Source organism: Thermobifida alba (assembly GCF_023208015.1).
In the GTDB taxonomy this organism is placed as follows: Bacteria; Actinomycetota; Actinomycetes; order Streptosporangiales; family Streptosporangiaceae; genus Thermobifida; species Thermobifida alba.
This window is the reverse complement of sequence record NZ_CP051627.1, coordinates 2737501-2793769: the sequence shown is the minus strand read 5'-3', so window position 1 is coordinate 2793769 and position 56269 is coordinate 2737501. Positions and strand designations below refer to the sequence as shown.

Below are 56269 nucleotides of genomic sequence, written 5' to 3'. Positions count from 1 at the left end.
CGCGGTCCCGTAGCCGCTCCGGAGGTACCGGGCTGGCCGCGCTGAGGCTCACGGAGCTGCAGCGTCTGGCGTCCGACCTCGGAATCACGGGCACCGGCCGGATGCGCAAGAGTGAGATCATCGCAGCGATCGAAGCCAAGCAGGGAGGGCCGGTCAGCGCCCCCAAGACCACCACGGCGAAAACCGCCGAGGCCGCGAGCAGCGCGGCCACGAAGGAGAAGGAATCCGCCTCGGCCGAGGCTCCGGCGGCCGAGCCCGCAGCGGCCGAGTCCGCGGCGGCCGAGCCCGCAGCGGACAAGGACAAGACGGAGCAGGCCGAACGCCCCGAACGCACCCGCAGGACCCGCTCCCGCAGGCGCGGCGGCGAGGAGACCGCGGAGTCGCAGACGACGGAGGGCACCGACACCGCCGAGGACAGCGCCGCGGCATCGGCCCCCACCGAGTCCGATCAGGGCGCCGGCACCCAGAACGGCAACGGCCAGAACGGGGGCCGGGAGCGCCGCCGCAGCCGCAACCGCAACCGTGACGGCGGCGGCGAGCAGCAGCAGTCGTCCCAGCAGCAGAACGGCCACCGGGGCGACGGTGACGACGACGACTACAACGGCGGCAGCGGACGCCGCCGGGGACGCCGTCGCGACCGCCGCGACCGCCGCAACCGCGAGCGCGTGGACCAGGAGCCGGTGATCAGCGAGGACGACGTCCTGCTGCCGGTCGCGGGCATCCTGGACATCCTCGACAACTACGCGTTCGTGCGGACCACCGGCTACCTGCCGGGCTCCAACGACGTGTACGTCTCGCTGGCCCAGGTCCGCAAGTACGGCCTGCGCAAGGGGGACGCCATCACCGGCGCCGTGCGCCAGCCGCGCGAGGGCGAGCGCCGGGAGAAGTTCAACGCGCTGGTCCGCCTGGACAGCGTCAACGGGATGCCGCCCGAGCGGGCGCGCAACCGGCCCGAGTTCGCCAAGCTGGTGCCCCTGTACCCGCAGGAGCGGCTGCGCCTGGAGACCGAGCCGAACATCCTGACCACGCGCATCATCGACCTCGTCTCGCCCATCGGCAAGGGGCAGCGCGGCCTCATCGTCTCCCCGCCCAAGGCCGGCAAGACGATGGTGCTGCAGGCGATCGCCAACGCGATCACCCAGAACAACCCCGAGTGCCACCTCATGGTCGTCCTCGTCGACGAGCGGCCCGAAGAGGTCACCGACATGCAGCGCACGGTCAAGGGAGAGGTCATCCACTCCACCTTCGACCGTCCCGCCGAGGACCACACGACCGTCGCCGAACTCGCCATCGAGCGGGCCAAGCGGCTGGTCGAGATGGGCCTGGACGTCGTGGTGCTGCTCGACTCCATCACCCGCCTGGGACGCGCCTACAACCTCTCCGCACCGGCGAGCGGGCGCATCCTGTCCGGTGGTGTCGACTCCACCGCGCTGTACCCGCCGAAGCGGTTCTTCGGCGCGGCCCGCAACATCGAGAACGGCGGCTCCCTGACGATCCTGGCCACCGCGCTGGTCGAGACCGGCTCCCGGATGGACGAGGTCATCTTCGAGGAGTTCAAGGGCACCGGAAACATGGAGCTCAAGCTCAACCGGAGCCTGGCCGACAAGCGGATCTTCCCCGCGGTGGACGTCGAGGCGTCCAGCACCCGCAAGGAGGAGATCCTGCTCTCCGCCGAGGAGCTCAACATCATCTGGAAGCTTCGCCGGGTGCTGCACGCCCTGGACACCCAGCAGGCGCTGGAGCTGGTCCTGGAGCAGCTGAAGAAGACCAAGAGCAACGCGGAGTTCCTGCTGCAGGTCCAGAAGACCACGGTCGGATCGAACGACTAGCGTTCCGCCGGTGCGGCCACGCACCGGCGGAACGGGCGATCCGGCGTCCCGCCGAGCGACGTCGTGCGCCCACCGCTCCACCGCCCGCCCGTCCGGGAATACGCGCTGGACGATTGCGGTTCCACGGTCTGGCAGACTGGTATGGCGACCGCCGCGGTACCGGTTCACGCACGCCCGCCTCATCCGGAGACGGACACTGCCGCGTGCGCCCGGCGACCGCCACTAGCGAGGAGAACCACATGAAACCCGGTATTCACCCCGACTACCACGTCACGCAGGTGACCTGCACGTGCGGCAACACCTTCGTCACCCGGAGCACCGCGCCCAGTGGCACGATCCGGGCCGAGATCTGCTCCTCCTGCCACCCGTTCTACACGGGCAAGCAGAAGATCCTGGACACCGGCGGTCGGGTCGCCCGCTTCGAGAAGCGTTTCGGCAAGCGCAAGTAGCGTTCGCAACGGTGCGTCCCGCGGTGCGGGGCGCACCGCCGGTACGACCGCTCCGTCCGTTCCGACGCTCTTGGGGATGTAAGAAGAAGTGAAGCTGGACGACCTTCTCGGCGAGTACTACGAGCTGGAGCAGCAGCTCGCCGACCCAGCCGTGCACGCCGACCAGGCCCAGGCGCGCAACCTGGCCAAACGCTATTCCCAGCTCACCCCCGTCATCGCCGCCTACCGCGAGCTGAACCAGGTCGAGAGCGACATCGAGGCCGCCCAGGAGCTGGCGGCCGAGGACCCGAGCTTCGCCGACGAGGCCAAGCAGCTCAGCGCCCAGCGCGAGGAGCTGGTCGAGCGGCTGCGCATGCTGCTCATCCCGCGCGACCCCAACGACGACAAGGACGTCATCCTGGAGGTCAAGGCGGGAGAGGGCGGCGAGGAGTCCGCGCTGTTCGCGGGCGACCTGGTGCGCATGTACCTGCGCTACGCCGAACGCCAGGGCTGGAAGACCGAGATCATCAGCGCCACCCACTCCGATCTGGGCGGCTACAAGGACGTCACCATCGCGGTCAAGAACCGCGGCGGCACCGACCCCGGCCAGGGCGTGTGGCGGCAACTGAAGTTCGAGGGCGGGGTGCACCGCGTGCAGCGCGTCCCCGTCACCGAGTCCCAGGGCCGCATCCACACCTCGGCCGTCGGCGTGCTGGTGGTGCCCGAGGCCGAGGAGATCGAGGTGGAGATCAACGACAGCGATCTGCGCATCGACGTCTACCGCTCCTCCGGGCCCGGCGGGCAGAGTGTCAACACCACCGACTCCGCGGTGCGCATCACCCACCTGCCCACCGGAATCGTGGTGTCCTGCCAGAACGAGAAGAGCCAGCTGCAGAACAGGGAGCAGGCCCTGCGGGTACTGCGGGCCCGCCTGCTGGCCGAGGCGCAGGCCGCCGCGGAGGCCGAGGCCCAGGCCGAACGCAGGAGCCAGGTCCGCACCGTGGACCGCTCCGAACGGGTGCGCACCTACAACTTCCCGGAGAACCGCATCTCCGACCACCGGGTCGGCTACAAGGCCTACAACCTCGACCAGGTGCTCGACGGGGAGCTGGGCGGGGTCATCCAGGCCCTCGTGGACGCCGACACCAAGGAGCGGTTGGAGGCCGCCCAGCAGTGAACCTCCTGCTCGACGAGGTCGCGCGGGCCACTCTGCGGCTCGCCGAGGCCGGAGTCGCCTCGCCCCGTACGGACGCCGAGGAGCTCGCGGCGTTCGTGCACGGCGTCCGTCGAGGAGAGCTGCACACCGTCGCCGACAGCGACTTCGACGCCCGCTACTGGGAGTGCGTGGCCCGGCGGGCCGCCCGCGAGCCCTTGCAGCACATCACCGGCCGCGCCTACTTCCGCTACCTGGAGCTGGCGGTCGGCCCCGGCGTCTTCGTCCCACGCCCGGAGACCGAGATGATGGTCTCCTGGGCGATCGACGTGCTGCGCGCCATGGACGTGGCCGACCCCTTGGTCGTGGACCTGGGGACCGGATCGGGCGCCATCGCGATCTCCATCGCCCAGGAGGTGCCCCGCTCCCGCGTCCACGCCGTCGAACTGGACCCGGCCGCGCTGTCGTGGGCGCGGCGCAACATCGCGCGCAGCGGCCTGGGCGAGCGGATCACCGCCCACCACGCCGACATGCGGACCTGCCTGCCCGAGTACAACGGCCAGGTGGACATGGTCGTCACCAACCCCCCGTACGTGCCCCTGGACGGCGCCGACGACATCCCGCCGGAGGTCCGCGACTACGACCCCGCGCCCGCACTGTGGGCGGGCGCCGACGGGCTCGACATGATCCGCCAACTGGAGGCGGTCGGCCGCCGACTGCTGCGCCCGGGCGGATACCTGGCCATCGAACACGGCGACGGGCAGGGCATCGACATCCCGCCGCTGCTGCCCGAATCGCTCGGCTGGCGCGACGTGCGCAACCGCAAGGACCTCGCACACCGGGACCGGTTCGTGGTGGCCCGACGCGCCGTGGACTGACCCGGTCGCATCCCGACGACCCCTGAGCAGACCGAGGTGAGGTTGTGAGCCGCAGCTACGACTGTGCGGACGAGGAGCAGCGCAAGACCGGGATCGCGGACGCGGCCTCCACCGTGCGCCGCGGGGAACTGGTGGTCCTGCCCACCGACACCGTCTACGGGGTGGGCGCGGACGCGTTCAGCCCGACCGCGGTGGCCGCGCTGCGCGGGGCCAAGCGGCGCGGCCGGGACAAGCCGCCGTCGGTCCTGGTCGGCACGGTCCGCGCCGCCCAGGCACTCATCGACGACCTCGGCAGGTACGGCCAGGACCTGATCGAGGAGTTCTGGCCCGGCCCGCTCACCCTCGTGTGCGCCGCCACCCCCAGCCTCTCCTGGGACCTGGGGGACACCAAGGGCACCGTCGCGGTGCGCATGCCCATGCACCCGGTGGCGCTGGACCTGCTCAAGGAGGTCGGGCCGATGGCGGTGAGCGCGGCCAACGTCGCCGGCAGCCCGGCCGCCACCACGGTCGAGGAGGCCGCGGCGCAGTTCGGCGACGACGTCAGCGTCTACCTCGACGCCGGCCCCTGCGGGGACACGCCGCCGTCGACCATCGTCGACCTGACCTACGCGGTGCCGCGCGTCCTGCGTTCGGGAGCGATCGGCATCGAGCAGCTGCGCGCCGTGTGCGGCACCGTCATCGCCGAACTCAAGCGCCCCGAGCGCCGGGCCGCCGAGGCCGGGGACGACGGGACCGCCCGGACGGACGGGGACGACGGCGAGGGGGACGACGGGACCGCGCCCACCGGGCGGGACGGTGCGGACCGGCCCTGACGAAGAGCCGAGTGCTTCGGCGGTCCGCGCCGCGGTCCGTCAGTGCTAGCGTCGATGTCACCTCAGCCCAGAACACGCGCCGTGCCGTAGCCGAGGGCACGGCCGGTCCACGGAAGGTCCCGCAACGCCGTGCGTGAGTACGCGCTCACCTTCGTCATCGCCGTGGCGGTCACCCACCTGCTGACCCCGCTGGTCCGCAACGCCGCGATCGCCTTCGGCGCGGTTCCCCCGGTACGCGACCGGGACGTGCACACCGAACCCATCCCCCGGATGGGGGGAGTCGCCATGTACGGCGGTTTCGCCGCCGCGCTGCTGATCTCGGCGCAGCTGCCGCACCTGCGCGAGGTGTTCTTCGACCAGACCTGGTGGCGCGGACTGCTGGTGGCGGGCGCGCTGATCGTGGTGATCGGGATCATCGACGACCGGTGGGGCATGGCGCCGGTGCCCAAGCTGGCCGGGCAGATCGTGGCGGCGGGCATCCTGGTCTCCCAGGGGGTGCAGCTGCTGTGGCTGCCGCTGCCGGGGACCACGCTCGTCCTCGGCCCCGAACTCGGCACGCTGCTGTCGGTGCTGCTGATCGTGGTCACCATCAACGCGGTCAACTTCGCCGACGGGCTGGACGGCCTGGCGTCGGGGATCGTCGCGATCGCGGCCGCGGCGTTCTTCACCTACTACTACGTGGTCGCCGTCGACCAGGGGTTCGACCGCCAGTCCTACCCGGCCATGATCGCGATCATCCTGGTCGGGGTCTGCGCGGGCTTCCTCATCCACAACTTCAACCCGGCCCGGGTGTTCATGGGCGACACCGGGTCGATGCTGATCGGGCTGCTGCTGGCCTCCATCACCATCACCGTGACCGGGGAGTTCCAGGCCAACGCGGTCGTCCACTTCGACTCCAGCGGCCTGGTGGCCTTCCTGCCGATCCTGCTGCCGCTGCTGGCGCTGGCCCTGCCGCTGGCCGACCTGGTGCTCGCGGTGGTGCGGCGGACCCTGGCCGGCAAGTCGCCGTTCGCCCCGGACAAGAAGCACCTGCACCACCGGCTGCTGGAGCTCGGCCACTCCCACCCCCGGGCGGTGCTGCTGATGTACCTGTGGGCGGCGATCATCTCGTTCGCCGCGGTGTCGCTGTCGATCTTCGACGCGCCGGCGATCGTCCTGAGCGTTACCACATTGGTAGCGATCTGTGCGGTGGGGCTCATCACGCTGCCGCGGCTGCGGCGCCGTGCCCGGCTGCGGGCCGGGACCGGTGCCGCAGCGGTGACGGAACGCGACGGGGCCTCCGAGAAAAAGTGATTCAGCGCACTTGACCAGCCGTGGAAGCCGGTGAAGAGCCGTGAACCGGGGTTGAACTCCGGAAGAAGCCGCAGGGTGACGGAGCAGACATCGGAGAGGGAGACGCGGTGGCGGGGGCGATCCGGCGGGCGATAAGCGGAACCTAAAGGTGCCCGTGGGAAATGGTGTCGAAACCTTGTGATAGCTTTCACGAGCAAGCACCCCACAGCACAACACCGGAGTTCACGCATGCAGGAACACGACGCCAAGGTCCTCCGCGGCGCCGCGATTCCCACACTGGTGGTCGGAGGCGGCAGCACCGCCGTCTTCCTCGTGCTCTCGGGCATGGTCGGCCTGTCCGGCGCGCTCTGCGCGCTGCTGCTGGTCCTTGCCTTCTTCGGGGTCTCCGGATGGGCGGTGGCCCGCCTCAGCAGACGCAACCCGGACCTGTTCATGCCGGCCACCCTGGGAGCCTTCCTCGTCAAGGCGCTGATCCTGGCGGTCGCGCTGCTCGCGCTGCGCAGCGTCGACCCCGGCTGGATCGACACCACCGCCTTCGCCGTGACCTCGCTGCTGTGCGTGATCTCCTGGCTGGGCGGTCACGTCCGGGTGCTGGCCACCTCCAAGACCCTGCACGTCGACCCGGAGCCGAGCGCCGCCTCCGGTCTGGAGACCCGGCATGAGAGCACCTGATGCGCGCCGTGCGGCACGAACTCCGGTACTCGCCCCCTGTTGTGCGGATGGCCCTGACAACCTGCTATGTTCCGGAGCGACGGGATGAGCGAGCCGCGGAAACCGGACGAGACCTCCCAGGAGCCTTCCGAGACCTCGGTCGACGGAGTCAGCATCGTCTCCCTGCTCGTGTCCGGGATGATCGTGTGGGGCGGTGCGGGTTGGCTGCTCGACCGATTAACGGACCACGAGGCGCTGTTCCTGCCCATCGGCATCCTGCTCGGACTGGGACTGGCTCTGTACATGGTCTTCGCCAGGCTCAACGTCCGGTCCAGGTAGCCACCCCCTCCGGGGCCACCCTCCGTCCACGGCGCCGACCGGGGCGGGCGGGGAGGCCCAGGCCGGCCACCGTTGCCGGTCCGCTCAAGACTGACCAGAACTTCTTGATTCACGACGGAAGGGTTCGCCGTGAGTGCTGACACGCTCAACCTCGCTGCCGAGGGCGGTGGTGGTCTGTTCACGCCGGGAGGACCCGGCTTCGAGGCCCCCTCCGTCGGGATCTTCTTCCCATCCCCCTGGTCCTGGGGCGACTACAGCGAGGCGCTCCCCTACACCAGCGGCATCACCAAGTACGCGGTGCTGCTCCTGGTGGCCACCGGACTGGTGGCGCTGTTCCTGTGGTGGACCACGCGCAAGCTGTCCATCGTCCCCAACCGCCGGCAGAGCATCTTCGAGATCGTCGTCCTCTTCATCCGCGAGCAGATCTCGCGGCCGATGATCGGGGTGAAGGGCGACAGGTACCTGCCGCTGCTGGTCTCCCTCTTCCTGTTCATCTTCGCGATGAACATCATGGGGCTCATCCCCTTCCTGCAGCTGCCGGTCACCAGCAACCTGTCCTACCCGGTCGGCCTCGCGGCGGTCGTCTACATCACCTTCATCGTGGTGGGCATCCGCTCGCAGGGCTTCGGGGCCTACTTCAAGGGCGCCGTCGTCCCCGCCGGGGCGCCGGGCTGGATCCTGCCGCTGCTGGTCCCCATCGAGATCCTCTCGAACTTCATCATCCGCCCCGCGACGCACGCCATCCGGCTGTTCGCGACCATGTTCGCCGGCCACCTGCTGCTCGCCACGTTCGCCGCGGGCGGCTGGTACATGTTCAACCCCGCCGCGGGACCGCTCTACGGCACCATCTCGGTGCTGTTCTCCGGCTCGGCCCTGCTGGCGTTCATCGTCTTCACCGCCTTCGAGCTGGTGATCATGTTCCTGCAAGCCTTCGTGTTCACCCTGCTGGCCGCCCTCTACATCGGCCAGGCCCAGGAAGCGCACTAGGCCGGCAGGCACAGACCCGAGAACTCTCGACACTCCCCGTGCCTCCGCCCGGAGGGCACGACAACCCATCTGGCCCTGTGGTCACGATCCTCAAGGAGAAGCAATGGAAGGCAGCCTGAACGTCATCGGTTACGGCATCAGCGTCATCGGTGCCGGCATCGGTGTGGGTATCGTCTTCGGTCTGGGCATGCAGGCCATCGCCCGCCAGCCCGAGGCCCGCGGCCCGCTGCAGACCAACATCTACATCGGCTTCGCCCTCATCGAGGCGCTCGCCCTGCTGGGCTTCGTCCTCGCGTTCGCCATCTAGGGCGGACCGGCGAAGGAAGTAGGCAACCAACCGTGAAGGGGCGCTGACCATGTTGGGCCTGGCCGCCGAAGAGAACGTTCTACGGATTCACATCGACGAACTCGTCTTCGGCCTCATCGCCTTCGCCGTGATCTTCGCACTGGTGTACCGCTACGCCGTGCCGCGGGTCACGAAGATGCTCGACGAGCGCGCCGACTCCATCGAAGGTGGTATCGAGCGGGCGAAGAAGGCAGAGGCGGAAGCCGAGGAACTGCGCCAGCAGTTCAAGGAGAAGCTGGAGGAAGCGCACCGGTCCTACGCGGCCGAGCTGCAGAAGGCCAGCGAGCAGAGCGCCGCCATCATCGCTGAGGCGCGCGAGGAGGCCCAGGCCGAGGCGCGTCGCATCATCGAGGCGGCGCACGCCCAGATCGAGGCCGACCGCCAGCAGGCCATGGAGCAGCTGCGGACCGAGATCGGGGCGCTCTCCGCCGACCTGGCGGCCCGGATCGTCGGGGAGGCCCTCGCCGACAACGCGGCGCAGAGCCGGGTCATCGACCGGTTCCTCGCCGAGCTGGAAAGCGGGAACACCCAGCAGGCAGAGGTGCGTTGATGCAGGGTGTCAGCCGTACCTCACTGGACGAGGTGATCCGACGCCTCGACGACATCCTGCCGTCCGCCAACACAGCCACGTTGGGCCACGAGCTCTTCGAGGTCGTGGCCCTGCTGGAGCAGGAGCACTCCCTGCGCCGGTGGTTGGCGGACCCGGCCGGTTCCCCGGACAGCAAGTCCGCACTCGTCGGCACCATCCTGGAAGCGAAGGTGTCGCCGGCCACCCTCCTCGTGGTCAGCGACGTCGTGCGGGCCAAGTGGTCCAGGTCGCGTGACCTGGTCGACGCGGTCGAGCAGGCCGCCGTGCTCGCGACGATCGCCGAGCACGGCAGCGCCCGGGAGCTCGAAGGAGTCGAGGACGAGCTGTTCCGGTTCGGCCGGATCGTCGCGGGTCAGCCCGAGCTCCGCGCGGCGCTGACCACGGACGGCGTCTCCATCGAACACAAGCGGACCCTGGTGGAGAACCTGCTCTCGGGCAAGGTCAGCGCGGCGACGCTGGCCCTGGTCACCGAGGCCGTCACCCGGCCGCGGGGACGTACCCTGGAACAGGGTCTCGACCACTTCAGTCAGCTGGTGGCCGAGCGGGCCAAGCACTACATCGCCGTGGTACGGACCGCCGTTCCGCTGAGCGAGACGCAGCAGTCCAGGCTGCAGACCGCGCTCACCCGGATGTACGGGCGGGACATCCACCTGAACATCGAGATCGCGCCGGAGATCGTGGGTGGACTCTCCATCCGCGTGGGCGACGAGGTCATCGACGGCACCATCGCGGGGCGCATCGCCGAGATCCGGCGGCGCCTGGCCGGCTGACGCGACGACGCACCGAACGCAAGACGCACGGCGCCGCACCGCGGCGCCAATGAGAGCAAGGACATACGTGAGATGGCGGAGCTGACGATCCGACCGGAGGAGATCCGGGACGCGCTGCAGCGCTTCGTCCAGTCGTACGAGCCTGACGCCGCCGCACGCGAGGAGATCGGAACCGTCACCTACTCCGGTGACGGCATCGCCCGCGTCAGTGGCCTTCCCTCTGCGATGGCGAACGAGCTGCTGGAATTCGAGGACGGCACCCAGGGAATCGCGCAGAACCTGGAGATCGGCGAGGTCGGTGTCGTCGTCCTCGGTGACTTCACCAACATCGCGGAAGGCCAGACGGTGCGGCGGACCGGCCAGGTCCTCTCCGTCCCGGTGGGCGACGCCTACCTGGGCCGGGTGGTCGACCCCCTCGGCCGGCCGATCGACGGCAAGGGCGAGATCGAGACGACCCAGCGCCGCGAACTCGAACTCCAGGCGGCCACGGTCATGCAGCGCAAGCCGGTGCACGAGCCGCTGCAGACCGGTATCAAGGCGATCGACTCGATGACCCCGATCGGCCGCGGTCAGCGCCAGCTGATCATCGGCGACCGGCAGACCGGCAAGACCGCGGTCTGCATCGACACGATCATCAACCAGAAGGCCAACTGGGAGTCCGGCGACCCGAGCAAGCAGGTGCGCTGCATCTACGTCGCGGTGGGCCAGAAGGGCTCCACCATCGCCGGTGTGCGCGGCGCCCTGGAGGAGGCCGGCGCGATGGAGTACACCACCATCGTGGCCGCTCCCGCCTCCGACCCCGCGGGCTTCAAGTACATCGCCCCCTACACCGGTTCGGCCATCGGCCAGCACTGGATGTACCAGGGCAAGCACGTCCTCATCGTCTTCGACGACCTGACCAAGCAGGCCGAGGCCTACCGCGCGGTCTCGCTGCTGCTGCGCCGCCCGCCGGGCCGTGAGGCCTACCCCGGTGACGTCTTCTACCTGCACTCCCGTCTTCTGGAGCGCTGCGCGAAGCTCTCCGACGAACTGGGTGCGGGGTCGATGACCGGTCTGCCGATCATCGAGACCAAGGCCAACGACGTGTCGGCCTACATCCCGACCAACGTCATCTCCATCACCGACGGCCAGGTCTTCCTGGAGTCCGACCTGTTCAACCAGGGCCAGCGCCCGGCGATCAACGTCGGTATCTCCGTCTCCCGTGTCGGTGGCGCCGCGCAGACCAAGGCCATGAAGAAGGTGGTCGGCTCCCTGCGCGTGGGGCTGGCCCAGTACCGCGACCTGGAGGCGTTCGCCGCCTTCGGCTCGGACCTGGACGCGGCCTCCAAGGCGCAGCTGGAGCGGGGCGCCCGCCTCATGGAGCTGCTCAAGCAGGGCCAGTACACCCCCTTCCCGATGGAGGAGGAGGTCGTCTCCATCTGGGCCGGCACCACCGGCAAGCTGGACGACGTCCCGGTCGAGGACATCCGCCGCTTCGAGTCGGAGTTCCTCGGCCACCTGCGCCGCGAGCACAGCAAGATCCTCGACACCATCCGGGAGACCGAGAAGTTCGAGGACGAGACCGCCGAGGCGCTCACCGACGCGATCAACGAGTTCAAGAAGACCTTCCAGACCAGTGCCGGCACCGTGCTCGGCACCGAGGCCCCGGCCGAGGCGCTGGAGGAGTCCGAGGTCGGCCAGGAGACCATCAAGGTCGCCAAGACCAGCGGGAAGTAGCCCATGGGTGCACAGCTTCGCGTCTATCGCCGGAGGATCCGCTCGACCAAGTCGATGGCGAAGATCACCCGCGCGATGGAACTCATCGCCGCCACGCGCATCACCAAGGCGCAGCGGGCGGCCGAAGCGGCTGGCCCCTACGCTCGGGAGATCACCAGGGCGGTGTCCGCGGTGGCCGCTCGCGTCAGCGAGCATCCGCTGTTGACCGAGGCGGAGAACCCCACCCGGGCCGCCGTCCTGGTCATCACCAGCGACAAGGGCCTCGCCGGCGCCTACACCGCCAACGCGATCAAGGAAGCCGAGAGCCTCACCCAGCTCCTCACCGAGCAGGGCAAGGAAGTGCTCACCTACATGGTGGGCCGCAAGGGCATCGGGTTCTACAACTTCCGCGAGCGTCCCCTGGCGGACTCCTGGGAGGGCTTCACCGAGCGCCCCTCCTACATGCACGCCAAGGAGATCTCCTCGGTCCTGATGGACAAGTTCATCCAGGACACCGCGGAGGGCGGCGTCGACGAGATCCACATCGTCTCCACCGAGTTCGTCTCCATGATCACCCAGGTGGCCAGGGCCGCGCGGATCCTGCCGCTGGAGGTCGAGGCGGTCGAGCCCAAGGTCCTTGAGGCCGAGCAGGGCCCCCTGCCGCTGTACGAGTTCGAACCCGGCGCCGAGGAAGTGCTGGACCAGCTGCTTCCCCAGTACGTGACGAACCGGATCTACTTCGCCCTCCTTGAGTCGGCCGCGTCCCAGCACGCGTCGCGCCGCGCCGCGATGAAGGCGGCCACCGACAACGCCGAGGAGCTTGTCAAGACCCTGACCCGCCAGGCCAACCAGGCCCGCCAGGCGGAGATCACCAACGAGATCAGCGAGATCGTCGGCGGCGCCGACGCCCTCACTGCTGCCAGCGCGGGGAGTGAGTAAGAGAAGTGACTGCGACTGCTGAAGGGACGGCCGCGCCCGCGACGGCGACCGGCCGCATCGCCCGGGTCACCGGCCCGGTCGTCGACGTGGAGTTCCCCGTCGGCTCCCTGCCTCCGATCTACAACGCCCTGAAGACCGACGTCACCCTCAGCGGCGAGACCAAGACCATCACCCTTGAGGTCGCCCAGCACCTCGGTGACAACCTGGTCCGCACCATCAGCCTCGCCCCGCAGGACGGTCTGGTCCGCGGCGCCGAGGTGCGCGACACCGGTGCGCCGATCAGCGTTCCGGTCGGCGACGGCATCAAGGGCCACGTGTTCAACACCCTGGGTGAGCCCCAGGACATCCCCAAGTCCGAGCTCCAGGTCACCGAGTACTGGCCGATCCACCGGCCGGCCCCGGCCTTCGACCAGCTGGAGTCGAAGACCGAGATGATGGTGACCGGTATCAAGGTCATCGACCTGCTCACCCCGTACGTGCGCGGTGGCAAGATCGGTCTGTTCGGTGGTGCGGGTGTCGGCAAGACGGTGCTCATCCAGGAGATGATCACCCGTATCGCCCGCAACTTCGGTGGTGTGTCCGTGTTCGCGGGCGTGGGCGAGCGCACCCGTGAGGGCACCGACCTCTTCCTGGAGATGGAGGAGATGGGCGTCCTCCAGGACACCGCCCTCGTCTTCGGGCAGATGGACGAGCCCCCGGGCACCCGTCTGCGGGTCGCGCTGTCGGCGCTGACCATGGCGGAGTACTTCCGCGATGTGCAGAAGCAGGACGTGCTGCTGTTCATCGACAACATCTTCCGCTTCACCCAGGCCGGCTCCGAGGTCTCCACCCTGCTGGGCCGCATGCCCTCCGCGGTGGGCTACCAGCCGAACCTCGCCGACGAGATGGGTCTGCTCCAGGAGCGGATCACCTCGACCCGCGGCCACTCGATCACCTCGATGCAGGCGATCTACGTGCCCGCGGACGACTACACCGACCCGGCCCCGGCGACGACCTTCGCCCACCTGGACGCGACGACCGAGCTCTCCCGCCCGATCTCGCAGAAGGGCATCTACCCGGCGGTGGACCCGCTGACCTCCACCTCCCGCATCCTCGACCCGCAGTACGTGGGCCAGGAGCACTACGAGGTGGCCCAGCGGGTCAAGGAGATCCTGCAGCGCAACAACGACCTGCAGGACCAGATCGCCATCCTCGGTATCGACGAGCTGTCCGAAGAGGACAAGATCATCGTGCACCGGGCGCGGCGTCTGGAGCGCTTCCTGTCGCAGAACATGTTCGTGGCCGAGAAGTTCACCGGAACCCCGGGCGTGTTCGTGCCGCTGGAGGAGACCATCGCCTCCTTCAAGGCGGTCTGCGACGGCGAGTACGACCACCTGCCCGAGCAGGCGTTCCTGGACGTCGGCAACATCGAGATGGCCGTCGAGAAGGCGAAGACGCTGCAGGGCTAGCAGCCGGGGGGAGGGGGCGGCGGTGCACGCGCCGCCGCCCCCGAACCCGGTGGAGCGGCCCTCGATCTGAGGAGTTGTGGCAGTGTCGAAGAAGCTCTTTGTTGAACTCGTCACGCCCGAGCGGGAACTCTGGGCGGGCGAGGGCGACATGGTCATCGCCAAGACGGTCGAAGGCGAGATCGGCATCCAGCCGGGGCACGTCCCCGTGCTGGCGCTGCTCGCGCCCGGCTCGGTGGTGCGCATCCTGGGCGCCCGGGAGACCGGCGAGGTCCGTGCCGCGGTGCACGGCGGCTTCATCGCCGCGACCCTGGGTGACCGGATCTCGATCCTCGCGGAGATCGCCGAGCTGGCCGAGGAGATCGACGTGGAGCGGGCCCGCACCGCGCTGAAGCGCGCCGAGGGCTCCGCGCTCGGCGACGAGGAGGCGCAGGCGCGCGTCGCCCGTGCGCGCAGCCGTCTGCGGGCCGCCGGAGAAGCCGCCTGACCGTCGTCACGGCGGGTGGGTGACGGCGCGTACACGGGAGCACGTCCCGGGTACGCGGGGGACTCTTGGGGGAGCAGCTGAACATCGGAACGTGGTTCGAGATCGCCGAATGGTCGTTCTTCTCGCTGCTCGCCCTCGCCCTGCTGGCGCTCGTCGCGGTGATCGCGCGACGGTACGCCCTGGAACGCGGTGGCGGAGCGGTCGAGTGCTACCTGCGTCCCGTGCACGGCCGACGCCGCCCCTGGCGGATCGGATGCGGTCGGTACGGGACCGACGAGCTGCGCTGGTACCGCATCTTCTCCCTGTGGCCGCGGCCGGCAGTCGAACTGCCGCGCCGCGGTCTCGTCGTTGTGGGGCGCCGCGCCCCCGAGGGGGAGGAACTGCGGGAGCTGACCGACGACCTGGTGGTCGTCGAGGTGGGCTGGACCGCCTCCGACGGCTCCGACCCCAAGGAGCCGGTCTACGAGCTGGCGATGAGCGACGCGGCCCTGACCGGTTTCCTGTCCTGGTTGGAGTCGATGCCGCCGGGTGTGCTCTGGCAGGACGATGACGACGAGTAGACGCCGACGGTGGTGACAGTGGCGGGCGGCCTCTGGGGGGGGCCGTCCGCCACTGTCGTGTGCCGTTCAGTCCCGGTCGCCGCCGGGCTTCCACAGGACGTCGTCGCCCTGGTTCACCACCCGGCACAGGATGAACAGCAGGTCCGACAGCCGGTTCAGGTAGGTCGCGGTCAGCGGGTTGACCGAGTCGCCGTACGCCTCGATCGCCGCCCACGCGGAGCGTTCCGCGCGGCGGGTGACCACGCGGGCGGTGTGCAGCAGCGCGGCGGCGGGGGAGCCGCCGGGCAGGATGAAGCTGCGCAGCGTGGGCAGGTCCGCGTTGTACCGGTCGCAGTCGGCCTCCAGCCGTTCCACGTAGGCGGGCTCGACCCGCAGCGGGGGGTGCTCGGGGTCGGGCACCACCGGGTTGGCCAGGTCCGCGCCCAGGTCGAACAGTTCGTTCTGCACCCGGCCCAGTACCGCGCGCACGTCCTCGCCTATCTCGCCGAGGGCCAGCGCCACCCCGATCGCCGCGTTGGCCTCCTCCACGTCGGCGTAGGCGGCCAGCCGCTCGTCGGTCTTGCGGGTGCGGCTCATGTCCACCAGCGCCGTGGTGCCGTCGTCACCGGTGCGGGTGTAGATCTTCGACAGCACGACGGGCTTGTCGATGTCGCGTTCCTTCATGGGCTCACCCTAGCCAGTGGCGGTGCGCCTCCCCGGGGGCGGGGACGGCGGGCCGCGGCACCTCGGTGCGGGCGGGGAGGCCGGGGAGGGGGACCGTATGACCAGCAGACCTTTCGACCCCGACCCCGGACTCGACCGGCTCGGTGCGGGGGAGATCGCCGCCGCCGACCCCGGTCCGGGAGCACCGCCCCAGGCGCCCGGCTGCGGCGTCGAGAGCGAGGAACCCGATCGGGCGGAGCGGGGCGAGCGGCCGGCCGGGGAGGACGCCGGAGGCTGACCCCGGGCGGGTCAGGCCGGCCCGGGCAGTCCCAGGCGGCGGTAGCGGGCGTGGCGGGCGGCCAGTCGCTCGGCCGGGTCGCGGTGGAACAGGACGGCCAGTTCGCGGGCCAGGACCGCGCCCATGCGGCGGCAGAAGGCCTCGGGTTCGTCCGCGGCGTCGTCGTGCTCGGCGACGACGCGGTCCACGATGCCGTTGGCGGACAGCTGCGTGGAGCACACGCCCTGGGCGGCGGCGAGCTGCGGGGCGTGGGCGGTGGTGCGGTGCACGATGGCACTCGCACCCTCCGGTGGCAGCGGGGACAGCCACGCGTGCCGGGCGCAGACCACCCGGTCGGCCGGGGCCAGGGCCAGCGCACCGCCGCCGCTGCCCTGGCCGAGCAGCACCGACAGGGTGGGTGCCTCCAGGGTCACCAGTTCGGCCAGGCAGCGGGCGATCTGTCCGGCCATGCCCTGCTCCTCGGCTTCCCTGGACAGCGCCGCCCCGGGGGTGTCGATCACGGTGACCAGCGGCAACCGCAGTTCCCGCGCCAGGTGCATGCCGCGGCGGGCCTCCCGCAGCGCGGCCGGCCCCAGCGGGTGCTCGGGACTCTGCCGGTCACGGTCCTGGCCCAGCAGCACGCAGGGGGCGTCGCCGAACCGGGCCAGCGCCAGCAGCAGACCCGGGTCGGCCTCGCCCTCCCCGGTGCCGTTGAGCGGCACCACGTCGCGGGCGGCGTACCGCAGCAGCTGCCGCACCCCGGGACGGTCCGGCCGGCGCGACCGCAGGATCGAGTCCCAGGCCGTGACCTGCGGGGGCTCCTCCCGGACCGCCCCCGTGTCCTGGGCCGGAGGGCGGGGCCGGGCCAGCAGCACGGTGAGCGTCCGGTCGGTGATCGCCGCCAGGTGCTCGGGGGCCAGCACCGCGTCGACCAGTCCGTGGCGGTACAGGTTCTCGGCGGTCTGCACCCCCTCGGGGAACTCCCGGCCGTACAGCGCCCGGTACACCCGCGGCCCCAGGAAGCCGATGAGCGCCCCGGGCTCGGCGACCGTCACGTGCCCCTGCGACCCCCACGAGGCCAGCACCCCGCCGGTGGTGGGATGGCGCAGGTACACGAGGTAGGGCAGCCCCGCCGCCTTGTGCACGGCGACCGCCGCGGAGATCTTCGCCATCGCCAGGAAGGCGAGCGTGCCCTCCTGCATGCGGGTGCCGCCCGAGGCGGGGGAGGCCAGCAGCGGCAGCCGCTCGGCGGTGGCGCGTTCCACCGCCCGCACCAGCCGCTCGGCGGCGGCCACCCCGACCGAACCGGCCAGGAACGCGAACTCGCTGGCCACGATCGCCACCCGGCGGCCGCGCAGTCTGCCCTCGCCGGTGATGACGGACTCGTCGCAGCCGCTGCGTTCGGCGGCGCGGGCGAGTTCGGCCGCGTACCCGGGGTCGGGACGCACGTCCACGGGGGCCTCGTCCCAGGAGACGAAGGTCCCGGCGTCCAGGGTCCGTTCGACCAGTGCCCGTGCGCTGCTCCTGCCCGTCATGCGGCCCTCCCGGCTCGGTCGCCCCTCTCGCCGCCATTGTCCCGGGGCACCCGCCGCGTGCCGGTCGCGGGTGCCCCGGGCGGCCGTCGCGGCGGACCCGCGGGGCGCTACGGGAGGGTCAGCGCGTCCACAGGTCTCCGGCGCGGTCGAAGGAGTCGGGGGACAGCGCCCTGGCGGAGAACGGCGCCACCCCGTTCACCGGGAGGGTGCTGGCGGCGAAGACCTCCACCGCGTAGGCGGCTCCGTCGGAGAGTTCGTCGATGCTGTCCCAGTTGACGTGGGCGAGGCTGTCGTCGGCGGTGTGGTAGAAGGGGTCGTACTGCGCCCCGGCGGTACCGCCGTAGTGGGCGGCCTGCTCTTCGGTCTTGGTGCCGTCGGCGCCGCTGAACAGGCCGCCCGACGGGATGCCGGCCAGCATGAACGCCCGGTAGTCGGAGCGTCCGCTGAACTCCGTGGGCTCCGACACCAGGCCCCGGGCGGTGAAGTAGTCCTCGAAGACCTTCTGGATCGCCGCCGACCCGGCCGGGGCGGCGACGGAGCCGGGCAGTTCGTTGCGGCCGTCGTAGACGAGGCGGGCGTAGTTGTGCGAGCCGAGCATGTCGAAGTTCAGGTAGAGCGCGATCCGCTCCCGCTCCCGGTCGGTGAGGCGCTCGACGTAGGAGGTGGAGCCGACGAGGCCCACCTCCTCGCTGCCCCAGAAGGCGAAGCGCACCTTGTTCTCGGGGGCGTCGAGCCGGTTCAGCTGCTTGGCGATCTCCAGGAGCGTGGCGACGCCGCTGCCGTTGTCGTTGATCCCCGGCCCGTCGGGGACGCCGTCGAGGTGGGCGCCGACCACCACCACGTTGTCCCGGTTGCCGCCCCTGGTCTCGGCGATGACGTTGTAGGAGTGGGAGGTCCTGATCGCCGAGTCGACCTTGAGGCGCAGTTCCAGGCCGTCGCCCGCGGCGAGCAGCGCCTCGCCGACCGCGGTGGAGGCGCCCACGGCCGGGATCGCCGCCGGGGTGCTCAGGGTGCCGCTGATCGGTCCGGTGTCGTTGGGGGTGGCCCCGTGGTTGAAGATCACCGCGCCCGCGGCCCCGGCCTCGGCCGCGTTGGCCACCTTCTCCTCGAAGGTGCAGGTCCCGCGCTGGAGGATCGCGATCGCTCCGGCGGGGAAGCCGGCGAAGTCCGCCGCCTCGCAGCCGCTGTCGGCGCTGTCGGCGTCCACCGGCACCGCGGGCGCGGTGACGTCCCCGGCGCCCGAGTAGGCCATGCTCAGGAAGTCCTCGTCGAGGGTGAAGTCCCGGCTCTCCGGCGCGGTCTGGGCCAGGACCGCGTCGCTGTGCTCCACCCACTCGTCGAACGAGTAGTGGTCCTTGGCGACCTGGTAGCCGGCGCGTCTGAGCTGGTCGGTGACGTACTTGGCGGCCACGTCGTAGCCGGGTGTGCCGGTGGCCCGGTTGCCGCCGTTGTACGCGGCGATGGTGTCCAGGTTCTGCAGGTGGGTGCGGATGGCCCCGGTGGTGACCAGGTGGGGCAGGACGGCCTCGTCCGCGGGGAGCGGGGACGCGGACGAGGCGGGGGAGAGGCCGAAGGTCAACAGTGCGGCGGTGACGGCGACGACGGAGAGCCGCGATCCCAGGCGCGCGGTCAGCAGGGGGTGTCCGGTCGGTGTGCGCACGCTCATCCTCCTGACGGGCGACCGGCCCCGAGGGTGGCGGGACGGTCGCGGAAAGTAGGCAGAGATGGGTGCAGCTTGTCACTGAATGGTCGCTGTGGGCAAGGGTTCGGTCGTGTCCCGGGGAAGAAACCGGCCCCGGGGCGGCGCTCAGTCGCCCTGGTCGAGTTCCCTGTTCCGCCGGTCCTTCTGGTGCTTGCGGCGTTTGCGGATGACCTCGACCCCGCCCATCAGCGCCACGCCCACCACGCGCACCACCGGGGCGCCGGGCTCCACGACGCTGTTGGGGGCGCCGCCCTTGACCTCGTAGGCGCCCATGACCCCGATGCCGTTGACGCGCACTTCGATGTCGTCGGGGACGATGATCTCGATCCCGCCCATGAGGGCGTTGGCGACGATGGTGGTCTCCCGGGAGGTGAACCGGGCCTCCCGCAGGTCCAGTTTGATCCCGCCCATGACCGCCAGCGCCTGGTAGGTCCTGGCGACCGTCCAGTGCCCGCTGCGTTCGGCCGCGCCCATGAGCGCCAGCGAGAAGTGGCCGTCGGGAGCGGCGTCGACGACGCGTTCCCTGCCGTAGACCGGACGGGGCGAGTCGAGGGGCAGGTCGGCGGAGTCCGGGGTCTCGGGCAGGTCGCGCAGGAGCGGGGCGAGTTCGCCCAGCGTCTTGGAGTTGTAGACCGCGTCCAGACGTTCGGAGTGCTCGTCGGGGGTGAGCCGTCCCTCGGCCAACGCCTCGCGCAGTCGTGCGGCCACCCGGTCGCGGTCGGCGTCGGAGGCGCGCATCTCGCTCCGGTCGGGGAGGGAAGAGTCGCTCATGGCAGAAACCATAGTTCTCGGCCCGTCCGAGCGCATCTCCGTACGCCTCGGGGATGGCCCTGATCTTTCCCGGAGGGCGGGGCGGGAACCCTGACGGCGAACGGGGTCAGAACAGCCGCAGCACGTCGGGTTCGATCCCGCGCAGCGCGTCGTAGTCGAGGGTGACGCAGGCGATGCCCCGGTCGGTCGCCAGCACGCGGGCCTGCGGCCGGATCTCCTGGGCGGCGAAGATGCCGCGCACCGGCCGGAGCGTGGGGTCGCGGTTGAGGAGTTCCAGGTAGCGGGTCAGCTGCTCGACGCCGTCGATCTCGCCGCGCCGTTTGATCTCCACCGCCACGGTGGTGCCGTTCCCGTCGCGGCACAGGATGTCCACCGGGCCGATCGCGGTGGGGTACTCGCGGCGGATCAGGGTGTAGCCCTCGCCAAGGGTGGTGATGTGCTCGGCGAGCAGCTCCTGGAGGTGGGCTTCGACGCCGTCCTTGCGCAGTCCGGGGTCCACGCCGAGCTCGTGGCTGCTGTCGTGCAGGATCTCCTCGATCGTCAGCACGAGTTTCTCGCCGGACTTGCCGTGGGTGACGGTCCACACGGTGGGCTCGCCGTCCCCGCCGGGCTGCTCCCGCACCGTGCACGGGGGGTTCATCCAGTTCAGGGGCTTGTAGGCACGGTCGTCGGCGTGGACCGACACCGACCCGTCCGCCTTCATCAGGATCAGGCGGGGCGCCATGGGCAGGTGGGCGGTCAGCCGGCCGACGTAGTCAACACTGCAACGGGCGATAACGAGACGCACGGGAAGAACGCTACCGGTTCCGCGGCGGCGGCGGGCGCGGTTCGGGGGCCGGCCGGCGGCGCGGGGGAGCGGGGCGGACGGGAACGGAGAAAAGTTTGAAACTGAAAATCGTTTTCATGTACGGTGGGTAAGCCAGGTCTCACTCTCCCGTCGCATGACGGCCGGAGCGAGGAGACCTAACGTCGCACTGGGAAGTACGGAGCGTGAACGGGGCGAAGCGCTCCGACACGCCGGACCACCGCCCACCAACACGAAGGGACACCATGTCGCTGACGGTCTCACCCGAACTCCTCGACAAGGCCCGCCGCGGCCCGGTCACCGACGAGGACTTCGTCTCCTGCATCCGCGAGTCGCTCCCCTACGCCTGGGAGGTCATCACCCGCCTGGCCGAGCAGGTCGCCACGGGCGGCGCCGACCACGCGGCCAACGAGACGCCGCCGCCGGGGGAGAAGGAACGCGGACAACTGCTGCGGCTGCTCGCCAGCGACGCCATGCGCGGCGCGGTGCAGCGGCACTTCGGACTGCGCCTGGCCTTCCAGAACTGCCACAAGGTGGCCCTGTTCCGCCCCGACGCCGACGCCGCCTACAAGGAGTTCGTCACCCCCCGGGCCCAACTGCTGAACCAGTCGCCGGAACTGGTCGACTGCTGAGCCGTCCCCGGTGTTCGAGGGTGGCCCGGCTGACAGCGGCGAACGGGCCACCCTCTAGTGTTGGGGCCATGGTGGAGGAATTCAGCAAGGTCGGAGTGGTCGGGCTCGGAACCATGGGCGCGGGCATCGTCGAGGTGTTCGCCCGCGCGGGTTTCGCCGTCACCGGAGTCGAGATCAACGACGCCGCACTCGAACGCGGACGCGGACACCTGGAGAAGTCCCTGTCCAGAGCCGTGGCCAAGGGCAAACTCACCGAGGACGAGCAGCGGGACATCCTCGGACGCGTCACGTTCACCACGTCCCGCGAGGACCTGGCCGACGCGGACTTCGCGGTCGAGGCGGTCCCCGAGCGCCTGGACATCAAGCGCTCCGTGTTCGAGGACCTGGACCGCATCCTGCCGCCCGGCGCGATCCTGGCGACCAACACCTCCTCGCTGTCGGTCACCGAGATCGCCGCACTCACCCACCGCCCCGGCAAGGTCATCGGCCTGCACTTCTTCAACCCCGCCCCGGTGATGAAGCTCGTCGAGATCGTCACCACGGTCGTCACCGACCCGGGGGTGCTCGACGTGGCGACCGAGGTCGTCAAGCGGCTGGGCAAGACCCCGGTCGCCGTCGGCGACCGCGCCGGGTTCGTCGCCAACGCGCTCCTGGTGCCGTACCTCAACCACGCCGTCGCCGTCTACGAGCACGGCCTGGCCACCCGGGAGCAGATCGACGCCGCCATCACCGGCGCGGCCGGATTCCCGATGGGGCCGCTCACCCTGATGGACCTCGTCGGCCTCGACGTGCTCCTCGACGTCATGGACGTGCTGTGGGAGGAGTTCCGCCGCCCCCGCTACGCCGCCGCCCCGCTGCTGCGCCGCATGGTCGCCGCGGGCCTGCACGGCCGCAAGAGCGGACGCGGGTTCTACGACTACTCCGGAAGCGACAACCCCGCCGAGCCGCAGTCGACCGCTCCGCTGGCCGCCCTGGTCGGCGACGGCGAGGGCCAGGCCGACCTGGCCGACCTGCTGCTGGCCCCGCACCTCAACGACGCGGCCCGCATGGTCGGCGACGGCTACGCCACCGCCGACGACGTGGACACCGCGATGCGGCTGGGCTGCGGGTACCCCCGGGGGCTCGTCGAGATGCTGGACGAACGCGGCGTGAAGAACGTCACCGACACCCTGGCGGACCTGTCCCGGCTGGGGCTGTTCACCGACGACGTCGCTCCGCTGCTGACCATGCTGGCCGCGCGGGGACGCGACACGCTCCGCTCCTGACCGGCCCCCGTCCCGGACGGCCCGCGGCGGCCGTCCCGTGTCCGCAGCCCGGACCGGGACGCCCCCGCGGGCCGCCCCGTATCCCGTCCGCACCGGAATTCTCCTAGGCTGAAAGAGTGAGTCCGCGCCGTAACACCCCCCGCCGCAGGAAGAGGGCCGACCGGCCCCGTGACGACGAGTCCGCGCTGATCAACCGCATCACCGGCGGGGAGCGGTACGAGAGCGGCCCCGACGGGGAGTGGGCGATCCGCCGGATCAGCGGCTCGGCCGCGGTCAAGACCTACCGCTGCCCGGGCTGCTACCAGCTGATCCCGCCGGGGATGCCGCACGTGGTGGCCTGGGCCGCCTACGGCGACGGCGACGACCGCCGCCACTGGCACAGCTCCTGCTGGGAGCGGCGCACGCACCGCTCGGTCCGCCACCCCCGGCGCTGACCACGCACCCGTTCGAGTCACCCACACCCCTGAGGAGTCATGGAGATCCGCGCGAGCACCGTGCTGCCGGCCCGGCGGCGTCCCGTCACCCTGCACACCGCGGACGGCCTGGCACTGGTCGGAGAACTCGCGTTGCCGCAGGACAACGATCCGGTGGCCACGATCATCTGCCTGCACCCGCTGCCCACCGCCGAGGGGATGATGGACAGCCACGTGCTGCGCAAGGCGTCCTTCCGGCTGCCCGCGCTGGCCGACATCGCGGTGCTGCGGTTCAACACGCGCGGCACCACCTCCCGGCACGGCACCAGCGAGGGGGAGTTCGGCGGCGGGGAGACCGAACGCCACGACGTCGCCGCGGCCATCGAGTTCACCGAGTTCGAGGACCTGCCCGAACCGTGGCTGGTGGGCTGGTCCTTCGGCACCGAGCTGGCACTCAAGTGGGGGCACGACCCCGCGGTCCGGGGCGCGATCCTGCTGTCGCCGCCGCTGCACCGCGCCACCGACGCCGACCTGGACGCCTGGGCGGAGTTCGGCCGGCCCCTGGTCGCGCTCGTCCCGGAGCACGACGACTACCTGCGTCCCGAACAGGCCCGCGAACGCTTCTCCCGGGTTCCGCAGGCCGAGGTGATCGGCGTGGACAACGCCCGGCACCTGTGGGTCGGCGAACCCTACGTGCGCATCGTGCTCAACGAGATCGTCAAACGGGTCGCCCCCCAGGCGCATCCCCTGCCCACCGAGTGGGACGGCCCCTACGAGAAGGACACGCTGCACTGAGCCCCCGCCCCGTGCCCGATCCGGGGCGGACACGGGGACGAACGGGCCGAGGCCCGGTCCGTACGGACCGGGCCTCGGTGTGTCGGGGGCATGTCCACGGGACGGGGACTACTCCTGCCACCAGTCCTCGTCGTCGGCGCCGCCCTTGCTGCTCGACGGAGCGGCCACCGGCTGCTTCTGGCTGTTGCCGTTCTGGCCGTTGGGCGCCGCGGCCGGCGGGGTCGACTCGATCGCCGCGGGCTCCGGAGCCGCGGGAGCGGCGGGGAAGCCACCGCCGCCGCCACCACCCAGCAGCTGGCGCAGCTGCTGCAGGTGGGACTGGATGCTGTCGCGCTGGCGGGTGAGCTCGTCGACCTCCTGCTGGGCCTTGGTCAGGATCCGGTCGGCCTCGGTCTTGGCGTCGCTGACCAGGTGCTGGGCCTTGGCCTTGGCCTCGGAGGTGATCTGCTCGGCCTGCTTCTTGGCGTTGGCCACGACCTGCTTGGCGTGCTGCTCGGCGTCGCGGCGGGTCTGCTCGGCCTGCGCGCTGGCCTTGGTGGCCCGCTGCTCGGCGCTGGCGGCCCGCTCCTCGGCCTCCGCGACCAGCTTCTGCGTCGCGGCCTGCGCGGCGGCCAGCCGCTCGGCGTCCTGGCGCTCGGCCTCCTCGCGGCGGCTGGCGAGCTGGATCTCGAAGTCGGCCTCCTCCTGGGCCCGCCGCGCCTCGCTCTCCTCCATGGCGCGCTGGGCCTGCGACCGCATCTCGTCGGCCTGGCGCTTGGCGGCCTGGATCATCTCGTCCCGCTCGCGCTTGGCGGAGGCACGGGCCTGGGCGCACTCGCGCTCGGTGGTGGTGCGCAGCTTGGCGATCTCGCCCTCGAAGGTGGCGCGCTTCTCGGCGATCTCGTGGTCCACCGCGGCGCGCTTCTTCTGCACCTCGCGCTCGGTGGTGGAGGTCAGCTCGTCGGCCTCGCGCCGCGCGGAGGTGCGGATCTCCTCCGCCTCCAGCTCGGCGGACTGGCGCATCTCGTCGGCCTCGCGCTGGGCGGTCGAACGCAGTTCGGTGGCCTCGTTCTCGGCGGCGGCACGCATCTCCGCGGCCTCGACCTTGGCGGCGACCTTGATGTCGTTGGCCTTGGCGCGGGCGTCGTGCACGAGCTCGGTGGCCTGCTCCTCGGCCAGACGCAGCAGCTGCTCGATGCGGGCACCCAGACCGGAGTAGGTGGGCCGCTCCTGCTCCTGGATCTGGCGCTTGGCGTCGGCCAGTTCCTTGCGGAGCTTGTCGGCCTCCTCGCGGGCCTGGCGGCCCTCCTGGCGGAGTTGGGCGAGGTAGTCGTTGACCTGGGTGCGGTCGTAGCCGCGCAGGACAACATCGAACTCCGTCGCCTGGTTGTTTTCGTCGAAGAAATTACTGAGCTGGGCGTCAATATCGGACGACATGTGGCGGAATCCTGAACAGGTGACGAGACGGCTACATTACGGACGGATGTCTTCGTTTCGGTACGGCGGACGTCGCAGCGTTCGGCCGGAGCCGTGTCTGCGCTGCCTCAGCACGAAGACCGCTCTGGAGCGGGAGCCTACTCCGCGGCAGTGGACTGCGCGGAGGGTTCACCGCATTGCTATGGGATTGTGCTGATTACCTGACGAACTGGTGTTTTGTGTCCGCCAGGAAACGAGGACGCGAACCGCCGGGGTTGGAGGACACCCGTCAACGATGGAACGGCGGCTAGGAGACTTTATCAAGCCGTGCCGCCGTCGGAAGGTGGTTTGGGAGAGAACCTGGGTTTTCGGCCGCTCCGTGCACGCTTGGGCGTCCTCCGGTTCCGGAGGGCGATACCGCCCGGACCGGGACCGGCGGCCGCCCGCTCCGCCGTCGGCCGCGGCACTCAGTGCCGTGCGTCGTCCGTACGCGCCTGCACCAGTTCGGTGAGCACCCCGCCGCAGTCCTTGGGGTGCAGGAAGGTGATCAGCGACCCCATCGAGCCGTTGCGCGGCTGTGCGTCGAGCACCCGGACCCCGCGCCCGCCGACCGTCGCGGCGGCCCCGGCCACGTCCGCGGTCCCGAACGCGATGTGGTGCACCCCCTCGCCGTTGCGGGCGAGGAACTTGGCCACCGGCGAGTCCTCGCGGATCGGCTCCAGCAGTTGCAGGTAGCTCGCCCCGCCGTCGTCCGTCCCGTTGATCCGCAGCATCGCCTCACGGACGCCCTGCTCCTCGTTGACCTCCTCGTGGGTCACCTCGAAGCCGTAGGTCTCCCGGTAGAAGCGCACGCTCTCGTCCAGGTTCCGGCAGGCGATGCCGATGTGGTCGATGCGGGTGAACACAACTTCCTCCCTCCCTTAAAGCCGCTGATCCGGCTGTCTGTATGGTGACAGACCAGGTGAGGGACGACAGGAGGAGGGCTCGGCAAATGCCTGGATCGGTCATCGTCAGCGGCGCGCGCACCCCCATCGGGAAGCTGCTCGGAACACTCTCCGGCTTCTCCGCCGTGGACCTGGGAGCCATGGCCATCAGGGCCGCCCTGGAACGGGCCGGGATCTCCGGCGACCAGGTCGACTACGTCGTCATGGGCCAGGTCCTCCAGGCCGGCCAGGGGCAGATCCCCTCCCGCCAGGCCTCGGTCAAGGCGGGCATCCCCATGAACGTCCCCTCGCTCACCATCAACAAGGTCTGCCTGTCCGGCCTCGACGCGATCGCGCTGGCCGACCAGCTCATCGCCGCCGGGGAGTTCGACGTGGTGGTCGCGGGCGGCATGGAGTCCATGACCAACGCCCCGCACGTGCTGCCCAAGGCCCGCCACGGCTACAAGTACGGCTCCGTCGAGGTGCTCGACGCCACCGCCCACGACGCCCTCACCGACGCCTTCGACCACGTGTCCATGGGGCTGTCCACCGACCGCCACAACGCCCGGCACGGCCTCACCAGGGAGGAGCAGGACGCCTTCGCCGCGCGCTCCCACCAGCGCGCCGCCGCCGCCATCGAGGCGGGACGGTTCAAGGACGAGATCGTCCCGGTGGAGATCCCGCAGCGCAGGGGCGAGCCGAAGATCTTCGACACCGACGAGGGCGTCCGCCCCGACACCACCGCCGAGGGCCTCGCCCGGCTGCGCCCCGCCTTCGACCCGGAGGGCACCATCACCGCCGGCTCCTCCTCCCAGATCTCCGACGGCGCCTGCGCGGTCGTGGTCATGAGCCGGGCCAAGGCCGAGGAGCTGGGCTGCGAGATCCTCGCCGAGATCGGCGCGCACGGCAACGTCGCGGGACCGGACAACTCCCTGCACTCCCAGCCGTCCAACGCGATCAGGCACGCGCTCGCCAAGGCGGGCCGGGAGGTCTCCGACCTCGACCTGGTCGAGATCAACGAGGCGTTCGCCAGCGTGGCCCTGCAGTCCATGCGGGACCTGGGCGTCTCCGCAGACATCGTCAACGTCAACGGCGGCGCGATCGCGCTGGGCCACCCCGTCGGCATGTCGGGCGCCCGCATCGTGCTGCACCTGGCCCACGAGCTGCGCCGCCGCGGCGGCGGACTGGGCGCCGCCGGCCTGTGCGGCGGCGGCGGACAGGGCGACGCGCTGCTGCTGTCGGTGCCCTCGGCCTGACGGAGCGCGGTGTGCGGGCCCCGGCCCGCACACCGCGCCGGCGGCGCCCGCCGTTTCACCCCCAGACGGCCCGCGCGGCGGGGTCGCTAGAGTGTCCGGTGTGGGAAACCCGCTGAACCTCCCGTTCGACCCGATCGAGCGCGCGCACGACAACTGGGCCGCCCGCTGGGGCAAGTCCTCCGCGATGGCGGCCGTGACCTCGGTCATGCGGGCGCAGCAGCTCCTCCTCGGCCAGCTGGACGCCGCGCTCAAGCCGTACGCGCTGACCTTCGCCCGCTACGAGGCGCTCGTCCTGCTCACCTTCAGCTCCAGCGGCGCGCTGCCCCTGGGCAAGATCGGCGAACGGCTGATGGTACATCCCACCAGCGTCACCAACACCATCGACCGGCTGGAGCGCCAGGGCTTCGTCCGGCGCAGGCCCAACCCCAGCGACGGGCGCGGCACCCTCGCCGAGATCACTGACTCCGGGCGCGAGGTGGTGGAGCAGGCCACCCGCGACCTGCTGGACATGGAGTTCGGCCTGGGCTGCTACGACGACGAGGAACGGTGGCAGATCTACACCCTGTTCCGGAAACTGCGGGTGGACTACGGGGACTTTCCCGCCGAGAGCTGAGCGCGGCGCGCGGGCCGCCGAGGGGAGCAGGGTTCACCGCGGCCGCCGCGGATGCGGCAGGATGGAGACATGCAGCCTTCGGAATTCTCCATGCACGGCGCGGTCGATCTCGGCGCGCGCAAAGCGGCCCTGGAACGCGAGGCCAAACGGCAGGCCGAGGCGGCGTCGGGAACCGCCAACCCCTACGCCGTGGACGTCACCGAGGAGAACTTCCAGCGCGACGTCCTGGAGCGGTCCCTGCAGGCTCCGGTCGTCCTGGTGCTCCTGGCGGGCTGGTCCGGGGAGTCCAAACAGACCGAGCAGGCCCTGGACAAACTGGCCACCGAGGCCCAGGGGCAGTGGCTGCTGGCCAAGGTCGACGCCGAGGCCAGCCCGCAGCTGGCCCAGGCCCTGCGCGCCCAGGGGGTTCCCGCGCTCTACCTGACCCTGGGCGGACAGATCCAGCCGCTCGCGGCGGGGCCGATGAACGAGGACCAGCTGCGCGACCTGCTCTCCCAGGTCTTCGCCGCGCTGCGGCAGCAGGGGGTGCTGCCGCAGGACTACACCGGGGTCGGCCCGGCCCAGCCCGCCGAACAAGAGCAGGAGCCCCAGCGCGACCCCGTCCAGGCCGAGGCCGCCGAGGCGGTGCAGCGCGGCGACTTCGCCGCGGCCGAGGCCGCCTACACCGCGGCGCTGGAGAAGGACCCGGGCAACGGGGACTACACGATGGGCCTGGCCCAGGTGCGCCTCCTGGCCCGGGTGCGCGACCTCGACGTCAACGCGATCCGCAAGGCCGCCGCCGACGACCCCGCCGACGTCGACGCCCAGTGCGCGGTCGCCGACCTCGACATGTACGGGGGCAAGGTCGAGGACGCGTTCGCCCGGCTGGTGGCGACCGTACGCCGGACCGGCGACGAGGACCGGGACCGCGCGCGCAAGCACCTGCTCGGCCTGTTCGAGGTGCTGCCCGCGGGAGACCCGCGGGTCGCCAAGGCCCGCCGCAACCTGACCTCCGCGCTCTTCTGAGCCGCCGGACGCCCGCATTCCGGGGACCGGCCGCCGCGGTCCCCGGCTAAGCAGCCTTCCCGCTGGGTAAAAACCCAGCAGATCCAACGGAAGGCGGTCTCCGATGGCTCTCGTGGTGACGATCTCCGCGACCTACGGCGCTGCGGGCAGCGTGATCGGACCCGCGGTGGCCGAACGGCTGGGGGTTCCCTTCCTGGACCGGGCGATCCCCGAGGAGGTGGCCGAGCGCCTCGGCTGCTCCCTGGAGGACGCGCTGGAGCACGACGACCGCGCCCCCGTGGGCCTGGAGCGGCTGCTGTCCAGCGCGGCACGGCTGCCCAGCATCACCCTCGGCAGCGTCGACACCGTCTTCCTCGGCGCCACCAACGCCGAGGGGCGCCTGCTGTACGACCAGGAGTTCGTCGAGCACACCGAGCGCGTCGTCGCGGCCGTGGGGGAGCGGGGAGGAGTGGTCCTGGGCCGGGCCGGGGCGGTCGTCCTGGCGGAGCACCCCACCGCCGTCCACGTGCGGCTCGACGGGCCGCGGGAGCGGCGGCTGCGCCAGGCCGTCGCGCTGCGCGAGGCGCTGCCCCGCGACGCCGCACAGCCCGGCGGATGGCGTCCGCCCACGCTGCGCGACCTCGACGCCAACGACCGCGCGCGCAGCGCCTACGTGCGGCGCTTCTACCGGGCCGACCCCGCCCACCCCAGGCACTACCACGTGGTCCTCGACACGACGGTGACCGCGCACGCCACGTGTGTCGATATCATCGAACGTCTGGCACGGGAGCGCGCGGGGGAGCGCTGACCCGGGCGGAGGCCGCGCGGACGCGGCCGCTCCCGCCGCGGTCCGGGCCCCGCACGGAACCGGTCCCGAGGCCAGCACCCGCACCGCGTGTCCGCCCCCTCGGCCGGTCGGGGCCCGCTTCGGTCCGAGGCGGGTGGCGGCACGCCGAGACACCAGCGACCCGTCCGCACGCGGTCGATTCTTGGAAACAACGAGGAGTTTCCCGTGGCCAGCCTTCCCAGCGTCTCCTACTCGATCACGGTCCGCCTGGAGATCGACGGACGTGCCAGCGCCGTGAGCAGTCTCACCAACGCCGTCGAGCACGTGGGGGGCGTCGTCACCGCACTCGACGTGAACTCCTCCGGGCACGGGCGGCTGCGCATCGACGTCACCTGCGCGGCCCGCGACACCACCCACGCCCAGGCGATCGTCGACTCCCTGGACGCGGTCGAGGGCGTCACCGTCCACAAGGTCAGCGACCGCACCTTCCTCATGCACCTGGGCGGCAAGATCGAGATGCGGTCCAAGGTGCCGCTGCGCAACCGCGACGAACTCTCCATGGCCTACACCCCGGGGGTGGCCCGCGTCTCCTCCGCGATCGCGGCCAACCCCGACGACGCCCGCCGCCTGACCGTCAAACGCAACAGTGTGGCCGTGGTCACCGACGGATCGGCCGTGCTGGGTCTGGGCAACATCGGCCCCGAGGCGTCCCTGCCGGTCATGGAGGGCAAGGCGGCCCTGTTCAAGCGGTTCGCCGACATCGACGCCTGGCCGATCGCCCTGGACACCCAGGACACCGACGAGATCGTGCGCACCGTGCAGATCATCGCCCCCGGGTTCGGCGGCATCAACCTGGAGGACATCTCCGCCCCCCGCTGCTTCGAGGTGGAGGCCCGACTGCGGGAGCTGCTGGACATCCCGGTCTTCCACGACGACCAGCACGGCACCGCGATCGTGGTGCTGGCCGCGCTCAAGAACGCGCTGCGCGTGGTCGGCAAGGAGCTCGGCGACGTCCGCGTCACCATGTCGGGCGCCGGCGCGGCCGGCACCGCCATCCTCAAACTGCTGCTGCACGCCGGAGCCAAGGACGTGGTGGTCTGCGACGTCCGCGGCGCCGTGCACCAGGGCCGCGAGGACCTCGACGACAACCTGCGGTGGATCGCCACCCACACCAACCCGGACGGCTACGCCGGGGACCTGGCGGGCGCGGTGCGCGGCGCCGACGTGTTCATCGGGGTCTCCGCGCCCAACGTGCTCTCCGGCGAGGAGGTCGCCGAGATGAACGAGGACGCGATCATCTTCGCCCTGGCCAACCCCGAACCGGAGGTCGACCCCGAGATCGCCGCGCTGCACGCCGCGGTCGTGGCCACCGGACGCAGCGACTACCCCAACCAGATCAACAACGTGCTGGTCTTCCCCGGCTTCTTCCGCGGCCTGCTGGACGCCCAGAGCCACCGGGTGACCCCCGACATGATGCTGGCCGCGGCCGACGCGCTCGCCGCGGTGGTCACCGCGGAGGAGCTGAGCCCGCACTACATCATCCCCAGCGTCTTCCACCAGGGGCTGTCGCAGCGGGTGGCCGAGGCGGTGCGCAAGGTGGCGCTCCGCGACGGGGCCGCGGGGGGACGGGAGGACTGAACGCGCGGTCGCACCGCCCCCGGCGCGAGTGGACAAACCGTGATCAACGGCGCGTGAGGCGGCGGCGGGGCCGGGTATGGAGGCAACTATGGATCGGCTGAGTCTGACCGGGGCGCTGCTCGTGGCCAGTCCGCTGCTGGAGGATCCGAACTTCTACCGCTCCGTGGTCTTCGTGATCGACGACACCCCGGAGGAGGGTGCGCTCGGCGTCATCCTCAACCGCCCCTCGGAACTGGAGGTCGGCGAGGTCCTGGCGGACTGGGGGGAGCACGTCAGCCACCCGGCGGTGATGTTCGCGGGGGGCCCGGTCGGCACGGACGCCGGCCTGGCGCTGGCGGTGCCCGACAACGGGCACAAACCGCTGGGCTGGCGGTCGCTGGAGGAGATGGACGCCGAGGTGTGGCCGAGCGGCCTGGGCACGGTGGACCTGGACACGCCGCCGCAACTCGTCGCCGACGCGCTCCGGCGGCTGCGGGTCTTCGCCGGGTACGCGGGGTGGAGCGCAGGTCAGCTGCGGGACGAGATCGACCAGGGCGCCTGGTATGTTCTCCCCGCGACCGTCGATGACGTGTTCTGCGCCGACCCCCGGGGACTGTGGTCGCGGGTGCTGCGGCGCCAGGGCGGGGAGGTCGCCTTCGTGGCCACCTTCCCCGACGATCCGACACTGAACTGATTGGCCGCGCACCCGCTACCGTGGACAGAGACCGAGGAGGTGTGAGGGCACGATGACGATGGACGTTGTCAACAAGGTGATTCCGGAGAGCGAGACCCGTCCGGACATCTCGCACGACGGCGGCGACCGCGAGCGGTTCGCCCACTACGTTCAGAAGGACAAGATCACCGAGAGCGCCGTCACCGGGACGCCGGTGATCGCGCTGTGCGGCAAGGTGTGGGTGCCCAACCGGGACCCGAAGAAGTTTCCGGTCTGCCCCGAGTGCCAGAAGATCTACGACGAACTGATGGCCTGACCGGTGGCGACGAAGCGGCGGGGAGGCGGTCTCTCCGCTCGGTGGAACGGCGAGTGAGGCCCGCGGCAGCGGGCCTTCTTGCGTTCCGCCGAAGAAGGGCCGCGCGGTCCGCGTCCGCGGGCCTGCCGGGTCACCTGCCCTCGTCGAGGCGCAGGCGCCGGGCCCGCAGCAGCGCGGCCGCGCCCGCTCCGGTCACCGCCAGGGCGCCCAGGACGAACGGCGCGATGTCGATCCCGGTGGTCGGCAGGGAGCCGTCCTTGCCGCCGCTGCCGGTGCCTCCGGTACCTCCGGTGCCGCTGGCGGCACCGGGGTTCGAGGTGCCGGTGGTCTGCCCGTCGTCCGAACCGGTGCCGGGGGTGCCGTCCGCGCCGTCCTGGCCCGCGAACGTCACCGGGACGAACACGTCCTGGCTGCGGTCGGAGGAGCGGGTGTGGTCGTTGCGGGTCACCACGGCGCAGTGGACGCCCTCGGCCAGGCAGTCGGTGAACTCGTCCGCGGCCCGGACCGTCAGCTGGACGGTGAACGAGCCGTTGGTGCCGCTGCCCTCGTAGGGCTGGGCGAGTCCCTGCCCGTAGGGGGGCGGGTTGGACGAGATCCACACCGAGGCCCCGCTCTCGCCCGACATGTCGACTCCGCCGATGCAGGGGCCGGGGGCGGTGGTGGCGTCGGCGTTGGAGATGTCGCAGAAGGAGACGTAGATGCCCTTGGAGGTGTCGTAACCCGACCCGGTCACGGTGATCTGCTCGCCCTCGGGGTTGAGCCCCGAGGTCTTGGAGACGGTCAGGCTGGGGCCGCCGGTTGTGGCGGCCAGGGCGGGGGATCCGGTCAGGGCTGCCAGGACAGCCAGGGAGCCGCCGACCGCGGCGGCGCTCCGGAATCCCCTGAAGGCGGTGGACATGGGGGTGGGATTCTCCGTTCCGTGCGAGACGTGGTTGTCGCGGTGTCGGAGGGGGGACACCGGGGATGTGCCACTATGCTTAGGCTAACCTAAAAATCCTGATCGGCCCTGTCAGTGCACCACCAGGAGGCCGCGTTGTCAAGATTGTGACGACGAGTCGTCATAATCAACACAACAGTGACGGACAGCCCGTCCGCCGCACCGCGGCCCCTCCAGTCGATGGGACCCCCATGCCACCTCACCCCTCTCCCCGCAGCCGGACACGCCGCGGCCCGAGCCGCCGCACGGCGCTCCTGCTGACCCTGGCCGCCGCGCTCACGGCCTGCTCCGCCCCCGAGTCCACCGAGGACGCCATCCCCCCGCTCGCCGAGAACCGGCTGCAGATCCTGGAGGGCGAAGCGGCCCCCTCCCTCCCGGTCACCGTGGACTCGATCGTCCCGGTGGCGAACCGCACCGCCGACACCCCGACCACCCACGAACAGGTCGAGGTCACCGACGTCAGCCGCATCCTGCCGCTCAACGGCGGCATCGCCGAGATCGTCTACACCCTGGGCCTGGGTGACAACGTCGTGGGCCGCGACGCCACCGCCACCTTCGCCGAGGCCGCGGAGCTGCCCGTGGTCACCCAGGGACACGACATCTCCGTGGAGGGGGTGCTCTCCCTGGACCCGACCCTCGTCATCGCCGACACCTGGACCGGCCCGTACGAGGCGATCGAGCAGCTGCGCGCCAGCGGTGTCACCATGGTCATCCTCGACGAGGTGTGGTCCCTGGACGGGATGTACACCCGCATCACCGACGTCGCCGAGGCACTGGGGGTGCCCGAACGCGGCGAGCAGCTCGTCCAACGGGTCCGCGACCAGATGGCCGAGGTCCGCGACGGTCTCCCGGACTCCGTGCGAGGAGCCCGGGTCGCCTTCCTCTACCTGCGCGGCAGCGCCGGGGTCTACCTCCTGGGAGGACCCGGATCGGGGGCCGACGCCCTGATCGCCGAACTCGGCCTGGAGGACGCGGGCACCGCGATCGGCCTGGACCGGGCGTTCACCCCGATCACCAGCGAGGCGCTCATCGAGGCCCAACCCGACGTGCTGCTCGTCATGACCGGCGGTCTGGAGTCGGTCGGCGGGGTCGACGGACTCCTGGAGATCCCGGGCACCGCCCAGACGCCCGCGGGCCGGGAACGGCGCGTCCTCGACTACGAGGACGGCCTGGTGCTCGGCTTCGGCCCCCGCACCCCCCAGGTCCTCAAGGCCATGTCCGACGACCTCACCGAACTGTACGAGGGGGAGGCGCGGTGACCCTGCCCGCCGACCACCGGGCGCGGACGGTCCCCGCGCCGCCCCACGGCACCGCCCGCATCCGACGTACCACGGCGCTGCGGGGCACCGTCCTGCTGGTGGTGCTGGCCGCCGCACTGGCGGCGGCGGCACTGGTGGCCGCGGGCGTGGGCGCCTACCACGTGCCCGCGGCCGAGGTCGCCGGATCGGTACTGCGCGGCCTGGGACTGGGCGCGGGCGAGGCCGCCGACCCGCTCGCCGACGAGGTGTTGTGGAACGTCCGCTTCCCCCGGGTCGTCCTGGCCATGATCGTCGGGGCCTCACTGGCGCTCGCCGGGGCCATGATGCAGGGAGTCTTCGGCAACCCGCTGGCCGAGCCCGGCGTCATCGGTGTCTCCTCGGGAGCGACCGTGGGGGCGGTCCTCGTCATCGCGCTCGGCGCCTCCGCGCTGGGCTACTGGACGGTCATCGCCGCCGCCTTCGCCAGCGGGATGGCCACCACCGTGCTCGTCTACACGCTCTCCCGCTCGGGAGGCCGGGCCGAGGTGGTCACCCTGCTGCTCACCGGGATCGCCGTCAACGCGGTGGCCGGGGCGCTCATCGGCGCGGCCACCTACTTCTCGGAGGACGCCGAGCTGCGCTCGATCACCAACTGGCAGATGGGCAGCCTGGCCGCGGCCACCTGGCCCAAGGTCGCCGCGGCCCTGCCGTTCGCCGCGGCGGGCATCCTCGCCGCACCGTTCTTCGCCCGCCGCCTGGACCTGCTCGCCCTCGGTGAGAGTCCAGCCCGCCACCTGGGGGTCGACGTGGAGCGGATGCGCCAGGCGCTGATCGTCGTCATCGCGATGCTCACCTCCTCGGCCGTGGCCTTCGCCGGGATCATCAGCTTCGTCGGCCTGGTGGTGCCGCACATGGTGCGCATGGTCGCCGGTCCCGGGCACCGGGTCCTGCTCCCGGCGAGCGTGCTGGGCGGCGCCCTCGTCCTCGTCGCCGCAGACCTGGTCGCCCGGGTCGTCGCCGCCCCGCAGGAGGTGCCGCTGGGGATCATCACCGCGCTGGTCGGCGGCCCGTTCTTCTTCTGGCTGCTGTACCGGACCCGAGCCAGGCAGGGAGGTTGGGCATGAACCGGGTACGGCGGACACTGCGCGCGCTCGCGCACGGTTCGGGACTGCGGCGGATCAGCCCGCCCGAACGGGTCGGCCCCCGGACGGTGGTCCTGGGCGCGCGGAACCTCGGCCGGTCCTACGGCTCCCGGACGGTGCTGGACGACGTGAGCCTCGACGTGCGCACCGGCGAGGTGCTGGCGCTGGTCGGACCGAACGGCGCGGGCAAGAGCACGCTGCTGGCGGCCCTCGCCGGCGACAGCCCGCCCGACCGGGGCGAGGTGACCGTCCTGGGCCGCCCCCTGGCGGAGTGGAGTCCGGCCGAACTGGCGCTGCGCCGCGCGGTGCTGCCGCAGAATTTCACCGTCAGCTTCCCGTTCGACGTGATCGACGTGGTGTACATGGGCCGGGCGCCGTGGGCGGCGGTCGGGGGCGCCGATGACGACGACCGGGTGGTCGCCGACGCCATGGCGGCCACCGAGGTCACCGCCCTGGCGTCCCGGAAGTTCCCCGCCCTGTCGGGCGGGGAGCGGGCCCGGGTCATGCTCGCCCGGGTTCTGGCCCAGCAGACCCAGGTCGTGCTCCTGGACGAGCCCACGGCCGCACTCGACATCCGCCACCAGGAGCTGGTGCTGCGCATCGCCCGGGAACGCGCCGCGCAGGGTGACGCGGTCGTGGTGGTTCTGCACGATTTGGCGTTGGCTGCCGCCTACGCCGACCGAGTCGCGATACTCTCCGAGGGACGGATTGCGGCGTACGGGCCGCCCGCTGAGGTCTTCACCGCGAGACTGCTCAGCGACGTCTACTCATACGAGGTCGAGATCGTGTCGCATCCGCGCACCGGAGCACCGCTGGTCCTGCCAGTACGGTGACCACCCGCGGCGCGGGGCGACCCCGACGGGTTAGGACACATGGTTTCCACTTCTCGACGCCCCCCTGGCGGCCGGCGCCGCAGTTCGGGCAGGGGCCGCAGGAGGGCCCCCGCTCCGCGCGGTCGCGTCACCGTCGGCGAGGTCGTGCGCGTGGCCTTCCGCACCATCGGCGAGCTGCTGTTCACCGCAGGCCTGGTCATGCTGTTCTTCGCCGCGTTCCAGATCTGGGGCAAGCAGTTCCAGACCGACGCCGAGCAGGAGCGACTCGCCCAGGCCATGGCCGAGGTGTGGGAGCAGGGGCCCGACTCCGAACCGCTGCCCGGAACGGCCAACAGCAGGCTCTACATTCCCAAGACCGACCAGGACTGGGTCGTGGTCAGCGGGGTCGGTCCCGAGGACATCAGGTACGGTCCGGGCTGGTACCCCGAGTCCTGGACCCCCGAGGGCATGGTTCCCGCGGCCCGGGCCGGACAGCCCGGCAACTACGCGGTCGCCGGGCACCGCGTCGCCGCCGTCTTCTGGGACCTCGACCAGTTGGCGGAGGGCGACGAGCTGGTCCTGGAGGACGGGGAGAACTTCTACACCTACCAGGTGGTGGAGAGCAAGGTCGTGCTGCCCAACGCGATCGAGGTGACCGCGCCCGACCCGTTCGACCCCGAGTCCACGGAGGACCCCGAGCGGGCCTACCTCACCCTCACCACCTGCCACCCCAAGCTGCAGAACTCGCACCGGCTGATCGTCCACGCCGAACTCGTCGACACCCGTCCCAAGGACCAGGGCATGCCCGACAACATCGCGCACATGGCGCCCGACACCGAGGAGGAGTGAGCCACGTGTACGGTCTGATCTGGCGGCTCATCCCCGGCCCCTGGTTCGTCAAGCTCGTCGTGTCCCTCGCCCTGGTCGCGGGCGCGGCGGCACTGCTGTGGTACGTCGTCTTCCCGTGGGCCGACCCGTACCTGCCGTTCAACGACGTGACCGTCGACGGGGGAGAAGCGGTCTACGGCACGACCCCCGAGGGGGCGGCCGAGCCGGACGAGGGCGGGTAGGCGACGCCCGGTGGACGCCGTGGGTGGAGGCCGAGCGGGAGGCTCGGCCTCCACCGTGTTGTCGGGGGTGGGCACCGATACCCTCGACCCGTGATGATCTGGGGAAGCGCACGATGACTCTGCTTGAGGCGAACAGCACCGAGGACCGGTTGCGCGGTCTGCGCAACTGGCAGCGAGCGGCGTTCGAGGAGTACTTCCGGCGCGAGCCGCGGGACTTCCTGGCGGTGGCCACGCCCGGGGCGGGCAAGACCACGTTCGCGCTGACCCTGGCCAGCGAACTGCTGGCGCGGCACGTGGTCCGCGCCGTCACCGTGGTGTGCCCCACCGAGCACCTGAAGAAGCAGTGGGCCGAGGCCGCCGCGCGGTTCAACATCCCCCTCGACCCGGACTTCAAGAACGGCCAGGGCGCGCTCGGCAAGCACTTCGTCGGCGCGGCCGTCACCTACGCGCAGGTCGCCGCGCACCCCATGCTGCACCGCAACCGCACCGAGGCCCGCCGCACCCTGGTGATCTTCGACGAGATCCACCACGCGGGCGACGCGCTGTCGTGGGGCGAGGCCGTGCGCGAGGCGTTCGACCCGGCGGCACGGCGGCTCTGCCTGACCGGGACGCCGTTCCGCTCCGACACCAACCCGATCCCGTTCGTCGACTACGTGCAGGACCACACCGGCGTGCGCCGCTGCTCCTGGGACTACAGCTACGGGTACGCGCCCGCGCTGGCGGACGGCGTGGTGCGGCCGGTCATCTTCCTGGCCTACTCGGGGGAGATGCGCTGGCGGACCAAGGCCGGCGACGAACTGGCCGCCCGGCTCGGCGAGCCGCTCACCTCCGACGCGCTCTCCCAGGCGTGGCGGGCGGCCCTGGATCCCAAGGGCGACTGGATCAAGCGGGTGCTGGCCGCGGCCGACCGGCGGCTGACCGAGGTGCGCAAGCACACCCCTGATGCGGGCGGTCTGGTGATCGCCTCCGACCACGAGAACGCCCGGGCCTACGCGCGCATCCTGCGTCAGATCACGGGCCGGGGCGCCACCGTCGTGCTGTCGGACGACCCGACCGCGAGCAGGAAGATCACCCAGTTCGCCGAGTCCGACGACCGCTGGATGGTGGCGGTGAAGATGGTCTCGGAGGGGGTGGACGTGCCCCGGCTGATGGTCGGCGTCTACGCCACCTCCACCAGCACCCCGCTGTTCTTCGCCCAGGCGGTGGGGCGTTTCGTGCGGGTGCGCCGCCGCGGCGAGATCGCCTCGGTGTTCCTGCCCTCCATCCCGGTCCTGCTGGAGTACGCCAGCGAGATGGAGCGGGAACGCGACCACGTGCTGGACCGGCCGATCAAGGAGGACGACGGCTTCGACCCGGAGCAGGAGCTCCTCAACGAGGCCCGCAAGAAGCGGGACACCCCCGACGCGGGCGACGAGCTGCCCTTCGAGACGATGGAGTCGGCGGCCGAGTTCGACCGGGCCCTCTACGACGGCGGCGAGATCGGCGGGGGCGAGCCCGACGAGGAGGAGTTCCTCGGTCTGCCCGGGCTGCTGGAGCCCGACCAGGTCGCCGTGCTGCTGCGCAGGCGCAGACAGGAGCAGGCGGCCCGGCGGGCCGAGCCGCAGGAACGGCAGCGGCCCGAGCACGAGGTGGTGGCCGAGCTGCGCCGGGAGCTCAACAGCCTGGTGGGCGCCTGGCACCACCGCACCGGCCAGCCGCACGCGACCATCCACACCCAGCTGCGCCGCGCCTGCGGGGGGCCTCCGGTCGCCCAGGCCACCGCCGAGCAGCTGCGCCGGCGCATCGCGAAGCTGCGGGCGTGGGCGGTGGGGGAGGACTGACCCCGCCGCGGCCGGGGCCCGGGGCACAAAAGGCGACCGGGGAGGTCGGGAGCGTCAGCAAAAATAACGAAAAGGCCCCTCTTTCGCGGGGGCTTCTCGCGCAACTCCGATTGGCTGAGGTATACCTAAGTCAGATCTAATGAGGTTAGCCTCACTTTAATTCTCTTCTGGTTGCCTTGCGGCGCCGTGGCTGTGCGGCCCGGCTGCCGTCCGCCCTGCCTCCTGTCCCTTGTGGTGCCGTCGCTCCTCGGCGATGAGGATATGGGATTTTGACGTCATGTCGTCATCATTGCCAGAAAAGACAACTTAGGTTAGCTTTACCTTGCTTTTGGGGTGTGGTGCGGCACGCGGACCTCCGCGGCCGACCCGCGTCCCCTTCCCCCTTCCCGGCCCGCCCACGCGGAGACCGGACGAAAAACAAGGAGTCCACACATGAACCTGGGTATGCGCCGGGCCGCCACGGTCCTGGTGACCGCAGGTCTCGCGGCAGCGGTCAGCGCACTGCCCGCCTCCGCCAACACCACGGTGCCCGTCACCGGCGGCAGCGGCGACTGGGGCGTCAAGCTCTCCTTCCGCAACTACATCAAGGGCCCCGTCGCCCACGGCAGCACCGAGCTGTCCGGCGGAGCCACCGAGAACGCCGACGGCACCTACTCCTTCCCCGTCGTCTCGGGCAGCTACGACACCGCCACCGGCAAGACCGTCATCCAGTTCGGCGGAGGAGTCGCCTACGAGGGGCACGGCGGCATCCTCCAGGTCCAGATCGAGGACCTGCGCCTGGAGATCGTCAACGGAGAGGGCGACCTCTACGCCGACATGGCCAGCAGCTCCCCCAGCAGCTCCGAGCTGACCCACTACCCCGACGTCAACCTGGCCGACCTCGACCTCAGCGGCGGTCAGCCGACCCTCAACGGCACCACGCTGAGCCTCGGTTCCACCCCGGCGACCCTCACCGAGGAGGGCAGCCCCGCCTTCGCGGGCTTCTACGCCCCCGGAAGCGAACTGGACCCGATCTCCTTCTCCGCCACCGTCGACACCGGCAGCGGCGGCGGACAGACCCCGCCCCCGGCCGGCGGCAGCAGCGCCGACCAGCAGATCCTCGCCGACGTGGCCGCAGGCCCGCTGACCCTCTCGGTCGCGGACGGCACGGTCCAGCTGTCCGGCTCCGCGCTGGACGGCAACGGCACCCACCAGACCGCCACCGGCGCCCTGAACACCGCCACCGTCTCCGACCTGCGCGGCACCAACGCCGGCTGGAACCTGGTCGGCCAGGTCAGCGACTTCACCGGCGACGTGGGCACCATCGGCGCGGAGAACCTCGGCTGGCAGCCCAGCGCCGCGGCCGTCGACACCGGCCTCGGCACGCCCGGAACGGTGACCGCCGGAAACGCGGTCCAGCCCGGACAGGGCCTGGGCGTCGCCCGGACCCTGGCCTCCGCCGCCCCCGGCTCCTCGGCCGGAACCTTCACCGCCGACGCCCAGCTGACCCTGGGCATCCCCGCCGACACCGTCCCCGGCGACTACGCGGCGGTGCTCACCCTCACCCTCAGCTGATCCCAGCCGGTGCGGGACGGGGGCACTCCCCTCCCGCACCCCTACCCCCTCATGGTCGTCACGATGCCCCTGTCCCGTCCCCTCCGCGGCGCTGCGGCCGCCACCGTCATCCTGGCCGTCGGCGTCTCGCCGGCGCTGGCCGCTCCGGTCCCCGACGCACCGGACCGCCACTACGCGCTCCACCCCCTCACCGGCGACGTCTACCTGCTGCGCGACCTTTCCGTCCCGGAGCAACCGGCCCCGGAGCGGACCGCCGCTGGGGACGACGCCCCGGACCGGGACGGCACCCCCGCCCAGGAGCTGCTCCGCGTCCTCGACCCGGACCCGGCCGCACTGTCCGGGGCCGACGCGCACCTCCCCGAGGAGGCGCTCGTCCCGCTGGCGCACACCCCTGTCGCCGACCCCGCGGACTTCTTCGTCGTGGCCCTTGACGGCACCCTGCACACCGTGCACGCGGACGAGGAGGAGACGCTGCTGGTCAGCTACCGCGCCCCCGACGGCCGCGGCGGGGCGCGGCACCCCGAGGCGGAGGAGCCGCCCCGCGGCGCGGACGGTGAAGAGCCCGGCGCCTACACCGTCGACATCCACCCGCTCCCCGACACCCCCGACCTTGCGGCGGTGCGCAGCGACGAGCGCGGTGTCTTCCTGATCGCCGAGGACGGCTCCGTCCTGCTGCTGGAGCACACCGAGGACGCCGACGGTGCCCTGGAGGTCACCCTCACCCCGTATGCGGGCCCCGCCCCCGACCGGGAGCCCTGGCAGCCCCCAGAGGAGGCCGTGGAGCCCCCGGCGGAGGCCGCGGAGCCCCCGAACCACCCGGCGGAGGCCGGGCCGCACACCGGGGGAGCGGCACCCGCCGACGCGGAACCCGACGGAACGGACGGGGCTCGACCCCCGCAGCCGGAGGCCGCCACCGACCCCGTACGCTCCGAGACGGCCGCCGACCCCGCCGCGGAGCCCGGAGCCCTGGTGATGACCCTCCCCGAAGGACCGGTCCTGCTCTCCGGACCGCAGCTGAGCGGGGACGGCTCACACCAGCGGGTCACCGGGGACCTGGCCCCCGCCACCGTCTCCGACCTGCGCGGCACCGGCGCGGGCTGGAGCCTCGTGGGCCAGGTCAGCGACCTGCGCGGCACCACGGGCGCCAGCATCGGTGCCCACCTGCTCGGTTGGGAGCCCGCCGCCGAGGTCCTCGACGGCCCCGCCGGCTCCGGTGTCCGCCCGGGAGCGGCGGTCCGCCCCGGCGACGGGCTGGCCGTCCCGCGCACCCTGTGCGCCACGGAGGCGGGTAGCGGCCCCGGAGTGTTCACCTGCCGGGCCGGACTGGAACTGGGCATCCCCGCGGACACCCCCTCAGGGGAGTACGTGGGCGTCCTCACCCTCACCCTCAGCTGACCCGGCCGCCCCGACCGACCCGCCCTGTTCAGGACGTCCTGAACCCGCCCCCTGGAGAACAGCACCGTGACAGCCACCCCTTCGTCCCGGATCGCGCGCCTCGGCGTGGTCGGCCTGCTGCTGTACGCCCTCACCGCCCCGGCCGCCCCGGCCCTGGCCGACCCGCGCCCCGACGCCGACTCCGAGGGCGGCGGCGCGGCCCCGCACACGGCAGCCTCCGACCAGGGCCTCCGCTGGTCGGTGGCACCCTCCAACGCCGACGGCGAACTCGGCCGCAGCTTCTTCGTCTACGACCTGCAACCCGGTCAGACCATCGAGGACTGGGTGGCTATCACCAACCACGGCGACGAGACGATGACCTTCTCCGTCTACGGGACGGACGCCTTCAACACCCCCGACGGCTCCTTCGCCCTGCTGCCCGCCGATGAGGAGCCCACCCTCGCCGGAACCTGGATCGACCTCGCCCCCGAGGACCGGACCGTCGAGGTGGAGGCGGGCCAGACCCGCGTCGTGCCGTTCGACATCACCGTCCCCGAGGACGCCGAACCCGGGGACCACGCCGCCGGCGTCATCGCCTCGGTGTCCCAGGACGCCGTCAACGCCCAGGGGCAGCTGGTGCGGGTGGACCGGCGCATCGCGGCCCGCGTCTACCTGCGCGTGGACGGCCCCGTCCGCCCCTCCCTGCAGATTGACGCGATCCGCACCGAGTACCGCGCACCCCAGTGGTGGAACCCCTTCGCGACCGGCGAGGTCACCGTCACCTATCAGGTGCGCAACACCGGCAACCTGCGGCTGGTCGCCTCCGGACAGGTGGCGGCCGAGGGGCCCTTCGGGGCCTCACTGGGCGATCCGGTGACCGAGGAGGTGCCGGAGATGCTGCCCGGCACCGTCTACGAGTACACCCGCACCATCGCGGACGTCTACCCGCTCTTCTGGCTGAACGGCAAGGTCGCCCTCACCCCCGAGGCGGCGCCGCAGGCACCGGAGAGCCCCGGCCTGGAACCGGTCGTCCGCGCCGACTCCGTCATCGCCGTCCCCTGGGTTCCCGTGCTCGCCGCGGTCCTGCTCACCGCGGTGCTGCTGTGGCGCCGCCGCCGCGCCAAGCGCCGGTTCCAGACGGCGGTGGCCGCCGCCGTGGCCCGGGCCCGGGAGCAGGAAGCTGCCGCGGCCCGGGAAGCACAGCACCCCGATCCGGCCGACGGGGAGGCCGCCCCCGCGGACGCCGCACAGGAGCAGGCCGCCTCCGAGGAGGAACGGACCGATCCGGAGGAGCCGAAGCCGTGACCCCGCTCCGCCGGATCCTGCTCCTCGCCGCCGCGCTGCTGGTCTGCGCGACCGCACCGGCGGCCGCGCAGACCGCGGACATCGACCCGCGGTTCACCCTGGACGCGGCCTCGGCGCGCGTCGGCGACACCGTGGTGGTGCGCCTGTACGGCTGGCCGCAGGGCGTGGTCACCGTACGGGTGTGCGGCGGCGGGGAGTACATCCGGTCCAGCGACTGCGCGCTCACCGACGCGGTGACCGTGACCGCCGACGAGAACGGCGAGGGCCGCGGCCTGCTCACCATCACCGCGCCGCCCGTGGGCTGCCCCTGCGTGGTAGAGGCCCTGGACGTCACCGGCCGGCACCGGGCCGCCGCCGACTTCCCCATCGAGGGGGTGCCGCTCCTCAGCGCGGAGGAGCGCCAGCAGCGCATCGACGAACGCAACCCCGGCGGAGCGGTCCGCATGCTCACCGTCACCGACTTCCGGTTCCTCGCCGAGGAGGACGGCCCGTGGTGGCGCGACTGGCGGACCTGGTTCGCGCTGCCCGTCCAGCGCACCGCGCGGCTGACCGTGGCCAACACCGGAGCCGAAACCGTCACCCAGCCCGCCGTCTCCGTCGCGGTGGGACGCGGTGCGGACGCGACCACCGTCGTCTACCCGCCCCGCATCCGCGAACTGGACCCCGGCCAGGAGGCCACCTACGACTTCCCGGTGGACCTGCCCGCACCGGTGATCGGCACCTACACGGTCCGCGGCGAGATCGCGGGCATGGACGAACCGGTGGTCTTCGAGACAACCGCGAAGAGCTGGCCGTGGGGGCTGCTGGGTACCGGGGCGCTGCTGCTCGGGTTCACCGCCATGTGGCTGCTCTCCGGCTGGGTCGTCGCGGTGTTCCGCGCCGTGGGACGGGTCGCCGGCGCGGTGTCCCGGATCTCCGGGAGGCGCCGGCGTTCCCACCGGCATCCGGCCGCCGCGGCTCCCCCACCGGAAACGGAGCACGCGGACCTGCGGTGAGCACGGTCGGCTGCCCCGTCAATCCCCAGAAGTGGCGGTGACGGATGCGCGGGGGCGTTGTTACGGTTCCCGAACCAGACCACACCCGGGATCGGGGCCGTATCCGAAACGGCGGTACGCGCCGGCTGCGCGGCCAGCCCCGTTCCGCACCGCACTGGAGCGCCCATGCCGCCCGCACCGCCTGCCACACCGCCCGCACTCCCGCCCGAACTGCGGGAACCAGAACCGGGAGACCCCTCGACCATCGGCCCGTTCCGGGTGGTGGGACGGCTGGGCGCGGGCGGCATGGGCGTCGTCTACGGGGCGCTGGACGACGCCGACCGCTGCGTGGCGGTCAAGGTGATCAAACCCGACCACGCCGGCAGCGCCCGCTACCGGGCGCTGTTCGCCCGGGAGGCCGCGCTGCTCGCCCGGATCGACGCCGAGTGCGCGCCGCGGTTCCTCGGCGCGGACCCGGACGCGCCGTCGCCGTGGCTGGCCACCGAGTTCGTCCCCGGCCGCACCCTGCGGCAGCGGGCGCAGGAGCGCGCGGAGCGGGGCGAGCCGCCGCTCACCGGTGACGCCCTGGTGGCCTTCGCGGCCGGGACCGCCGAGGCCCTGGCGGCGATCCACGCTGCCGGAGTGGTGCACCTCGACGTCAAACCCGGCAACATCATGCTCTCCCCCGACGGCCCCCGAGTGCTCGACTTCGGCATCGCCCGCGCGGTCGAGGCCGCGGCCGGCCGCAGCACCCACGGAACCCCCGGGTGGGTCTCCCCGGAGCGGCTGGCCGGAGACGCGGGAGGACCGGCCGCCGACATGTTCGCCTGGGGCGGCCTGGTCGCCTACGCGGCCACCGGGAGGCCGCCGTTCGGCACGGGCCCCTCCGCCGAACTGGCCGAACGGGTGCGCGCGGGGGAGTACGACATCGACGGGGTGCCCGACGAGCTGCGCGGCCTCGTGGAGCGGGCGCTGTCCGCCGACCCCGAGGCGCGGCCCACCGCGGTCGAGGCGCTGGACGCGGTCCTGCGCCTCGGCGCGGAGGCCGACGCCCGGGCCCGCCGGGCGCGGCTGCGCGCGCTGCTGGACCGCGTCTGGACCGGGTTCGACGCGGCCGGCCACCGCCCCGCCGCCTGGGTCGCGATGGCCGGGGCCCTCGCCCTGGCCACCTCCAGCGGAGTGGCCGGCGGCACCGCCGCCGCGGGCAAGGCGACCGGAGCGGCGGCGGGCGGCTCCGCGTCCGGTGGTTCCGCCGCGGGCGGCTCCGCCTCGGCGGCCTCCCCCGGTGCGACCGCCACGGGCTGGGCGGCCGGGGCCAACAAGGGGGTCCTCGCGGCCGTGGCCGCGGTCACCGCCCTGGTGGTGGCCGCCGGAGCCTGGACGATCGGGCGCATCACCACCGACCAGCCGGTCCTGCCGCTGGCCGGAACGGGCCCGGAGGAGACCGCGGCCGCCGAGGAGCCCCCCGCCCCGGCGACGCAGACCGTCGAGTACCGGGGACTGGAACTGACCTTCCCCGCCGACTGGACGGTCACCTCCGTCCAGGACGTCACCTTCGAGGACGTCCAGGACCCCACCGCCGGGCAGGTCGTCGACGACTTCCTTATCGCGTGGGCGCCGGACCAGGCGGACTGCGCCGAGATCGACTGGGCCGGGCAGTGGGCGTGGCGGGAACGCAACTGCGTCCACGTCAAGATCCTCGGCCCGGGAGCGATCATCTTCACCGGCCTCATCGACTCCGCCGCCCACTCCGGCCGCAGCATCACCGAGGACGACGAGCGGGGCATGTTCTACCCGAGTACCCAGGGCGGGATGCCCTGCCCCAGCGCCAACGGGGTCAACCCCTACGGCGCGGGCGGGGAGGACTACGCCCCCGCGGACGACCTGCGCAGCGTGGAGGAGCTCGGCGGCCACGATTGGGGGATGCCGCTCGCAGCCGAACGCGTCACCGTCCGCGGAGAGGACGCCCTCTACCGCGAGTACCCGGTCACCTGCGTCAGACCGCAGGACTTCCCCCTCGCCGAGGACACCTACTACCTCCAGCGCTCCTGGTTCCTGCCGGGGCCGCAGATCCTCGTCGTGGACGAGTACGGCATCGCCGAACTCGACGAGGTCATGGCCGCCTGATCCGGCAGCCGTGGCTCCTCCCGGCCGCCGCGCCGGCGGGAGCCACGGCGGACACCTGTCCGGGAACGGCCAACCTGTTGACCGCCGCGCGGAAACGGAGCGGGAAGAAGACGACCCGCCGTCCACCCCCGGAGAACACCGCGCCCGCTGACGCGGACCCCCTGGACCTCCCGTACCCCAGCCCTCGCCCGCGGAGCAGGCCCGCAACCGGAAGAACCGGGCCGCCGCCCTGACCGCGCTCGGCGTCGCCGCGGCCGTGCTGGCGGCGGCCGCCGCCACCGCCGCCCACCAGTCGCCGGCGATCACCGCACCCGCTCCGGTCGGCGACCGCAAGGCGCTCTACCGGGAGTACCGGATCGCCTGCGCCACCCGGGACACCGGAGAAGGAGCATCCTACGAGCAGCGCCCCTGGCTGTTGCCCGAGTCGCAGACCCTCCTCGTGGACGAGTACGGCCTCGACGGGATCGACACGATCCGCGCCGACGGGGGAGTTCGTCCCCGCCGCCGCAGGGGCGGACTGGCGGACCGGACACGCCGATAAGCTTTTCTCATGGCAGCGACCAAGACCTACCTCACGGGTGTCAAACCCACCGGTGAACCCCACCTGGGCAACTACCTCGGCGCGCTCAAGCCCGCCCTGGAGGCCGCACGCGAGTACGACGCGTACTACTTCATCGCCGACTACCACGCGCTCACCACGGTCCGCGACCCCGAGGTGATGCGGCACAACATCCGGTCGGTCGCCGCCACCTGGCTGGCCTGCGGTCTCGACCCCGAACGCACCGTCATCTATCGCCAGTCCGACATCCCCGAGACGTTCGAACTGACCTGGATCCTGTCCTGCGTCACCGGCAAGGGGCTGATGAATCGGGCCCACGCCTACAAGGCGGCCCGCGACCGCAACGCCGCCGCCGGGATCGCCGACCTGGACGCCGGGGTCAACATGGGGCTGTTCAACTACCCCATCCTCATGGCCGTCGACATTCTCATCATGGAGACCGACCTGGTCCCGGTCGGCCGCGACCAGGCCCAGCACGTCGAGTACGCCGCCGACATCGCGGGCTCCTTCAACCACCTGTTCGGCGACGGCTACACCTTCCGCATCCCCCAGGGGGTCTTCCCCGAGGGCGACGCCAGCGTGCTGCCCGGCATCGACGGGCGCAAGATGAGCAAGTCCTACGACAACCACATCCCGCTGTTTCTGTCCGAGAACAAACTGAAGAAGCTCGTCCGGCGCATCCCCACCGACAGCACCCCGGTGGAGGAGCCCAAGGACCCCGACTCCTCCGTCGTCTTCCAACTGCTCACCCACTTCGCCGGAGCCGAGCAGGTCGCCGAGACCCGCAAGCGCCTGGAGGCGGGCGGCATGGGCTGGGGAGAGCTGAAGAACGAACTGTTCGAGGCCATCAACGCCGAGGTCGCCCCCAAACGGGAGCGCTACGAGGAGCTCATGGCCGCCGACAGCGAACTCGACGACATCCTCGCCGACGGCGCCCGCCGCGCCCGCGAACGCGCCCGCCGGGTCCTGGACCAGGTGCGCGCCGCCATCGGGATCGACTGACCCGCCGACCGCGGCCGCGCACGGGCCTCCCGGACCAGGGAGGCCCGTTCTTCGGATGGAGGACCGCCGCCCGTGACCGGAAACGGCCATCCGTCCCGGAAACCGGGACGAGAGGAGCATCAAGGGGATTCGTCCGCCGCCGTCCCCGCCGTCCCGGAGTGGTGAGGTCCCACGATCTCGGCTCCGCGCCCGGTACCGGGAGTACCCGGTGCCCTGCGCCGACGGGGGCCTTGACCTGCTCTGCTACGAGCAGCGGACCTGGTTCCTGCCCGAGTCGCAGATCTTCGTGGTGGACGAGTACGGCCTCGACGGGCTCGCCGCGGCCGCCGTCAGGCCACCACCGGCTCGCCCTCCAGGACCACGTCCGCCTCGGTCAGCTCCCGCAGCGCCTTGTCCACGGTCGGGCGGGCCACGCCCGCGGTCATCCCCAGCAGCACCCGCGCCCCGAACCCGGCGCGGACCGCGTCCAGGGCGGTGGCGCGCACGCAGTGGTCGGTGGCGATGCCCACCACGTCCACGTCGGTGACCCCGTGCCGCCGCAGCCACTCCTCCAGGGACACGCCCTCGGCGGTGGCCCCCTCGAAGCCGCTGTAGGCGGCCTCGTAGGCGCCCTTGTCGAAGACCGCCTCGACCGGTTCGGTCACCAGGTTCGGGTGGAACTCCGCTCCGGGAGTGCCCGCCACGCAGTGCGGCGGCCAGGAGTCCACGAAGTCGGGCGTGTCCGAGAAGTGCGACCCCGGGTCCACGTGGTGGTCCCGGGTGGCCACCACGTGGGCGTAGTCGCCGCCCCGCTCCGCCAGGTACGCGGAGATGGCCGAGGCCACGTCCGCGCCGCCGGACACCGCCAGGCTTCCGCCCTCGCAGAAGTCGTTCTGCACGTCGACGACGATCAGTGCCTTCTTCATGTCGAAACCTTCCTTCCGTCCGGGCCGGACCGGCTCCCCGTCCCGCCCGTGAGCCTCACAGGGAGAGACGCTGCTCGAAGACCGTGGGGATCGCGGGCTCCCCCCGGGACATCTGGCGGGCGGTCGCCGGAAGCTCGGCGACCGAGCGGGCGTGCCGCTCCCGAGCCGCCTCCAACGGCTCCCGCCCCACGATCTCGCCCCCGCGCACCAGCGGAACCAGCAGCGGCCGCTCCAGCGGGGTCAGCTCCGGCTCGTGGGCGAAGACGCGCTCGGACGTGGCCACCCCGCGGTCGTCCAGGCGCCGTGCCGCCCACTTGCGCCCCCCCTTGCTGGGCTTACCCACCGAGCGCTTGGCCACCGGCGACAGCGGGGCGTCCGGGGCGTCGCTCTGCGCGCGCGCCACCAGTTTGTACACCAGCGACGCGGTGGGCGCCCCGGAGCCGGTGACCAGCGCGGTGCCCACCCCGTAGCCGTCCACCGGGGCGATCGCCAACGCCTGGATGGAGTACTCGTCGAGGTCGCCGGTGACGATGATGCGGGTCCCGGTGGCGCCCTTGCCGTCCAGGAACTTGCGGACCTGGATCGCCAGCTCCTCCAGGTCGCCCGAGTCCAGCCGGACCGCGCCCAGCTCCGGACCGGCCAGTTCCACGGCGGTGTTCACGGCCCGCATCACCTCGTAGGTGTCCACCAGCAGCGTGGTCCCCGTGCCCAGCGACGCCAGCTGCGCGGCGAACGCGCTGCGCTCGTTGTCGTGCAGCAGGGTGAACGCGTGCGCGCTGGTGCCGGTGGTGGGGATGCCGTGGCGGCGTCCGGCCTCCAGGTTGGAGGTGGCGTCGAAACCCGCGAGGTAGGCGGCGCGGGCCGCGGCCACCGCGGCCTCCTCATGGGTGCGCCGGGACCCCATCTCGATCAGCGGACGCCCGTGGGCGGCGTGCACCATTCGCGAGGCCGCCGAGGCGATCGCGCAGTCGTGGTTGTAGATCGACAGCGCCAGCGTCTCCAGCACCACGCACTCGGCGAAGGAGCCCTCCACCACCAGGATGGGCGAACCGGGAAAGAAGCAGTCGCCCTCGGCGTAACCCCAGATATCACCGGAAAAACGGTAGTCGGCGAGGAAGGAGAGGGTAGGGTCGTCCACGATCCCGTTCCGGGCCAGGAAGTCCAGGACCTCGGGGTCGAAACGGAAACGCTCCAGGGCGTCCAGGAACCGTCCGGTTCCCGCGACAACACCGTAACGGCGTGTCTCCGGCAGCCGCCGGGCGAACATCTCGAAGACGGTTCTGCGCTGTGCCGCACCGCTGTGCAGCGCAGCCTGCACCATGGTCAGTTCGTAGTGGTCGGTGAGAAGCGCACTGCTCCAGCGTTCGGTCATGGCATCCCACCCTAGTTTGTGTCTGTCAGGAAGAAAATCGGTTCAGGGGCCGACACACGGGGCGGGCCCCTCCCGGAACGCGGGAGGGGACGGCGGAACACGCCACCGGCCACGGCCCACAGCGAGACGAGACAGCGAGGAGGGAAGAGCACCATGACCGCCCTACCGGTCGAACTCGACGAACCGCGCATCGAGGAGCACAACCGACCGGACGTGCCGTGGGTCACGATCGTCTGGAACGACCCCGTCAACCTGATGAGCTACGTCACCTACGTCTTCCAGAAGGTCTTCGGGTACTCCAGGGCCAAGGCCCACAAGCTCATGGAGGACGTGCACTACCAGGGCAAGGCGGTCGTCTCCAGCGGCACTCGTGAGGAGATGGAGCGCCACGTCGCCACCCTGCACGAGTACGGGCTGTGGGCGACCCTCCAGCAGGACAGGTGACCGAGGGGCAGACGTGGACCCGACAGCGGAGGCCGACCGTTCATGACCGCCAGATTCCGTTCCGCGCCGCACGGCGGGGTACGCCTCAGGATCAGCCCGGACGAGGCGAGGCTCCTCAGTTCCATGGCCGAACTCCTGCTGCGCATCGTCGAGGAGCCAGAGCAGCAGGACGGACTCGCCGCCCTCGTCGGCATCAGCGACTCCGCGACCAGGCCCGCGGACCCGGTGCTGGCCCGGCTCTTCCCCGACGCCTACACCGACGACTCCGCCGCCGCCACGGACTTCCGCCGCTACACCGAGAACGACCTGCGCCGCCACAAACGGGAGAACGCCCGGCGGGTGGCCGCCGCGATCCCCGCCGAGGGCGGCGAGATCACGCTGGACGCCGACGACGTGCAGGCGTGGCTCAAGGTCCTCACCGACGTGCGGCTCTCCCTGGGCACCCGCATGGGTCTGGAGACCGAGGAGGACGCCTACGCGATGCGCGCCGCCGCCTCACGGGACGAGTCGCTGGCCGCCGCGGCGCACATCTACGAGTGGCTCACCTACGTCCAGGAGTCTCTGGTCCAGGCGGCCTGGCCGGAGTAGGGGCGATCGCGGACCGCCCGCCGCCCCGGACCCGACGCGGCGGGCGGCCGTCGGCACGCCCCGCCGCCACCAGGGCACACCAAGCCATACCTACCGGGTGGGTAGGGATTGCGACTCGGCTAGGCTGAGGAGCATGCTGAGGATTGATCGCTCGATCTACGACCAGATCGTCGCCCACGCCCGACGGGACCACCCGGACGAGGCGTGCGGCATCGTGGCCGGTCCCGAGGGCAGCGACCGGCCCGAACGCTTCGTCGAGATGATCAACGCCGAACGGTCGCCCACGTTCTACCGTTTCGACTCGCTCGAACAGCTCAGGGTCTGGCGCGAGATGGACGAGCGGGGTGAGGAGCCCGTCGTCATCTACCACTCGCACACCGCCACCGAGGCGTACCCGTCGCGGACCGACGTCAGCTACGCTTCCGAGCCGAACGCCCACTACGTCCTGGTCTCCACCCGGGACCCCGACACCGTCGAGTTCCGCTCCTACCGGATCGTCGACGGGGTCGTCACCGAGGAACCGGTCGAGATCGTCGAGCAGGGCTGAGAAAACGGTGCGGCCCCGGAATCACCGGAGCGCCGCGCATGTTGAACCTATCCGGCGGAGCGTCGCGCATCCGCCGCTCGCACCCACAGACTTCTAGACGGAGACACATTCATGGCCATCGAGGTCCGCATCCCGACCATCCTGCGCAACCTCACCGGCGGAGCCAAAACGGTCGACGGGGAGGGGAGCACCCTCTCCGAACTCATCACCAACCTGGACAAGAACCACCCGGGCATCGGTGAGCGCCTCGTCGAGAACGGACAGCTGCGCCGCTTCATCAACGTCTACCTCAACGATGAGGACGTCCGCTTCCTCGGCGGACTGGACACCCCCGTCTCCGACGGCGACACCGTCACGGTCCTGCCGGCCGTCGCCGGCGGCGCGCGCTGAACGTCATGAGGTTCGACTCTCTCCTGGACTCGCTCGGCGGCACCCCGCTGGTCGGGCTGCCGAACCTGTCGCCCTCGCCCGAGGTGCGGCTCTGGGCCAAACTGGAGGACCGCAACCCGACCGGGTCGATCAAGGACCGCGCGGCGTTCTACATGATCGAGCAGGCCGAGAAGGAGGGCCTGCTCACCCCCGGGTGCACCATCCTGGAGCCGACCTCCGGAAACACCGGGATCTCCCTGGCCATGGTCGCCCGGCTGCGCGGCTACCGGATGGTCTGCGTCATGCCCGAGAACACCTCGGCCGAACGCAGCCAGCTGCTGCGCATGTGGGGCGCCGAGGTCCACTACTCCCCGGCCGAGGGCGGGTCGAACGAAGCGGTGCGCGTCGCCAAGCGCATGGCCGCGGAGCACCCCGACTGGGTGATGCTCTACCAGTACGGCAACCCGGCCAACGCCCGGGCCCACTACGAGACGACCGGGCCGGAGCTCCTGGCCGACCTGCCGGAGATCACCCACTTCGTCGCCGGGCTGGGCACCACCGGCACCCTCATGGGCGTCGGCCGCTACCTGCGCGAGCAGCGGCCCGACATCCAGATCGTGGCGGCCGAGCCCCGCTACGGGGAACTCGTCTACGGCCTGCGCAACCTCGACGAGGGGTTCGTTCCCGAGCTGTACGACGAGACGATCCTCAGCACCCGTTTCTCCGTCCCCTCCGACGCGGCGCTGCGCCGCACCCGGGAACTCCTCGACAAAGAGGGGATCTTCGCGGGCATCTCCACCGGCGGCGTGCTGCACGCCGCCCTCGGGGTGGCGGCCCGGGCCGCCAGGGAGGGCAAACGCGCCGACATCGCGTTCATCGTCGCCGACGCCGGATGGAAGTACCTGTCCACCGGAGCCTACGAGGGCACGCTGGAAGAGGCGGAGAAGCGCCTCGAAGGCCAACTCTGGGCCTGAGCCGCCGTACCGCCGCGCCCCGACGCCGGGGCCGCGGCGGTACCACGGCAACCCGCCCCCTGCCTGTCCGCGGAAGAACCGCTTTCGGTTCAATGGTCCCCATGACCCGATTCGACTCCGCGACCGCCGTCGTCCGCGTCGGTGAGAATCGATACGCCGCCGAACTCGATCCCGGATACCTCATCGGCACCGCGATCAACGGCGGCTATCTCATGGCGGTCCTGCAACGGGCCGCGCTCGCCGAATCCGACCACCCGCACGCGGTGTCCTCCTCCTACCACTTCCACCGTCCCGGTGGCGGCGGACCGGCCGAGATCGAGACCGAGGTGGTCAAGCGAGGCCGGACCGTCACCACCGTCCTGGTCACGCTGCGGCAGGAGGGGCGGACCGTCCTCACCGGGACGATCGCGACCGCCACGCTCGACTCGCAGGCGCAGCCCCTCTACGCGACGCCCCCGGCCCCGGTCCCCCCGATCGGACAGTGCCGCAGCTTCGACCCGCGGCAGGGCCAACTGGCCGAGGACGGCTTCCTCGCCAGGGTCGACGTGGGATTCAGCCCCGACAGCTACGCGGCCCTCCTCCGCGAACGCACCGCGGACACCCCCGAACTGTACGGATACGTCGACCTCAGCGCGCGCGACGGCGGCTCGGCCGAGGACCCCGCCGCGTTCCTCCCGCTCGCCGTCGACGCGCTGCCCCCCATCGTCAGCCTGCTGACGGACTGGAGCTGGGCGCCCACCGTCGAGCTCACCTGGCACCTCAGAGCGCTGCCCGAACCCGGGCCGCTCGCCTTCCGGGCGCACAGCACCCTGGTCAGCGACGGATGGTTCGACGAGAACGTCGACCTGTGGGACACCAAGGGACGGCTCGTCGCGCAGAGCCGCCAACTCGCCCGGGTCGGCCGCTGACCACCCCGGACAGGGCGGGGAACCTGTGACCCACATCGCCTGAGGAACGGCCCACAATCAGTACCTACTCGCCGGTACGTGGGGTACACCCGTAACCACTTGGAAAACCCGGAGAAACTCTCCGTGACGCAGTGGCGTCTTCGCGGCAGAAGACGCCTTCACCGAAAAGGCTGTACGACGTGCGACTCACCATCATCGGCCCCTCGGGGAGCTTCCCCGGACCCGCCGGACCCGCGTCCTGTTACCTCGTGGAGGCCGACGGGTTCCGGTTGCTGCTCGACCTGGGCAACGGAGCGCTCGGCACCCTCCAGCGCCACGTTGACATCTACACCATCGACGCCGTCTACCTCTCGCACCTCCACGCCGACCACTGCCTGGACCTGTGCTCCTACTGGGTGGCACGGACCTTCCACCCCGACGGCGGCCCCAAACCCCGCATCCCCGTCTACGGTCCCCCCGGAGTGGCCGACCGGATGGCCCTCGCCTACGGGCTCGACCCCGATCCCGGCATGCGCGAGACCTTCGACTTCCGTGAGCTGAGCCCGGGCACCCTGCGGATCGGCCCCTTCACGGCCACGGTGGACCACGTCAACCACCCCGTCGAGGCGTTCGGCATCCGCTTGGAGCACGACGGCGCGGTCCTCACCTACTCGGGGGACACCGGGGCCTGCAGCGAACTGGTCGAGCTGGCCCGCGACGCCGACCTGTTCCTGTGCGAGGCGTCCTTCCACGACAACCGGGAGCACCCCAAGGACATGCACCTGACCGGAAGCGAGGCGGGGGAGCAGGCCAGCCGGGCCGGCGCGCGCCGACTGCTCCTCACCCACCTGGTCCCCTGGAACGACGACGAGCGCACCCTCGCCGAGGCGCGCAGCACCTACGACGGTCCGGTCGGGCTCGCCGTGTCCGGGGAGGTCCACGAGGTCACCGCGGGCGGCTGAGACCCGCCCGCACAGCAGGGAAAAATCGGGAAAGGCCGCACGTGGCCGAAACCCCGCGGTTGTCCGGTCAAGTGGCTGTGGCGTCCCATGCGCGCCGATAGGCTCGGCAGCATGCCTCGACCTGACGGACGAACCCCGAACCAGCTACGCCCGGTGCGCATCTCGCGCAACTGGCTCCGGCACGCCGAAGGATCCGCGCTCATCGAGTTCGGCGAGACGCGCGTGCTGTGCGCCGCGACAGTGGAGGAAGGCGTCCCCCGGTGGCGCCGCGGCACCGGAGAGGGCTGGGTCACCGCCGAGTACGCCATGCTCCCCCGGGCCACGGACACCAGGGGCACCCGCGAGTCCGTCAAGGGCAGGATCGGTGGCCGCACCCACGAGATCTCCCGCCTCATCGGGCGTTCGCTGCGCGCGGTCGTCGACTTCAAGGCCATGGGGGAGCACACCATCACCCTCGACTGCGACGTCCTCCAGGCCGACGGCGGCACCCGGACCGCCGCCATCACCGGCGCCTACGTGGCCCTCGTCGACGCCGTCCGGTACCTGCGCAGACAGCGCAACCTCAAGACCAACCCGCTGACCGGCTCCGTCGCCGCCGTCAGCGTCGGCATCATCCAGGGGCAGCCCCGACTGGACCTGAACTACCTGGAGGACTCGGTGGCGCAGACCGACATGAACGTCGTCGTCACCGGAGCCGGGGAGTTC

60 protein-coding genes (2 of these 60 running past the window's edge) are annotated in these 56269 nt (G+C 71.5%); 50 read left to right on the top strand and 10 right to left on the bottom strand.

What is annotated here, in order from left to right; genetic code table 11:
- From rho to FOF52_RS12310, 17 genes are all read left to right on the top strand, one after another.
- Positions 1–1829, top strand: the 3' portion of a protein-coding gene (rho, locus tag FOF52_RS12390; RefSeq protein WP_248590125.1) for a transcription termination factor Rho. It extends 112 nt beyond the left edge of the window; the window shows 1829 of its 1941 coding nt (coding positions 113–1941); its start codon lies off the left edge, out of view; the stop codon is at positions 1827–1829.
- 239 nt (positions 1830–2068) lie between these two features.
- A complete protein-coding gene (rpmE, locus tag FOF52_RS12385) occupies positions 2069–2278 on the top strand; it encodes a 50S ribosomal protein L31 (RefSeq protein WP_248590124.1) in 210 nt (69 codons plus the stop codon).
- Positions 2279–2366: 88 nt separating this feature from the next.
- Entirely contained in the window at positions 2367–3434 is a 1068-nt protein-coding gene (gene prfA, locus FOF52_RS12380; RefSeq protein ID WP_248590123.1) for a peptide chain release factor 1, read from the top strand.
- The gene (gene prmC / locus FOF52_RS12375) at positions 3431–4288 is read left to right on the top strand and encodes a peptide chain release factor N(5)-glutamine methyltransferase (protein WP_248590122.1); all 858 of its coding nucleotides are present in this window, start codon (positions 3431–3433) and stop codon (positions 4286–4288) included. The genes prfA and prmC overlap by 4 nt, the downstream gene beginning before the upstream one ends.
- A gap of 44 nt (positions 4289–4332) precedes the next feature.
- The gene (locus FOF52_RS12370; protein ID WP_248590121.1) at positions 4333–5100 is read left to right on the top strand and encodes an L-threonylcarbamoyladenylate synthase; all 768 of its coding nucleotides are present in this window, start codon (positions 4333–4335) and stop codon (positions 5098–5100) included.
- A 129-nt stretch (positions 5101–5229) separates the two neighbouring features.
- Complete coding sequence (locus FOF52_RS12365; protein WP_248590120.1) at positions 5230–6393, top strand: MraY family glycosyltransferase; 1164 nt, start codon at positions 5230–5232, stop codon at positions 6391–6393.
- A 228-nt stretch (positions 6394–6621) separates the two neighbouring features.
- The gene (locus FOF52_RS12360; RefSeq protein ID WP_248590119.1) at positions 6622–7065 is read left to right on the top strand and encodes a Cg1360 family ATP-synthase-associated protein; all 444 of its coding nucleotides are present in this window, start codon (positions 6622–6624) and stop codon (positions 7063–7065) included.
- 84 nt (positions 7066–7149) lie between these two features.
- On the top strand, positions 7150–7383 hold the full coding sequence (locus FOF52_RS12355) for an AtpZ/AtpI family protein (RefSeq protein WP_248590118.1): 234 nt from the start codon (positions 7150–7152) through the stop codon (positions 7381–7383).
- Between the two features lie 129 nt (positions 7384–7512).
- Positions 7513–8370: a F0F1 ATP synthase subunit A gene (gene atpB / locus FOF52_RS12350; RefSeq protein WP_248590117.1), complete on the top strand. Its 858-nt coding sequence runs from the start codon at positions 7513–7515 to the stop codon at positions 8368–8370.
- Between the two features lie 103 nt (positions 8371–8473).
- Complete coding sequence (gene atpE / locus FOF52_RS12345; RefSeq protein ID WP_068692259.1) at positions 8474–8677, top strand: ATP synthase F0 subunit C; 204 nt, start codon at positions 8474–8476, stop codon at positions 8675–8677.
- A 49-nt stretch (positions 8678–8726) separates the two neighbouring features.
- The gene (atpF, locus tag FOF52_RS12340; RefSeq protein WP_248590116.1) at positions 8727–9266 is read left to right on the top strand and encodes a F0F1 ATP synthase subunit B; all 540 of its coding nucleotides are present in this window, start codon (positions 8727–8729) and stop codon (positions 9264–9266) included.
- The gene (locus tag FOF52_RS12335) at positions 9266–10075 is read left to right on the top strand and encodes a F0F1 ATP synthase subunit delta (protein WP_248590115.1); all 810 of its coding nucleotides are present in this window, start codon (positions 9266–9268) and stop codon (positions 10073–10075) included. Before atpF ends, FOF52_RS12335 begins: the two co-directional genes overlap by 1 nt.
- Positions 10076–10147: 72 nt before the next feature.
- Positions 10148–11791, top strand: coding sequence for a F0F1 ATP synthase subunit alpha (atpA, locus tag FOF52_RS12330; protein WP_248590114.1), 1644 nt, complete (start codon positions 10148–10150; stop codon positions 11789–11791).
- A gap of 3 nt (positions 11792–11794) precedes the next feature.
- Complete coding sequence (locus tag FOF52_RS12325) at positions 11795–12709, top strand: F0F1 ATP synthase subunit gamma (protein WP_248590113.1); 915 nt, start codon at positions 11795–11797, stop codon at positions 12707–12709.
- Between the two features lie 5 nt (positions 12710–12714).
- Entirely contained in the window at positions 12715–14157 is a 1443-nt protein-coding gene (atpD, locus tag FOF52_RS12320; RefSeq protein ID WP_248590112.1) for a F0F1 ATP synthase subunit beta, read from the top strand.
- Positions 14158–14239: 82 nt separating this feature from the next.
- On the top strand, positions 14240–14641 hold the full coding sequence (locus FOF52_RS12315; protein WP_248590111.1) for a F0F1 ATP synthase subunit epsilon: 402 nt from the start codon (positions 14240–14242) through the stop codon (positions 14639–14641).
- Between the two features lie 65 nt (positions 14642–14706).
- Positions 14707–15201 (top strand): DUF2550 domain-containing protein, encoded by a 495-nt coding sequence (locus FOF52_RS12310; protein WP_248590110.1) that lies wholly within the window; start codon positions 14707–14709, stop codon positions 15199–15201.
- A 66-nt stretch (positions 15202–15267) separates the two neighbouring features.
- Here FOF52_RS12310 and FOF52_RS12305 read toward each other — a convergent pair whose 3' ends face one another.
- Complete coding sequence (locus tag FOF52_RS12305) at positions 15268–15864, bottom strand: cob(I)yrinic acid a,c-diamide adenosyltransferase (protein WP_248590109.1); 597 nt, start codon at positions 15862–15864, stop codon at positions 15268–15270.
- 97 nt (positions 15865–15961) lie between these two features.
- Here FOF52_RS12305 and FOF52_RS12300 point away from each other — a divergent pair, with 97 nt between their 5' ends.
- Complete coding sequence (locus FOF52_RS12300; RefSeq protein ID WP_248590108.1) at positions 15962–16141, top strand: hypothetical protein; 180 nt, start codon at positions 15962–15964, stop codon at positions 16139–16141.
- Between the two features lie 11 nt (positions 16142–16152).
- Here FOF52_RS12300 and FOF52_RS12295 read toward each other — a convergent pair whose 3' ends face one another.
- The 4 genes from FOF52_RS12295 to nucS form a co-directional block, all read right to left on the bottom strand.
- Positions 16153–17655 carry a carboxyl transferase domain-containing protein gene (locus tag FOF52_RS12295; RefSeq protein ID WP_248590107.1) on the bottom strand — a complete coding sequence of 501 codons (1503 nt, stop codon included), beginning with the start codon at positions 17653–17655 and terminating at the stop codon, positions 16153–16155.
- 118 nt (positions 17656–17773) lie between these two features.
- Positions 17774–19321, bottom strand: a complete 1548-nt coding sequence (locus FOF52_RS12290; RefSeq protein ID WP_425265487.1) for a M20/M25/M40 family metallo-hydrolase — start codon at positions 19319–19321, stop codon at positions 17774–17776.
- A gap of 141 nt (positions 19322–19462) precedes the next feature.
- Positions 19463–20128, bottom strand: coding sequence for a DUF1707 SHOCT-like domain-containing protein (locus tag FOF52_RS12285; RefSeq protein WP_248590105.1), 666 nt, complete (start codon positions 20126–20128; stop codon positions 19463–19465).
- Between the two features lie 106 nt (positions 20129–20234).
- Positions 20235–20915, bottom strand: a complete 681-nt coding sequence (gene nucS, locus FOF52_RS12280) for an endonuclease NucS (RefSeq protein ID WP_248590104.1) — start codon at positions 20913–20915, stop codon at positions 20235–20237.
- Positions 20916–21178: 263 nt separating this feature from the next.
- Between nucS and FOF52_RS12275 the strand changes: the two genes are divergently transcribed.
- The 4 genes from FOF52_RS12275 (at position 21179) to FOF52_RS12260 (ending at position 24038) form a co-directional block, all read left to right on the top strand.
- Positions 21179–21565 carry an SCO5389 family protein gene (locus FOF52_RS12275; RefSeq protein ID WP_248590103.1) on the top strand — a complete coding sequence of 129 codons (387 nt, stop codon included), beginning with the start codon at positions 21179–21181 and terminating at the stop codon, positions 21563–21565.
- Between the two features lie 68 nt (positions 21566–21633).
- The gene (locus tag FOF52_RS12270) at positions 21634–22830 is read left to right on the top strand and encodes a 3-hydroxyacyl-CoA dehydrogenase (protein ID WP_248590102.1); all 1197 of its coding nucleotides are present in this window, start codon (positions 21634–21636) and stop codon (positions 22828–22830) included.
- A gap of 116 nt (positions 22831–22946) precedes the next feature.
- Entirely contained in the window at positions 22947–23264 is a 318-nt protein-coding gene (locus FOF52_RS12265; protein ID WP_248590101.1) for an ATP/GTP-binding protein, read from the top strand.
- Positions 23265–23303: 39 nt separating this feature from the next.
- A complete protein-coding gene (locus tag FOF52_RS12260; protein ID WP_248590100.1) occupies positions 23304–24038 on the top strand; it encodes an alpha/beta hydrolase in 735 nt (244 codons plus the stop codon).
- A 108-nt stretch (positions 24039–24146) separates the two neighbouring features.
- On the opposite strand, the gene FOF52_RS12255 is transcribed toward FOF52_RS12260, so the two are convergent.
- Entirely contained in the window at positions 24147–25454 is a 1308-nt protein-coding gene (locus tag FOF52_RS12255; protein WP_248590099.1) for a DivIVA domain-containing protein, read from the bottom strand.
- Between the two features lie 446 nt (positions 25455–25900).
- Positions 25901–26338, bottom strand: coding sequence for a methylmalonyl-CoA epimerase (mce, locus tag FOF52_RS12250; protein ID WP_248590098.1), 438 nt, complete (start codon positions 26336–26338; stop codon positions 25901–25903).
- Positions 26339–26424: 86 nt separating this feature from the next.
- On the opposite strand from mce, the gene FOF52_RS12245 reads away from it, so the two are divergent.
- From FOF52_RS12245 to FOF52_RS12215, 7 genes are all read left to right on the top strand, one after another.
- A complete protein-coding gene (locus FOF52_RS12245) occupies positions 26425–27612 on the top strand; it encodes an acetyl-CoA C-acetyltransferase (RefSeq protein ID WP_248590097.1) in 1188 nt (395 codons plus the stop codon).
- Between the two features lie 100 nt (positions 27613–27712).
- Complete coding sequence (locus tag FOF52_RS12240; protein WP_248590096.1) at positions 27713–28225, top strand: MarR family winged helix-turn-helix transcriptional regulator; 513 nt, start codon at positions 27713–27715, stop codon at positions 28223–28225.
- A gap of 69 nt (positions 28226–28294) precedes the next feature.
- A complete protein-coding gene (locus FOF52_RS12235; protein ID WP_248590095.1) occupies positions 28295–29230 on the top strand; it encodes a tetratricopeptide repeat protein in 936 nt (311 codons plus the stop codon).
- A gap of 103 nt (positions 29231–29333) precedes the next feature.
- Positions 29334–30017 carry a cytidylate kinase-like family protein gene (locus FOF52_RS12230; RefSeq protein ID WP_248590094.1) on the top strand — a complete coding sequence of 228 codons (684 nt, stop codon included), beginning with the start codon at positions 29334–29336 and terminating at the stop codon, positions 30015–30017.
- Positions 30018–30221: 204 nt separating this feature from the next.
- Positions 30222–31634: an NAD-dependent malic enzyme gene (locus FOF52_RS12225; RefSeq protein WP_248590093.1), complete on the top strand. Its 1413-nt coding sequence runs from the start codon at positions 30222–30224 to the stop codon at positions 31632–31634.
- Positions 31635–31722: 88 nt separating this feature from the next.
- The gene (locus FOF52_RS12220) at positions 31723–32307 is read left to right on the top strand and encodes a YqgE/AlgH family protein (RefSeq protein ID WP_248590092.1); all 585 of its coding nucleotides are present in this window, start codon (positions 31723–31725) and stop codon (positions 32305–32307) included.
- A 52-nt stretch (positions 32308–32359) separates the two neighbouring features.
- Positions 32360–32602 carry a DUF3039 domain-containing protein gene (locus FOF52_RS12215; protein ID WP_248590091.1) on the top strand — a complete coding sequence of 81 codons (243 nt, stop codon included), beginning with the start codon at positions 32360–32362 and terminating at the stop codon, positions 32600–32602.
- A 130-nt stretch (positions 32603–32732) separates the two neighbouring features.
- Here the strand turns inward: FOF52_RS12215 and FOF52_RS12210 are convergent, their stop codons facing one another.
- Entirely contained in the window at positions 32733–33500 is a 768-nt protein-coding gene (locus FOF52_RS12210) for a hypothetical protein (RefSeq protein WP_248590090.1), read from the bottom strand.
- Between the two features lie 230 nt (positions 33501–33730).
- On the opposite strand from FOF52_RS12210, the gene FOF52_RS12205 reads away from it, so the two are divergent.
- From FOF52_RS12205 to FOF52_RS12145, 13 genes are all read left to right on the top strand, one after another.
- Entirely contained in the window at positions 33731–34798 is a 1068-nt protein-coding gene (locus tag FOF52_RS12205) for a heme/hemin ABC transporter substrate-binding protein (RefSeq protein WP_248590089.1), read from the top strand.
- Between the two features lie 2 nt (positions 34799–34800).
- Positions 34801–35901, top strand: a complete 1101-nt coding sequence (locus FOF52_RS12200; protein WP_425265550.1) for a FecCD family ABC transporter permease — start codon at positions 34801–34803, stop codon at positions 35899–35901.
- Complete coding sequence (locus FOF52_RS12195) at positions 35898–36752, top strand: heme ABC transporter ATP-binding protein (protein ID WP_248590087.1); 855 nt, start codon at positions 35898–35900, stop codon at positions 36750–36752. Before FOF52_RS12200 ends, FOF52_RS12195 begins: the two co-directional genes overlap by 4 nt.
- Positions 36753–36791: 39 nt before the next feature.
- Positions 36792–37580, top strand: a complete 789-nt coding sequence (locus tag FOF52_RS12190) for a class E sortase (protein WP_248590086.1) — start codon at positions 36792–36794, stop codon at positions 37578–37580.
- A gap of 5 nt (positions 37581–37585) precedes the next feature.
- Positions 37586–37801, top strand: a complete 216-nt coding sequence (locus FOF52_RS12185) for a hypothetical protein (RefSeq protein ID WP_248590085.1) — start codon at positions 37586–37588, stop codon at positions 37799–37801.
- A 113-nt stretch (positions 37802–37914) separates the two neighbouring features.
- A complete protein-coding gene (locus FOF52_RS12180) occupies positions 37915–39621 on the top strand; it encodes a DEAD/DEAH box helicase (RefSeq protein ID WP_248590084.1) in 1707 nt (568 codons plus the stop codon).
- Between the two features lie 432 nt (positions 39622–40053).
- Positions 40054–41175, top strand: coding sequence for an HtaA domain-containing protein (locus FOF52_RS12175; RefSeq protein ID WP_248590083.1), 1122 nt, complete (start codon positions 40054–40056; stop codon positions 41173–41175).
- Between the two features lie 63 nt (positions 41176–41238).
- The gene (locus FOF52_RS12170) at positions 41239–42570 is read left to right on the top strand and encodes a WxL domain-containing protein (protein WP_248590082.1); all 1332 of its coding nucleotides are present in this window, start codon (positions 41239–41241) and stop codon (positions 42568–42570) included.
- A gap of 66 nt (positions 42571–42636) precedes the next feature.
- Complete coding sequence (locus FOF52_RS12165; RefSeq protein ID WP_248590081.1) at positions 42637–43854, top strand: WxL protein peptidoglycan domain-containing protein; 1218 nt, start codon at positions 42637–42639, stop codon at positions 43852–43854.
- A complete protein-coding gene (locus FOF52_RS12160) occupies positions 43851–44849 on the top strand; it encodes a hypothetical protein (RefSeq protein ID WP_248590080.1) in 999 nt (332 codons plus the stop codon). The genes FOF52_RS12165 and FOF52_RS12160 overlap by 4 nt, the downstream gene beginning before the upstream one ends.
- A 165-nt stretch (positions 44850–45014) precedes the next feature.
- The gene (locus tag FOF52_RS12155) at positions 45015–46955 is read left to right on the top strand and encodes a serine/threonine-protein kinase (RefSeq protein ID WP_248590079.1); all 1941 of its coding nucleotides are present in this window, start codon (positions 45015–45017) and stop codon (positions 46953–46955) included.
- Positions 46956–47211: 256 nt separating this feature from the next.
- Positions 47212–47496 carry a hypothetical protein gene (locus tag FOF52_RS12150; RefSeq protein WP_248590078.1) on the top strand — a complete coding sequence of 95 codons (285 nt, stop codon included), beginning with the start codon at positions 47212–47214 and terminating at the stop codon, positions 47494–47496.
- Between the two features lie 9 nt (positions 47497–47505).
- Positions 47506–48516 carry a tryptophan--tRNA ligase gene (locus FOF52_RS12145; protein ID WP_248590077.1) on the top strand — a complete coding sequence of 337 codons (1011 nt, stop codon included), beginning with the start codon at positions 47506–47508 and terminating at the stop codon, positions 48514–48516.
- Between the two features lie 329 nt (positions 48517–48845).
- On the opposite strand, the gene FOF52_RS12140 is transcribed toward FOF52_RS12145, so the two are convergent.
- Together FOF52_RS12140 and FOF52_RS12135 are read right to left on the bottom strand one after the other, a co-directional pair.
- Complete coding sequence (locus FOF52_RS12140; RefSeq protein WP_248590076.1) at positions 48846–49421, bottom strand: nicotinamidase; 576 nt, start codon at positions 49419–49421, stop codon at positions 48846–48848.
- A gap of 55 nt (positions 49422–49476) precedes the next feature.
- Positions 49477–50793, bottom strand: coding sequence for a nicotinate phosphoribosyltransferase (locus FOF52_RS12135; RefSeq protein WP_248590075.1), 1317 nt, complete (start codon positions 50791–50793; stop codon positions 49477–49479).
- Between the two features lie 153 nt (positions 50794–50946).
- Here FOF52_RS12135 and clpS point away from each other — a divergent pair, with 153 nt between their 5' ends.
- From clpS to rph, 8 genes are all read left to right on the top strand, one after another.
- Positions 50947–51237 carry an ATP-dependent Clp protease adapter ClpS gene (clpS, locus tag FOF52_RS12130; RefSeq protein ID WP_248590074.1) on the top strand — a complete coding sequence of 97 codons (291 nt, stop codon included), beginning with the start codon at positions 50947–50949 and terminating at the stop codon, positions 51235–51237.
- 42 nt (positions 51238–51279) lie between these two features.
- Positions 51280–51825 carry a DUF2017 domain-containing protein gene (locus tag FOF52_RS12125; protein WP_248590073.1) on the top strand — a complete coding sequence of 182 codons (546 nt, stop codon included), beginning with the start codon at positions 51280–51282 and terminating at the stop codon, positions 51823–51825.
- A gap of 133 nt (positions 51826–51958) precedes the next feature.
- Entirely contained in the window at positions 51959–52372 is a 414-nt protein-coding gene (locus FOF52_RS12120; protein WP_248590072.1) for a M67 family metallopeptidase, read from the top strand.
- 111 nt (positions 52373–52483) lie between these two features.
- A complete protein-coding gene (locus FOF52_RS12115; protein WP_248590071.1) occupies positions 52484–52762 on the top strand; it encodes a MoaD/ThiS family protein in 279 nt (92 codons plus the stop codon).
- A 5-nt stretch (positions 52763–52767) separates the two neighbouring features.
- Entirely contained in the window at positions 52768–53715 is a 948-nt protein-coding gene (locus tag FOF52_RS12110) for a PLP-dependent cysteine synthase family protein (RefSeq protein WP_248590070.1), read from the top strand.
- A 101-nt stretch (positions 53716–53816) separates the two neighbouring features.
- Positions 53817–54623, top strand: a complete 807-nt coding sequence (locus FOF52_RS12105; RefSeq protein WP_248590069.1) for a thioesterase family protein — start codon at positions 53817–53819, stop codon at positions 54621–54623.
- Between the two features lie 179 nt (positions 54624–54802).
- Positions 54803–55564, top strand: a complete 762-nt coding sequence (locus FOF52_RS12100) for an MBL fold metallo-hydrolase (RefSeq protein ID WP_248590068.1) — start codon at positions 54803–54805, stop codon at positions 55562–55564.
- A 111-nt stretch (positions 55565–55675) separates the two neighbouring features.
- Positions 55676–56269: the 5' portion of a ribonuclease PH gene (gene rph / locus FOF52_RS12095; protein WP_248590067.1), read on the top strand. The gene runs 126 nt beyond the window's last position; 594 of the gene's 720 nt are visible here — the first part of the coding sequence; it begins with the start codon at positions 55676–55678; the stop codon falls past the right edge of the window.

Excerpts from the sequence above, each read along its gene's own strand:
- atpA (WP_248590114.1), top strand. The coding sequence starts at position 10,148 with ATGGCGGAGCTGACGATCCGACCGGAGGAGATCCGGGACGCGCTGCAG.
- FOF52_RS12180 (WP_248590084.1), top strand. The coding sequence starts at position 37,915 with ATGACTCTGCTTGAGGCGAACAGCACCGAGGACCGGTTGCGCGGTCTG.
- FOF52_RS12300 (WP_248590108.1), top strand. The coding sequence starts at position 15,962 with ATGACCAGCAGACCTTTCGACCCCGACCCCGGACTCGACCGGCTCGGT.
- FOF52_RS12255 (WP_248590099.1), bottom strand. The coding sequence starts at position 25,454 with ATGTCGTCCGATATTGACGCCCAGCTCAGTAATTTCTTCGACGAAAAC.
- clpS (WP_248590074.1), top strand. The coding sequence starts at position 50,947 with ATGACCGCCCTACCGGTCGAACTCGACGAACCGCGCATCGAGGAGCAC.
- FOF52_RS12325 (WP_248590113.1), top strand. The coding sequence starts at position 11,795 with ATGGGTGCACAGCTTCGCGTCTATCGCCGGAGGATCCGCTCGACCAAG.
- FOF52_RS12105 (WP_248590069.1), top strand. The coding sequence starts at position 53,817 with ATGACCCGATTCGACTCCGCGACCGCCGTCGTCCGCGTCGGTGAGAAT.
- FOF52_RS12305 (WP_248590109.1), bottom strand. The coding sequence starts at position 15,864 with ATGAAGGAACGCGACATCGACAAGCCCGTCGTGCTGTCGAAGATCTAC.
- FOF52_RS12135 (WP_248590075.1), bottom strand. The coding sequence starts at position 50,793 with ATGACCGAACGCTGGAGCAGTGCGCTTCTCACCGACCACTACGAACTG.
- FOF52_RS12220 (WP_248590092.1), top strand. The coding sequence starts at position 31,723 with ATGGATCGGCTGAGTCTGACCGGGGCGCTGCTCGTGGCCAGTCCGCTG.
- FOF52_RS12295 (WP_248590107.1), bottom strand. The coding sequence starts at position 17,655 with ATGACGGGCAGGAGCAGCGCACGGGCACTGGTCGAACGGACCCTGGAC.
- FOF52_RS12190 (WP_248590086.1), top strand. The coding sequence starts at position 36,792 with ATGGTTTCCACTTCTCGACGCCCCCCTGGCGGCCGGCGCCGCAGTTCG.
- FOF52_RS12245 (WP_248590097.1), top strand. The coding sequence starts at position 26,425 with ATGCCTGGATCGGTCATCGTCAGCGGCGCGCGCACCCCCATCGGGAAG.
- FOF52_RS12275 (WP_248590103.1), top strand. The coding sequence starts at position 21,179 with ATGTCGCTGACGGTCTCACCCGAACTCCTCGACAAGGCCCGCCGCGGC.
- FOF52_RS12145 (WP_248590077.1), top strand. The coding sequence starts at position 47,506 with ATGGCAGCGACCAAGACCTACCTCACGGGTGTCAAACCCACCGGTGAA.
- FOF52_RS12270 (WP_248590102.1), top strand. The coding sequence starts at position 21,634 with ATGGTGGAGGAATTCAGCAAGGTCGGAGTGGTCGGGCTCGGAACCATG.
- FOF52_RS12140 (WP_248590076.1), bottom strand. The coding sequence starts at position 49,421 with ATGAAGAAGGCACTGATCGTCGTCGACGTGCAGAACGACTTCTGCGAG.
- FOF52_RS12335 (WP_248590115.1), top strand. The coding sequence starts at position 9,266 with ATGCAGGGTGTCAGCCGTACCTCACTGGACGAGGTGATCCGACGCCTC.
- FOF52_RS12210 (WP_248590090.1), bottom strand. The coding sequence starts at position 33,500 with ATGTCCACCGCCTTCAGGGGATTCCGGAGCGCCGCCGCGGTCGGCGGC.
- FOF52_RS12215 (WP_248590091.1), top strand. The coding sequence starts at position 32,360 with ATGACGATGGACGTTGTCAACAAGGTGATTCCGGAGAGCGAGACCCGT.
- FOF52_RS12155 (WP_248590079.1), top strand. The coding sequence starts at position 45,015 with ATGCCGCCCGCACCGCCTGCCACACCGCCCGCACTCCCGCCCGAACTG.
- FOF52_RS12360 (WP_248590119.1), top strand. The coding sequence starts at position 6,622 with ATGCAGGAACACGACGCCAAGGTCCTCCGCGGCGCCGCGATTCCCACA.
- FOF52_RS12115 (WP_248590071.1), top strand. The coding sequence starts at position 52,484 with ATGGCCATCGAGGTCCGCATCCCGACCATCCTGCGCAACCTCACCGGC.
- FOF52_RS12260 (WP_248590100.1), top strand. The coding sequence starts at position 23,304 with ATGGAGATCCGCGCGAGCACCGTGCTGCCGGCCCGGCGGCGTCCCGTC.
- FOF52_RS12110 (WP_248590070.1), top strand. The coding sequence starts at position 52,768 with ATGAGGTTCGACTCTCTCCTGGACTCGCTCGGCGGCACCCCGCTGGTC.
- atpF (WP_248590116.1), top strand. The coding sequence starts at position 8,727 with ATGTTGGGCCTGGCCGCCGAAGAGAACGTTCTACGGATTCACATCGAC.
- rpmE (WP_248590124.1), top strand. The coding sequence starts at position 2,069 with ATGAAACCCGGTATTCACCCCGACTACCACGTCACGCAGGTGACCTGC.
- FOF52_RS12230 (WP_248590094.1), top strand. The coding sequence starts at position 29,334 with ATGGCTCTCGTGGTGACGATCTCCGCGACCTACGGCGCTGCGGGCAGC.
- FOF52_RS12195 (WP_248590087.1), top strand. The coding sequence starts at position 35,898 with ATGAACCGGGTACGGCGGACACTGCGCGCGCTCGCGCACGGTTCGGGA.
- FOF52_RS12235 (WP_248590095.1), top strand. The coding sequence starts at position 28,295 with ATGCAGCCTTCGGAATTCTCCATGCACGGCGCGGTCGATCTCGGCGCG.
- FOF52_RS12285 (WP_248590105.1), bottom strand. The coding sequence starts at position 20,128 with ATGAGCGACTCTTCCCTCCCCGACCGGAGCGAGATGCGCGCCTCCGAC.
- FOF52_RS12120 (WP_248590072.1), top strand. The coding sequence starts at position 51,959 with ATGCTGAGGATTGATCGCTCGATCTACGACCAGATCGTCGCCCACGCC.
- atpE (WP_068692259.1), top strand. The coding sequence starts at position 8,474 with ATGGAAGGCAGCCTGAACGTCATCGGTTACGGCATCAGCGTCATCGGT.
- FOF52_RS12205 (WP_248590089.1), top strand. The coding sequence starts at position 33,731 with ATGCCACCTCACCCCTCTCCCCGCAGCCGGACACGCCGCGGCCCGAGC.
- FOF52_RS12355 (WP_248590118.1), top strand. The coding sequence starts at position 7,150 with ATGAGCGAGCCGCGGAAACCGGACGAGACCTCCCAGGAGCCTTCCGAG.
- FOF52_RS12290 (WP_425265487.1), bottom strand. The coding sequence starts at position 19,321 with ATGAGCGTGCGCACACCGACCGGACACCCCCTGCTGACCGCGCGCCTG.
- FOF52_RS12170 (WP_248590082.1), top strand. The coding sequence starts at position 41,239 with ATGCCCCTGTCCCGTCCCCTCCGCGGCGCTGCGGCCGCCACCGTCATC.
- FOF52_RS12175 (WP_248590083.1), top strand. The coding sequence starts at position 40,054 with ATGAACCTGGGTATGCGCCGGGCCGCCACGGTCCTGGTGACCGCAGGT.
- FOF52_RS12125 (WP_248590073.1), top strand. The coding sequence starts at position 51,280 with ATGACCGCCAGATTCCGTTCCGCGCCGCACGGCGGGGTACGCCTCAGG.